The sequence below is a fragment of the Nocardia niwae NBRC 108934 = DSM 45340 genome (assembly GCF_001613465.1).
Classification (GTDB): domain Bacteria; phylum Actinomycetota; class Actinomycetes; order Mycobacteriales; family Mycobacteriaceae; genus Nocardia; species Nocardia niwae.
In genome coordinates this window covers 1-56,276 of the sequence record NZ_BDCK01000023.1, presented here as the reverse complement: position 1 = coordinate 56,276, position 56,276 = coordinate 1, and the positions used below count along the sequence as shown (strand labels likewise).

The window sequence follows — 56,276 nt, the reverse complement described above, 5'->3', positions numbered from 1 at the left end:
TCGACGGATACGGCGACGCCGGCACTGTCGGCGAACGCCGGATGCAGCCCGCCCACCAGCTCCTCGACGTCCTGGGGATAGACGTTGCGGCCGTTGATGATCAACAGGTCCTTGAGGCGACCCGCGACGAACAGCTCGTCGTTCCGCAGCAGACCGAGATCACCGGTGCGCAGGAAAGGCCCCTCGGCGCCGAGGTGAGCGCCGAAGGTTTCGCGGGTCTCGTCGGGACGATTCCAGTAGCCCGCGGCGACGCTGTCGCCACGAATCCAGATCTCGCCGACGGTGTTGTCCGCCAGTTCTCGCCGCGTGTGCGGGCAGACGATGCGGATGTCGAGACCACGGGCCGCGGGTCCACAGCCGACGAGCCGAGCATCGCGTCCCACGTCGAGATAGACGGGCGCCGAGGGTGTCGATGCGGCACTGGCGAGCAGTGTCACCTCGGCCAGGCCGTAGGCGGGCCGAAACGTCGTCGGCCGCCAACCCGCGGGCGCGAACCGCTCCAGCACGGCCGTCATGGTCCGCTCGCGGACCGGCTCGGCGCCGCTGAGTGCGATCTCGAGAGTGCTGAGATCGAGATCGGCCACCTGCTCGTCGGTCACCCGGCGCGCGATGAGGTCGTAGGCGAAATTCGGTGCGCCGGTGAACGTGGCGCGGTACTCGTCGATGGCCCGCAGCCAGCGCACCGGACGCTTGAGGAACGTCGTCGGCGCCATGAGCACCAGGTTCGCACCGGCGTATACCGCCCCGAGGAGCATGCCGATCAGGCCCATGTCGTGGAAGTGCGGAATCCAACCGACCCCGGTGTCGCCGTCGTTCATCCCGCCCGCGGCGATGGCCGCCTCGTTGTGCAGGAGATTGCCGTGCGTCACGACCACCCCTTTCGGGGTGCCGGTCGATCCCGACGTGTACTGCAGGAACGCGACCGTGCCCGAGTCGATGTCGGGCATCTGCCACGCGTCGGGGTCACCGAGGCCATCGTCGGTGGCGACCACGGCTACGGAGGTGGCTTCCGCGACAAGCGGCTGGAACTGCGCTGTGGTGAGTACCAATCGGGCGCCGGAATCCGCGATCACACTCGCCACCCGCCGGGCGCTGCCCGCATCGTGCGGCACAGGCGCGGGGACGGCGACGACCCCGGCGTACAGGCAACCGAGAAACACTCGCAGGAAGGTCAGTCCGTCGTGGTAGAGCAGTACGACCGGCTCGGCCGATTCCGGGCGCGCCGCCAGCCAGGCCGCGGCGGCTCTGGCGTCGCGGTCGAGCTCGCGGTAGGTGACGACTTCCTCGCTGAGCCCTCGTCCGGCTTCACGAAGGTAGGTGTAGGACCTGGTCTCCCCGTAGTGAAAAATTTGCTGCCTTACGTGGTGAACGAAAGTCGGCTGCATCTCGTGGTTCCTCGGTAGGGCTCGGCTTCGGCGTCGGCTACTACTCTCCGACGTCCATGACCGCGGTACCAGAGACCTCAGGGACCGTCCGGCAAACCCCGGGGTGGGCACAGACCCACCCTGGGGTCGGTGGTCGTCCGGCGGGCCGCCATCCGATAGCTGTGAATCTGCTGCACCCTCCCCCGTCACGCGCTCGCACGCCGAAAGCGGACCGGCGAACATTATTTGCTTAGCGCAAGCAATCACTATATAGTTGCATAGCGCAAGCAACTTATCTCGTGTGGAGGGGACATGGCAGTCTCACCCGATACGGCTCAGAGCCTGATCAAAGAGCTCTATCTGATGGGCCGGGCGATCCGTGTCGCGCTCGCACACCCGGAGGAAGGCCACCTGCTCCCGGGTGGCATCGGGGTGCTGGGCACCCTCGAGTCCAAAGGCCCGTGCAGGCAGGTAGACCTCGCCGTAGACCTGTGCATCAGCGCGAGCGCACTGAGCAGGCACGTCACCGAACTCGTCGGCGCGGGCTACATCAGCAGGCACGCCGATCCCACCGACGGGCGAGCCACCCTCATCCGGGTGACGGACGAGGGCCGCGATCTGCTCTACCGCGTTCGCGGTTCACGGGCGCGGGGCCTGCAGGACGTCCTCGCGGACTGGAGCGAAGACGACGCCGAGGCAGCCTGCGCAGCCGTGCAGAAGCTCCGCAACGCACTGACCGCGCACGCGCAGAGCAGCGCCGTGCACGCGCACCAGCCGGTTTCGAAAGAGAGTCAGGAAGTAGATGTCTAGTTCAGTCGAGTCGGTGACGCGACGCGACCCGTACGCGATGACCCACCGCGAAGTACTGGAAGCGATGACCGGGCTGCTCGCGGCCTTGTTCACCGCGTTGCTCAGCACGACGATCGTCGCGACCGCGCTGCCGACCATCATCGGCGACCTGCAGGGATCGCAGACCGCCTACGCGTGGGTCATCACCTCGGCGCTGCTGGCGAACGCGGCCTCCACGCCGATCTGGGGCAAATTCGCCGACCTGTTCAACAAGAAGGCGCTGGTCCAGTCGGCCATCGTCATCTTCGTCGCCGGCTCGGTGATCGCGGGCTTCGCGGGCAACGTCCCGTTGCTACTGGTCGCGCGCGTCATCCAGGGCATCGGCATGGGCGGCTTGACCGCGCTCGTCGTCGCGATCATCGGCTCCATCGTCGCGCCGCGGGAGCGCGGGCGCTACTCCGGATACATGGGCGCCGTCATGGCGGTCTCGATGTCCGGCGGCCCCGTGCTCGGCGGTGTCATCGTCGACAGCCCGCTGGGCTGGCGCTGGTGCTTCTTCGTGTGCGTGCCGCTGGCCGTCATCGCGCTGGTGCTCCTGCAGCGGACGCTGCGGCTGCCCACCGACCGCAAGGAGGGCGTGTCGATCGACTGGCTCGGCGCCGCGCTGCTGACCGGCGGCGTCTCGGTGCTGCTCATCTGGGTGTCGTTCGCCGGGAAGGCCGGCTACTACGAGTGGATGTCGCGGGAATCGGCGATCTATGTCGGTTCCGGTGTGCTGCTGCTGCTCGCGACCGTGTGGGTGGAGTCGCGGGCCAAGTCGCCGATCATCCCGCTGCCGATCGTCACCGAACGCACCACCGGCCTGGCGATCATCGCCTCCATCTCGGTCGGCGTCGGCATGTTCGGCGCGACCACCTTCCTGGGCCAGTACTTCCAGACCGCGCGCGGCTACTCCCCGACCGCGGCGGGCGTACTGACCATCCCGCTGGTCGCGGGCATGCTGATCGCCTCGGTCGGCTCCGGCCAGCTGATCACCCGGCGCGGCAAGTGGAAGGGTTTCGTGGTCGCCGGAGCGGCGCTGCTGGTGGCCGGATTCGCGCTGCTGTCGACCATCGATCACGCGACGAGCCTGTGGCTGGTCGGCGGGTACATCACGGTCGTCGGCTTCGGCGTCGGCATGATGATGCAGAACCTGGTCTTGGCCGTGCAGAACACCGTGAGCGTGCACAACATCGGCGCGGCGTCGAGCAGTGTCGCCTTCTTCCGCACCTTCGGCGGCGCGATCGGGGTCTCGGTGCTGGGTTCGGTGCTGGCCACCCGGGTGGGCGAACTGTCGGCGGAGGGGTTCGCCAGGCTCGGTATCCAGACCAGATCCTCCGGCGGCAGCAACCTGGATCTCGACGCTCTGCCCGCGCCCATCGCGACCATCGTGCGCGCCGCGTACGGCGACGCGACCGGGCGGATCTTCCTCATCGCCGCGGCCGCGACGGTCGTCGCGCTCATCGCGGCGGCGCTGCTGCCGAACCGGCCGTTGCGCCGCACGATCGACATCGATCCGGCCCTCGACCCGATGCAGGCCGACGCCGGTGCGGCGGTCCCGGCCGAGGCCGCGAGCACAAGGCGAACGGACGGCGCCAAACAACCGGCTCTGCTCGACTGAGCCACCCCCCACGCGCAGAGCCCCGAGAAGTCTCGGGGCTCTGCCCGTTCCGAGGGAGCGACGACGAGATCAGTACCGCGGACGCTCCCCCGAGCGCAGAGCCACGGTCGTCGCCGAGGTCAGGGCGACGGCCAGGCAGCGCAACTCGCCGGGGATCAGCACCGATCGAATCGCACCCTGGAAACACTCGAGCACCGCGCCGTCGGGCCACCGCACGTCGTAGCGGTACCAGCACCGGCCCGCGCCGCCGGCGCGCTGGACGTCGCGCTCGACCCGGACGGCCAGTTCGCTGAGCGCGGCGCGGACCTGACTCGGCGCGCCGGTGCTGGCGATCTTCCACCACGGCCGGTTGAAGTAGCCTGGCTCGGAGATCTCGACCAGGTAGAGCAACGGCATCCCCACGGCGTCGGAGGCGGTCATACCGCTCAGAGTGCCGCAAATCGGACTGGACAGATGGGTGAAACGCCGGAGGTGTATCAAGGCGATACCGAGGTCCCGGCCCCGGGCGTTCACGGCTCCAGGCGGTCCAGAAGCCAGGTCGGACCCACCGTCTCCGCTCCCGCAGCCGCCACGCGATCACGCAGTCCCCGGTCGGCCGTCACCACCGTGACCGGACGCCTGCTACGCTCCGCCCCCGCCGCGACCACCAGGGCAACGATCGCGTCGTCCCCCGACCCGTCCGCGCGCACCACGCGCACGCCGCCGGACTCCGGATCCCCCGCGGCGACCGCGGCCTTCGCCGCGCCCTCCAGCACCACGACCACTTCGGCCGGTTCCGCCAGACGCGCGCGCAGCCCGGCCATCCGTTCGAGCAGCCGCCGGGCGGCGCCGGCGCGGTCCCGCCACCACCCGTCGGGCCGCGAACCGACGACATTCGCGGCGTCCACCACGATCAGCCGAACCTCGCCCGCCGCCACCGCCTCAGTCTCCGCCCACCGTGAGCACCGCACCGGCCGCGGGCTCGGCAGCGGCGGCCCTGGCCGCCCGCACGGCGGCGAGCGCGTTCAGCCTGCCGTACCCGTAACGGTCGCTGTGCCCGTCGGCCCCGTAGGCGCCGCCCTGCGGGTCGATCTTGTCGCACGCGCCTCGCAGCAGGTTCTTCACCGCTTCCCAGGTCAGATCCGGGTTCACCGACAGCATGAGGGCCACCACGCCGGCCGCGCCGGGGCAGGAGCTGGAGGTGCCGCCGAAGTCGTTGGTGTAGTCACCCGCCGCGTCACCCGCCGCCACCGTGCCGGGGTTGTAGCCGCCGGCTCCGTGCCGATCCACCGTCCAGATCCCGGGCGTCAGGGCGTCGGGATGACCGAAGGGCCGGTGCCCGAAGTCACTGCTGGGGAACGCGCACCACACTGCCTTGCCGAAATCGCTGTAGACGCTGCGTTTGCCGGTGTCGTTGCACGCCGCGACCGCGATCACCTTCGCGAAACCGGCGTAGCCGTCGTTGTCGACGGATTCGTTGCCGTTGCCCGCCGCGAACAACACCACGCAGCCCTTGCCGCCGCGTCCGGTGGTGACGGCGTGTTCGATCGCCAGCCTGGTGCTCGCGGGCAGCGCCACGACGCGGTTGTGCACCGGATCGTCGGGCTGGAACCACTTGCCGTCGGCCGGGCCCCAGCTGCACGAGATGACGTCGGCTCCGTGCTCGGTGGCCCAGTGGAAGGCATCCGCCTCGGCCTGCGAACCGAGCCCTGAGGCGAGCCGGATCGGCATCAGCGCCGCTTCCGGCGCCACCCCCGACGCCCCGGCCGTGCCGTTGGCGCACGCGACGCCGGCACACGCGGTGCCGTGGTTGTCGCCGTTGTCGGGGCCGGTGCCGAAGGTGTCCTTGGGGCGCGGATCGCCGGTCTTCGCCGTGACATCGCGGGGCGCGACGATCTTGGCGGCGCCGGCGAATTCGGGATGGTCGATGTCGACGCCGTCGTCGATGACGGCGATCGTCACACCGGCCCCTCGAGTGACCGCGTGCGCGGCTTCCACCGCCGCGTGCGCGTCGATCACCACGCCGCCGATGGTGGTCTTCTTCAGATGCCACTGCTGGGGGAAGATCGTCTTCCTGGCCCGGTGCCGGATCAGTTCCGGATGGCAGTACTCGACGTCCTCGCGCGCCAGCAGCGAGGCGGCGATGTCGAAGACCCGCTGGCCGGTGCCCTCGGGCGCCGCCGCGAAATAGGCATTGGCCGCATAGGAAACCGCCCGCCGCACGGTCAGATCCGCCGCGGTCAGGATGGCGAGGCACTGCTCGTGATCGAGACTGTCGACGAACTTCACGAAGATGTTCTCCGTATACAGCACCGGCTCCCCGGTGGCAGGGTCCACCAGCACATGCCCGGCGAACCGCACCTCCGGCGCGGCGTCGAGCGACGACTTGCGTTCGGCCACCGATCGCGAACCCGCGGGGAGCCGGTAGACCTCGACCCCCGCCTCCGGGTAGGCCTGCACCAGTGTCGCGTCGTCGAGTTCACCGCTGAGCGGCGTGCGCACCGATCCCGACTGCCGCCGGATCCCGCGGCCGCTGTGCGTGCGCACCGCGATCAGATCGGGACTCTGCTGCAACTCGAAGCCGGGATCGTCCTTCGTACCGAAATTCGCGGTTGGCACCATGATCTCCTTCGCCGTGGGGACCCGAGCACCAACTATGAACCACCTTCCGGCATCCGCGAAAACATCCCTGCCACTACGGCCGCCGGGCGCGTCTTCGAAAGCGACCAGCGGCCGGGTGTTCTCGCCGGGGATTCGGATTCTCGTCCCGAATCCCCGGCTAGAACGGCCACCAGCGCGGACAGGGCCGCGCTACCGGTCAGCGGAAGGCACGCCGGTACGCCTGAGGCGTCACCCCCACGGTCTTGCGAAAGACTTTCCGGAATGCGGCCACCGAGGCGAACCCCGTTCTATCGGTGATGCATTCCATCGTGAGAATGGTCGTCTCCAGCAACACTTGGGCCTTGCGCACCCGGACGGTCTGCAGCCACTCGTTCGGCGTCATCCGGACCTGCTCGTGGAAGCGCCGGATCAGCGTGCGCTTGCTGACTCCGGCTCGATCCGCGAGATCCAGCACGGTGATCTTCTCACCGAGCATCGTTTCCGCCCACTCCAATGTGGGATTGATGGATTTGCTGTCCGCCTCCGATCGCGGACGTTCCGCGATGAACTGCGCCTGCCCCCCGTCACGGGTCAGTGGCATCACCGAGAGCCGGGCGGTATCCGCCGCCACGGCGGTCCCATAGTCCTTACGCACCATGTGGAGGCACAGATCCAGCCCTGCCGCAGCGCCGGCCGAGGTGAGGATGCCCCCGTTGTCCACATACAGGACCGTGGGATCGACGCGAACCCGCGGATAGCTTCGCGACAGTTCGGTGGCGGCCATCCAATGCGTTGTCGCCCGCCTTCCGTCGAGCAACCCGACCGCGGCGAGAGTGAACGCCCCCAGACAGATCGATGCCACCCGCGCGCCACGTTCGTGGGCCCGCACCAACGCCTCACGCAGTCGATCCGATGGCCGCGACCGGTAACTCATCGCTCCCGGAACGATGATGGTTTCGGCCTTCTCCTCGAGATATTCGAGGTCGCCGAGACATGAGAGCCCGAAGAACTTCGACGGAACGTCGGAGTTCACCCCGCAGACCTGAACCTCGTACGCCGCGGTTCCGTCCTCCTGCTTGGTCCGGCCGAAGATTTCCAGCGGAACCGCGAGATCGAACGGAATCACGTCGTCGACGGCCAGAACAGCCAATGACCTCATGTCCCGGACCTAGCCGACCCGCTGTTCGGCTTCCGGCCCGGCCACCACCAATCCGGCGCGAATCAAGCGCTTCAGCGCTCGCCCCTGCAACACCGTCAACCGTGGCGCCAGCTCCGACCAGCGGGCGGGGCCACGGTTCAGCGTTTCCCACAGCTCCTCGCCCCCATCTCGCTCCAGGCACCGCACCTCGACGCTCGGGTCGGCCACGGAGTAGATGCGATGGCAGGCAATGGCATCGGCGAGCGGCGACGGCGCCGCGTCGCTGTTCGCGATGGGGTCGCGCCAGTACATGGCCAGTCCGTCGCGAGCCGCCTGCGGGATCTCGAACGGCGGCGACATCCCTTTGAAACCCGGAATGTCCGCCGCCACGCCCGTGCGAATGCGCGCGTCCGCCGACAGCGCCACGATATCGCTCCCGGCCAGCTCGACCGCGTCGGCGGCGGTGAAGGCCCGCAGGTAGGGCCCCTCGGTGGCCAGGTCACGCGGATCGCGGGTGCCCTTGGTCATGATGTTCAGCAGGTCGGGCACCAGCGCGGTGTTCAGCAACGCCTGGAACGTCCCTTCGGTGGCGTTGTCGACCTCCACCCGCCTGCCTTCCGCGCTCCAGTAGGGACTGTCCGGATGCGAGCGCGAGATCTCGTGATACCACTGGTCGATGCTCAGTGCCCACGTCTCCGCCATCCCGCGCCACTCGACGTCGTAATCGCGCCAGAGATCTTCCTTCGATTGCTCGTCCAGGTCCTTGTCGAACGTCTTGCGCAGGACCAGCGCGGCCGCCCACGCTTGCGTGACGGCGAAGGACATCCCCGAGGAGAACAGCGGATCGACGAAGTACGACGCGTCCCCGACCGCCATCCAGCGATCCGCGTACGAGCCGAAGCACTCGCTCACCCGGGAATAGTTGGTGGCCGTCAGCATCTCGGCACGAATCGGCTCCGCGTTCGCCACCAGGTCCTGCAACACCGGAATCGACTTGATCGTCTTCAGGAAGATGTCCGGATCACGCAGATCCACGCGGGCGATAGACTCCGGGTTGGTCACGATGCCGATGGACCACACGGTTTCCCGCCTGCCGTCGACCAACCGAGGCGTCGGGATATACCACACCCAGCCGTGTTCGAAGGCCACCGCATAGATCGGTGACAAGTCGTCAGCGCGGAAGACGTTCCAGTCGCCCGCCGCCCGCTGTGCGGGCACGCAGTTGCGGTAGTGCGACCAGACGGCCACGTTGCGGTAATCCGACAGCCACTGCTTGTCACGCTGCGAACCGCGGGCGGCAACCTGATTCGCCCGGCCGGACGCGTCGACGAAATAGCCTGCGGTGACCTCGGTTCCGTCTTCGAGCACCACCGTGGCCTGGTCGTCACCGGGCAGGAACGACACCACCCGCACGCCCTGGAAGACGTCGGCGCCGCAGGCCTCGGCGTGCTCGAGCAGCACGGTGTCGAATTCGGCGCGATTGACGTGCACCGACCACCGGTACACGCCGTCGGTCAGATAGTCCGAGTGCTCGAAGAAGCCGACGAAAGGCCGGTCGGTGTCCCACTGGTAGATTCCGCCGAATTTCTGGATCCAGCACTCGCTCGCGAGCACCTTCTCCAGTGCGCCGCTGGCCTGGAGTACGGGAACGAGGGGGTGCGCCCCGGATTCACCGATGTGCTCGCGCGGGAACACCTCGCGATCGAAGATCGCCACACGCAGATCCGTGTCGCGGCAGAGCATCGCGGCGAGCGTGGACCCGGCGGGACCTCCGCCCATGATCACCACGTCGTACTCGTCCGCAGGTCTGTTGATAGGAGTAGCCATTGACATTCCTCTCTGATGGCCCGATTGCTCAGATGATCTGAATGCGCTGCAGATGCCGGGAGACCGATCCGGTGAACGCATTCCTGCCGTGCAACAGAGCGTGGTTCTCGGCCACCACGATGTCGCCGGTCCGCCACTCGTGGGCGTAGCAGTAACGAGCGTCGTGCAGCCGCTCGCGCAGGTCCTCCAGGACGCGGACGCCGTCCTCGGCCGAGATGCCGTCCACCGTCAGGAACAACGGATTGGCGTAGCGGGCGGGATCCAGTGGTTCGGCGTATCTGATCGTCGTCTCACCGGTCGCCGGGTGGGCACCGAGCAGGGGCCATTCGGCCAGGCCGCCATAGTGCGCCAGCTTGTCGGTCCGGTAGGTGATCGTGGTCCGGGACCACAGCTGTCTCAGGTCTTCCGGCGCCTCCCGATAGGCCTGGACACTGTCACAGAACACCGTCTCGCCGCCCGCGCCCTCTCCGCGCACGCACTGGAAGAGGAAGAACCGCGGCACCTTCTCGGCGAACGCACCATCCCAGTGGAACGGCACGTCGCCTTTGTCGAACAGGTAGTTCTCGGCCGTATCGCGGACCACCAGATCCAGAATCGAACCGAAGTTCCACTGCAGGATCTCTCCTGCCGCACGGCAGTAATTCTCGAGTTCCGGCTTGCCGAGCAACCCGAACCCGCGCAGCACCACCACTTTTTCCTGGAGCGTCAGCCCGAGCAACTCCTCGATCGGCACGTCGGCGAGGGTGCGCCCCGCCGCATCGGACGCCACCAGCCGGCCGAACGGCCGCAGCGGCTCGCTGTCCAGCAGAACCTCGTTCAAGCTTTTCGTCATGGGTTTCCTCACCCTCGCTGTGTTTCGGTCTCCGGCGTGCGGCCGAGGACGAAATGACTGGGACGGCTGTTGCGCCACACCACGCGGGCACCCAGTTCCTCGGCCTGCATCCGCTTGACCAGCGTGTAGTTCGATCCGTCGTCCAGCACCACGCCGTGCCACGGCGTCAGCCAGCTGTCCTGGGTGCGCAGCAGATGGAATCCGATCTTCTCGGAGTGGTTGGTCTGCGGATGGATCGAAAGCCGCACCGCATCCGGGAAGATCTCCGCCATCAGACGGCTCCACGCTTGACTGCGCTGCACCACTTCGTAAGCCGTCTCCTTCGATCGGTTCCGCCGCTGCGTGGCGGACAACTCGGGCAGCAGCGCGGCATTGTCCTCGACCATGAAGCGATGGATCCCGTTGAACATCCGCCGGGCCGCGGGATCGGTCCGGACCGCCTCGCGCAGCACGTCGATGCCGTCGGAGTACTCCTTCAGCAGCCGCGGCCTACGTTCGTCCCAGCTCATCTCCGGCATGGCGTCGCGCAGGCCGTACAGACCGATGGATCCCCCGCCGGTCGACCGGATGATGCGGCGCAGCTCGTCGCCGTAGTCGTCCACGTGACCGTCCGGGATGCCCAACGCGTCGCTGAAGACGTGGCCGTCGGAACAGATCGTGACGATCGCGCCCGGCCGGTAGACGGCCGAGATCTGGTCGGAGAACCCTTGCAAGGACTCGATCGCGAGCGTCTCCGCCATATCGGGCAAGCGCCCCAGCGTCTTCCGGCGATTACGCGACTTCGCCGGGAACGCGGGAATGATGAAGTGGACCGGCACGCCGGCCTCGAGGTATCGGATCACCTTGCTCAGGTGCGGTGCGTAGCAGTCCGCACAGGGGGCCAGGTCGCACAGGGACTTCGATTCGGCACTGCGCCGGCGCGCGAAGACTATGCGAAGTATCTGTGTGGCAACGGATCCGACGTCGTCGCCGGGTCTGTGGTGCAGTCGTGGTCGTCCGAGCTCCTGGACGCGCTCGGAGCCGTTGTCGACAGTCGTACTCATTACTACCTTCCGGACACACAAACGAGCGCACGCAACCGGACCGCACGGCTACAATTCCGCTATCAGCGCGGACCGAGCCGTCGGTAGCTGCCTGCGATCAGAACGTCGTAGTGGGATACGGATTCAGGCGCCGGATTCCATCCGATATCCGGGATCGGCGAGCCCCGATGCTCACAGCCGAATCTGAATCACGTGGCCCATTCGAGGAAACACCCCCCACGTTTTATAACCGAAACTGTGGTTTATAACACCACCAGGATACCGCTGCCCGGACGGCAGAGCAACCACATTGCCAGGCATGGGGATACAAATGAATTCGGAGGTCCGTGGCGACGCCACGGACCTCCGAACAGGAATTTCGATCTCCGTCGATCACTTACTCGGGAGCGTCTGGCCGGCCATCCTTTCTCCGGCGACCGCAGGTCGTTTCGGCCGGGCAAAGCGGCGCATCGCCGGAGATTCGACGAAGGTGAACAACAACCATGCGGCGAGAATATTGAGACAGAACAGGCCGACGATCAACAGCACCGCGACGGGAGCACTGAACGTGGCGGCGTTCATCAACCGACGGACGTAGAACAGCGTTACGCCTTGACAGATATAGAAGGCGAACGAGATCTCGCCGAGCCGCACGCAGAGCCGGCTGGACAAGAATTTCGAGGTGCCGTCGAGGTCCGACTGCGCCGCCGACGCGATCAGCAGCGCGAGCGGAACAGCGGTTGCCAGGATGAAGCCGATGTAGAACGGCGTGTACGTCGCAACCGCGTATCCCGCTCCGACCGCGGCCACGGCCGCCCACAACGGAATCCGTATCCACCGGCCCTCCGCCACTATTCTCGCCATGAAAACACCGAGAAAGAATTCGAAGAGACGCGTCGGCGGAAAGAGATATCCGAACCATAGCTGCAGCACGGGTATGGGCGTGAGTTCAGATTTCTCGGAACCCGGGATGACGAATACGGTCAGCAGTACGATCACGCCCATGCCGGCCACCATCGCCGCGGCTCCGTACCACAGATATTTTCCGTCGATACGCAGCACCAGTGGGATCAGGAACGGAAACAGAACGTAGAAGAGCAACTCACAGGACAGTGTCCACGACGGCGTGTTGACCCCCGCATTGATGTAGTTCTGCGGAAACCAGGCGTGCAGCAGGAAAAGATTCGGCAGCCATGCCTTCCACGGCGTGATCGCCGCCGCGAACAGCACCATCGACGTCACCCACAGCGTCAGGTGGTTGGGGAATATCTTGACCACGCGCCGCCGGATGAACTGCAGCTTGCTCGATCCCGGTTTCCACGACCAGGTCAGCACGAAGCCGCTCAGGATGAAGAAGAACGAGACCCCGAGGAACCCGGCTTTGCCGACGACCCACGCCGCGTTGTACGCGAGATCCGGGTCGGCAAAGAGATTCACCGGCTTGTAGGGCGGTATCGGCGAGTTGGGCAGCATCACATGGAAGATGAAGACCGAGAATGCCGCGAAGAACCGCAGTCCGGTCAACGACGGCAGCCGCTTGCGATTGTCTACTTCCATCGCGATCAACCCAGACCCACGACGAAGGGGAACTCCGGCCTGCCGCCGAGCACGAAGGCGCCGGTGGACTGGATCACCTGGTCGTGTGCGATGATGTGCCGCGCCATGGTGTTCGTGTCGCGCAACCAGATGTCGAGCGGATTCGGCCGGTAGATCGCCTCGGTGCCGACGAGCTCGCACAGCCGGGTGACGATCCGCTGCGCGGCGCGGAAGGCGTTCGTCCTGGCCAGCGCGGTCGCGATCCGCAGGTCGGTGGGCAGATCCGCGAAACGCTTGCCCTCCAACGCGTCCCACAACTCCGCCACCGTGTTGACAACGGCGCCACGCGCGACGATGTACTCCATCTCGCACTCTCCGAGCAGGTACTGGGCACGGTAGTTGTCGGCCCACTTCTGTCCGGTCGCGCTCACGATCTTCCCGTCCGCGATGCCGCGCACGTAGTCCAGCGCCGCACGGGCCGTGCCCAGGGGCACACCCGGCATGATCCGGGCCAGCGCCTCCGGCTCGGACAACCTCCCGCGACAGCTCTTGCGTTCGCTGAACGCGAAGGAATGGTGGTCGGGGACGAACAGATCCTCGACCGCGTAATCGTTGCTGCCGCTGCCGCGCAGGCCGGTGGTGTCCCAGGTGTCGAACACCGCGACCTGATCGCGGCGCATGAAGAAGAGCCGGACGAGCGGCCCGCCTTCCGTGGTCTCCTCCATGCGGCCGCCCGAGGTCACGAAAGCGCCGCCGATGACCAGGTCCGCGTGCGTGATCGCGCTGCCGAACTTCCACCGTCCCGTCAACCGGTAGCCGCCGGCCACCCGTTCGGCGCGACCGGCCGGGAAGATCAGTCCCGCGGTGATCAGATCCTGTGTGGGCATCAACTCCGCGACGGCACGCTCATCGAGATATCCGGCGTAGATGCCGGTGGCGGCGCCGATCATGGCGCACCAACCGGTGGCGGTGTCGCCGTAGGACAGCGCCTCGACGATTTCCAGTTGCTCGAGCGAAGTCAAGCCGGGGCCGCCGATCTCGGCGCTGAAACACATTCGGTAGACGCCGATCTCGCGAAGGCGCTCGACGATGTCCACCGGCAGTTTGCGCTCGGCATCGATCTCGCTGCGGCGCGCCGCCAGGTCGGGGGTCAGCGAACGCACCGCCGTCAGCAGGGAGGTCGCCGAAATTGTTGCTGCAGTCATGTCCGAACTCCTAAGCCAGAGTGGTTGCGTGCGATGGCGGCCGCTCGCGCAGCAGAAGCTCGATCGCCGAGGTGGTCTGTTCGGGCCCGAGGGCCGAGTAACCGCCGTCCACGGTCCACTCGGCGCCGGTCACGAAGCTCGCCTTGGAAGATGCGAGAAAGGCGGCCACCTCGCCGATCTCGCGCGCGTCGCCCGCCCGGCCCAGCATGTGGAACCGGGATGCGACCGCGTCGGTGCGGGCCCGGTCGCCTTCGGTGATCTCGTTCATCACCCGCGACCAGGTCCAGCCCGGCGAGACGCTGTTCACCCGGATCCCGTCGGCCGCGTATTCCAAAGCGAGACTGCGGGTCAGCTGCAGCAACGCGGCCTTGCTGACCGGGTATCGAAGACGCCCGGCCTGAGCGATGCGTCCGCTGGGCGAAGTGAAGGTGACGATGGCCCCGGACGTCTCCCGCAAGGCGCTGCGCGCCTGCGCACACAACATCGCGGTACCGGCGACGTTGGTGTTCAGCACCTCGAGCCACTCGGCCCGCGCGTCCCGGCCGGGCCCGTCGTCACCGTAGACGCACGCGATGTTGACCAGCGCGTCGATCCTTCCGTGCCGATCGATCGCGGCTTCGACGAACGACCGGATCGACTGATCGCTGCGCAGGTCGACGGGGACGAAGACGGCTCGATCGCCGATCGCCGCGGCCGCCTCCCCTCCGCCGTCGGTATCGATGTCTCCCAGTACGACATTCGCGGAATACTCGGCGAAGACACGAGCTACTTCAGCGCCGATGATGGTTGCCGCACCGGTTACGAGTACTGTCTTACCTTCGAACAACGTCGACTCCCCTCGGCTGCGCCCTCCGACCGGCACAAGCCATGGGTGGAAGTATTCTCGCTGGAAAGAGCGACCAGCCAGTACGATCCGCGTCAGAGATGGACTCCTTTGCGCCAGTGGGGGCAAGACCACGGCGCCGATCGTGGCGTGGATCACTGTCCACTCTCGCCGGTCGGCCGGGTGAGATATCGTCGCAGAGCAGACAGTCCATGTTTCGGGGGTTCCGCGCTGCGATCGGTGCGATACGGAGATGCCCCGTGCCAGTGTCGAATCCGATCCCGCGATGGCCTCGATGTCGAACGGAGTCGAGGCGTTGCCGAGCAACCAGATGATCTTTCTGTTACTTGATCTCGTATTGATCGTGGGCGCGGCGCGTCTGCTCGGCTGGCTAACCGAGAAAGTCGGCCAGCCCGCGGTGATCGGCGAGATCGTGGCGGGCGTGCTCGCGGGTCCGACGGTGCTCGGCGCGCACCTGTCGGAGACGATCTTCCCGCACGACATCCGTTCGTATCTCACGGCATTCGCGAACGTCGGCGTGATGATCTTCATGTTCTCGGCCGGACTCGAGATGGATCTCCGGTCGGTCGCCGGTCGGCGGCGGTCGGTCACGGCGATCGCGCTGTCGGCCTATCTCACGCCGTTCGCGCTCGGTTCCGTCATCGCGCTCTGGGCGCTGGCCCGGCACGACGGCGGCAACCGGCTGAACTTCGCGCTGTTCCTCGGTTGTGCGCTGGCCGTCACCGCGTTTCCGGTGCTGGCCAGGATCCTGCACGACCGGGGGCTGCTCAGCACCCGGCTGGGCCAGTCGGCCATGACCTGCGCGGCACTGGACGACGTCCTCGCCTGGTGCGTGCTGGCGGTGGTCATCGGCGTCGCCCGGCCGGGCCTCGATCACCATTGGCGGTTACTGTTGTTCGTTCCGCTGGTCGTGGTGTTGTGGTGGGCGGTGCGCCCGGCCCTCGACCGCTTGGCGCGCTCCGGCTCCGAGAAGCACCTGAGCAACATGGTCTTCCTCGGCGTCGCCGGCGCTCTGCTGCTCGGAGCTGCGACCGAATGGCTGGGACTGCATCTGATCTTCGGCGCGTTCCTGTTCGGAGTCGTCTTCCCGCGGCGCCTGCGCGCCGCCGTCGACAGTGGCGCCCAACTGCTCAGCAGCATCTTCCTGCCCGCGTTCTTCGTGGTGGCCGGTCTGCAAGTCGATCTCGGCGGACTCGATCGCGCCAGTATCGCGGAATTCGCCGCGATCATGGGCGCGGCCCTCGTGGGCAAGCTCGGCGGCACCTACGTGGCGGCTCGCCTGAGCCGCACCGACCGGACGGAGGCCGCGGCCCTCGCCGCGTTGATGAACACGCGCGGCTTGACCGAGCTGGTGATCCTGAACATCGGGCTGACGATCGGCGTCATCGACCAGCGGCTGTACTCGCTGCTGGTCATGATGGCGTTGATCACCACCGCGATGACGGCTCCGCTGCTGAAACTCTGTGGCGTCACGTATTCCCCACACCGCCGTGAGAAACCGCCGGCGCTGGGCGAAGACGGGCGGCGCACCGATTCCGCCGTTCAGGCCGAGGCCACAGCCCCATGACGCACCGGAGCGGCACTCCGGAGATCACCGGCACCGGGGGTGCCGAAAGCGGCTCCGTCCCGGCCGCGTTCGTCGATGTCGACGAAACGTTGGTCCGGAGTGTCACCTTCTTGTCCTTGTTCTCCTTCGATGCGCGACGACGTGGGCGCGGCGCCGAGGCCGACGCCGTGATCGAGGAATTCCGGGCGCTCCGCGCCGCCGGAATGAGCCGCGGGGAATCCCATCGGTGGTTCTACCGGCACTGGAGCGGCCGCGACGTCGCCGACCTCGGGCACGTCGGCCGGGAATGGTTCGCGTCCCGCGCCGCTGACCCGGCGTTCTTCAACATCGCGGTGCGACGGCGGCTGGCGGAGTTGTCCCGCGCCGGGAGCCGGATCGTGCTGGTGTCCGGCTCGTTCGCCCCGGCGCTGTGCCCGATCGCCGAGGCCGTCGGCGCGACTTCGGTGTTGTGTACGAGCTTGGCGACGGCGGCCGGTAAGTACACCGGCGAGGTCCTCGCGACGATGGTCGGCGCCGACAAATCCGCGGCATTGCACCGATACGCCGAGGAGGCGGCCATCGACCTGTCGTCCTGCGCGGCATTCGGCGACCACCACTCCGACGTCGCGATGTTCGAGCTGGTCGGCCACCCGGTCGTCGTCGGCGACGCCGATCCGCGGCTGCACGGCTATCCGGCGCAGCGGCTGCCCGGCTGGACGGCACCCGTCAGTCGCGGATCGTGAACATGCGCCGATACTGCCCCGGGCTGACACCGAGATGGCGCTTGAACACCGCCCGGGTGTTGGCCGGATTGCCGAGGCCGACGCGGTAGCCGATCTGATCGATGGGGAGTTCGGTCGTCTCCAGCAGTTCCCGCGCCTGGTTCAGGCGGGCACTGGTGATCCAGACGTGCGTGGAAGTTCCGGTCTCTTCCCGGAATCGGCGGACGAAACTGCGGCGCGAGAGATTCGACCGCCTGGCGAGGTCTTCGAGCGAATGCCTGCGGTCGAGATTCGCGAGGATCCACGCGCGTGTCCCCGACAGCACGCCCGTGGACGTCTGCTTGGGGAATTGCCGGGTGTACTGGGCCTGCCCGCCCTCGCGGACCGGAGGGGCCACCAGATCGCGGGCGCGCTCGTTGGCGGCCGCCGCGCCGATGTCCTTGCGCACCACGTGCAGGCACAGATCGATCCCGCTGGTCACGCCTGCGGAGGTCAGCACGTCGCCGTCGTCGACGAACAGGCGATCGGCATGGACCTCGACGTCGGGATACCGGCTCTGTAGCAGCGGTGCGGCTCGCCAATGCGTCGTCGCGGGCCGGTGGGACAGCAACCCCGCGGCGGCCAGAGCGAACGCGCCGGTACAGATCGACAGCATGCGCGCGCCTCGCCCATGCGCGTCACGGAGCGCGCGGAGCACCGGTTCCGGCGGCGGCGTCGCGTAAGAGGCGTACCCGGGTACCACTACCGTCTCGGCGTGCTGCAACGCCTCCAGCCCGGCCACCGCCACACAGGACAACCCCGGCACCGACGTCGGCGCCGTCGGCGAGACCGCGCACACTTCCAGCCGGTAGTTCGGGTCGGAACCGAACACGTCGATCGGGATCGCGGCATCCAGAACGACGACTTCGTCGGGGATGACCACGGTGACCCGGCGCGCGCCCCCATCCGATTGCATGGCCCGATCGTAGCGGTGATCGGCACTCGGGCTACTACCCCGGTCTTCCGGCGCACACATAGCCTCGCTTGAGCATCCGAGCCGACAAGCCGAAAGAAGGGGTTTGATGTCCGATTTGACGGACTTCTCCACCAGCAACGGAGGGTTCCGGGGTGTGGTCGTGACCGCCGTCGAGATGTCGACCGCTGTCGGCGCGAACACCGACGCGACATGGAAAGGACTGCTCGCCGGGGAGACCGGGATCGCCAAGGTGCAGGACCCCGACTTCGAGCGCTTCCAAGTCCCCGTGGATATCGGCGGCCAGTTCAAGCTCGATCCGACCGACGAACTCAGCCGCGTGCAGAAGCGCCGCATGTCCTACGTCCAGCAGATCGCCTATGTCATGGGCAACCGGATCTGGGACACCGCGGGCCGTCCCGAGGTCGATCTCGATCGGCTCGGGGTCTGCATCGGCACCGGCCTCGGCGGCGCCGACACCATCATCGAGTCCAACGACCAGATGCAGAACGCGGGCTACCGCAAGGTCTCCCCGTTCGCGGTGCCCATGGCCATGCCCAACGGCGCCGCCGCGGTGGTCGGGTTGGAACTCGGCGCGCGAGCCAGCGTGATCACCCCGGTCTCCGCCTGCGCTTCGGGTTGTGAGGCGCTGGTGCACGCGTGGCGTTCGATCATCCTGGGAGAGGCCGACATCATCGTCGCGGGCGGTGTGGAGGGCCGGATCAATCCGCTGGCCGTGGCCGGGTTCTCGATGATGCGCGCGTTGAGCACGCGGATCGACGAGCCCGAGCGCGCCTCCCGCCCGTTCGACCGGGATCGCGACGGTTTCGTCTTCGGCGAGGCCGCCGCGCTGTTCGTGCTGGAGTCCGAAGACCACGCGCGGGCGCGGGGGGCCAAGCCTCTGGCGCGCCTGATGGGCGCGGGCCTGACCGCCGACGGTTACCACATGGTCTTGCCACATCCGGAGGGCGCCGGCAATATCCGGGCGATGCGCCGCGCGATCGAGACGGCGGGCGTGAGCCCCACCGACATCGACCACGTCAACGCCCATGCCACGGCCACCCCGTTCGGCGATCTGGCGGAAGCCAAAGGGATCCGCGCGGCGGTGGGCGATCACGCCTCGGTCTACGCGCCCAAATCCGCGCTGGGGCACTCGGTCGGCGCGGTCGGCGCGGTCGAAGCCGCCTTGACTGTGCTCAGCATCCGGGACGGGGTGGTGCCGCCCACGCTGAATCTCGACAATCAGGACCCGGAGATCGAGCTCGACATCGTCCACGGCAGCGCGCGCACCCAGGACATCGAGTACGCGCTGAACAACTCGTACGGTTTCGGCGGCCACAACGCGGCGGTCGTGTTCGGCCGCTGCTGATCGGAGCGCCCCCAGCGAGGGGGTCACGCATGACGGGTTCGCCGGCCGGAATCCTCCTCGCCGGTTCGGTCGCTCCCGGCGCTTCGGCGGGCGCGCTTTCCGCGCGCGATTTCCGTCGCGAGCGCATCGAGCGGTTGCGCGAACCGGTGCAACGGGTCCGCCAGCTCGGTCAGCCAGGCGCGGGCGACGTCGACGCCCGTGGGGTCGAGGGCGTACCACCGTCGAGTGCCCTCGGCGCGGACGAGCACCAGCCCGGCGTCGCGGAGCACCTTGAGGTGCTGGGAGACGCCGGGCTGCGAAATCGGCACGTGCTGCCGCACGGCGGCGACCACTGCGCCCGCGGACTGTTCCTCGGTCGCCACCAATTCGAGGATGAACCGGCGAACCGGGTCGCCGAGCGCCTCGAAGATCTGCGCGGGTGCCCGATCCATCAGGACTCGGAGCCGTCCTCGGGAACGACCGTGTAGAAGTCGACAGTCCGCAGCGCCGCCGAATTCGCCGCGGCGGGGTCGTCACCGTCGCCGACGGCAGCCTTCGCCCAGTCCAGCGCCGCTGTTCGGACGAACGCCACCCCCTCGGGCGTCGTCGGGAAGGCAAGGCCCTCGGCCGAGTCCACCGCAGCTCCGCTCGAAAGATGCAGCCCGAGGCCCATCAAGGCGAGATCCCACCCGACGCCGACCGCGCCGGGTCCGTACTGCTCCCAGAACTCCGGAGCGACCGGAGCCTCATGCCGCAACTCCAGCTCGGTGCCGTCCTCGGTCGGCGTGAGAGCGACCGTCACCCAGGAGATCTGCGGGCCCATCTCCCACGTCACGGCGAATCGTTCCGGCGCATCGCACTCTTCGACGACCCCATTGGCGTTGCCCTCGAGCTGATAGCGGCCGCCGACCCGTAGGTCCCCGCTGACGGGCAGGAACCAGCGCGGGATCCGCTCGATATCGGTGAGCGCGTCCCACAGATCCGCCTGATCGGTCGGGTAGCGGCGGCGGGCGACGGCGATCCGGGTCGGCGTGCCGTCGCGCGATCCGGTGCGGACTTCGCGGGTGACCAGCCCGGCGACGGCGGCGGGATCGGACAGCAGCGGCATGACAACCTCCTTGATAAGTTTTCACTTATATTAGCGCCCGGACGCGAGTGCGCAACCACCCGACAGCGCCCCGACCCCTGTCGCGCGGCCCGACGCCGCGACTCGCCGGGCGGATCAGCCGTTCGCGGGGACTCCCGCGATAGCGCGCAGCGCGGAGATCATGCCCGCGACCGGGATGCCGGGGTCGATCGATCGGAACAGGCCCAGCCCGACGCCGAGCGCCAGCACCGCGACGGCCGCTTCCGCTTGCGGCATCGGGGCATCGAGATCGCCGGTCGCCTTCAACGCCGCGCCGACCATGCCCGCGATATTGCCGAGGCGGGTCGCGAGTTCGGCGCGAAGATGCTCATCCCGCCGCGCCTGGACGCTGAACTCCAATTCCAACTGCGTCCAATCGGGATCACCGACCACCCGTTCGGCCCATTCCGTCATCCGCTCCAATCGCTCGGCGGGCGTAGGCGCGGCGATGATCGCGGCGACCTCCGCCGCCCGTTCCCCGTGGATTTCGTCGAGCACGGCCAGACACAACTCGTCTTTGGTGCGGAAGTTCGAATACACCGCCCCTTTGGTGAAACCGGCTGCTTTCGCGACCTGATCCAGGGTCGTCGCCTGATAGCCCTCCGCCAGAAAAAGCCGCTTGGCGGTCGCGATCAATACGGTGCGCGTCCGCGCTCGACTTTGCGCTCGTGTCGGCCGCGAACGCCCTGTCCCCCGAAGCGGCCGACACTCATCGCTATTCCCGGACAATCTCTACCCCTTACAGATACTCTCAGTATCCGATTCTAGATGCCCTGGGTATCCCAATCGCAGGAAGGATCGCATCGTGAGGAGCCGAATACTCAGATTTGCCACAGCCTTGACTGGAACCCTCCTCGTGGTCGGGGGCGGGGCGATCGCCGCCCCGCACGCATGGACGGAACCGGCCGCGGAAGCCGTGGCCGGCGACGATTTCTACATCCCGCCCGCGGCACCGGCGGGCGCGCCGGGCTCCATCATCCGCACCGAAGCGTCTCGTCTGGCGATTTCGGCACCCGGACAGCCGGGGCAGATCCCCGCGACGTCGACGCGGATCATGTACGTCAGCAGTGATACCCACGGCGAGCGAGCGGCGGTGGTGGGGACCTATCTGGAGCCGGCTCAGCCCTGGACCGGTCCGGGTGAACGCCCGCTGATCGCCTACGCGGTCGGCACGAAGGGGCAAGGCGATCAGTGCGCGCCCTCGAAACTGCTCGCGCAGTTCATCCAATACCAGCCTCCGTTCGACGTAATCGTCGAATACGACGTGCTGGCTCTCTACACCCTGCTGGCCCGCGGCATGGCGGTGATGGTGACCGATTACCACGGTCTGGGCACACCGGCGGTGCACGACTATCTCAACCGGAAAGCTCAGGCGTACGCGCTGCTCGATTCCGCGCGTGCGGCGCTGCAATTGCCGGGTACCAGTCTTCATCCCGGCTCGCCCGTCATCCTGTACGGATACTCGCAGGGCGGCATGGCTTCCGCCGGCGCGGCGGAACTGCAGCCGAGCTACGCCCCCGAGTTGAACGTGCGTGGCGCCTACGCCGGCGGACCGGTCGTGGACGACGAATACTTCATCGGATTCAACGACGGCCGGGCCGCACTCGGACCCGCCTTCGCATGGATCCTCAACGGCGTCGCCGCGAACTATCCCGAGACCCGGGCGGTGCTCGACGCCGAACTCAACGACACCGGCAAGGCGATCCTGCGGGAGTCGCTGGACAAGTGCGCCGTACCGGTCGGACTGGCCCAGCAGTTCCCGAACACCTCGCAGTGGACCACCAGCGGGCAACCGCTCACCGCGGTGATCGATCAGTCTCCGATCCTGAAGGCGGCGTTCAACGATCAGCGCGTCGGCACGCTCACTCCGCGCGTGCCCGTCCTCATCGCCTCGAGCCCGATCGATGAGGGTGCGCCGTACGTCCCCGTCCGCGAACTGGCTGCCGGATGGTGCGGCGGTGGCGCGCCGGTTCAACTGAATGCGAACGGCGAGCTGCCCAGCGTCATCGCCGGCTTGCGGGCCACCCACGTGCTGGCGTTCTTCCCGTCGCTGGTGGCCTCCCAGCAGTGGATGACCGAGCGGCTCGCCGATCAGCCCGCCCCGTCCAACTGCGGGGCACTGCCCTGATTTGCGGAAACACCGAGCGGTCGGATACCGTCGGTATCTCGATTGGAGTCTCGGCGCAGCGCTTCGCGCAGGGGTTCTGCCCATAGCGCCGTGATCTCCTCGCACAGTGGTCGGCCGCGGTTCGGTCCCACGACCGAGCCGCGGCCGACTTGCCTGCCCGGAATGCACAGACCCCGAGGCCGGCAGGATGCTTCACCCGCAATCGTTTGCAATACCCGCCGACCAAGTCGGCGGGTGATTCGCGGTGAGTTGGCTGCTTTGCCTGTTCCGCCGTTCGTCAGCTAGGTCGATTTCGGTACAGAAAGGTTCGAATGTCGGAGTTGGCTCATCCCCACCGGCCTGAGCCGCTCAGGTGCGCACAGCGGTGATACTCGGAGATCCGGCCCGGATCCACTCCCCCTCGACGTGGCAGCGCCGCCTGCCGGACGACAGGAGGTCGATCCCTCGCTGCCGAAACATCGGTCATGCGGTCGAGATCTCCATGGCCGAGGCGATCGCGGATGCCGGAGACGGCCGAACGAGGCCCGGCTGGACACGCCACCCGTACCGGAGCTTTCCCGAGAAGACCCCCTCCGACCGATCTTCGACGCCCGGCTCGCAGACGCGCACCGCCCGCTCAGACGGCGGGTTCGACAGTTCGCCACCATTCAGCAAACTTCTAGCTATTCTGAAGTCTTGCTCATGGTGTAAGCGTTGTCCGCAATCGGAACTGTCGGTTGAGTGTCGTCCTCACGGATCGGCGAGATGACTATGACGATCTTCGAGCACACGCGAGCACGCGACCCGAAGCGTTATCTGTGGGTTCTGGGTTTGATCGCCCCGGGGTGCGCCCTTCTCCCCTCTCAGCTGGTGGTGCACACCGGGCTGGAGGTGTTCTGGTGGATCGGCCCCATCATCGTTCTGGTGATCATCCCACTACTGGACTGGGTCATCGGCGACGATGGCAGCAACCCTCGCGATGAAGACTACGAGGCGTTGTCCAACGACCGGTACTACCGGTGGTGCACCTTCCTCTTCCTGCCGCTGCAATTCATCGGTCTGCTCATCGCCGGCTACTTGTGGGCCAGCCATGAGCTGAGTCTGGCCGACAAGCTCGGTTTGGCCGTCACCCTCGGCTTCGTCTCGGGGATCGGCATCAACGCCGCGCACGAACTCGGTCACCGCTCCGAACGTCTCGAACGGTGGCTGGCCAAGATCGCGCTCGCGCAGTCCGGGTACGGGCACTTCTTCGTCGAGCACAACCGCGGCCATCACGTTCGCGTGGCCACACCCGAGGACCCCGCCAGCGCCCGCTACGGCGAGTCGCTGTGGCAGTTCCTGCCGCGCACGATGACCGGCGGATTCCGCTCCGCCCTCGCCCTGGAACGCCAGCGGCTGGCGCGCAACGGCAAACGCTGGCTCAGCCCCGCCAACCATCTGCTGCAAGCCTGGGCGATGAGCGCGGCGCTGTTCACCGGCTTGATCGTGGTTTTCGGCCCCGTCATCACGCCTTACCTCGCCATTCAGGCACTCATCGGCGCGGGTCTGCTGGAAACCGTGAACTACGTGGAGCACTACGGACTGCTGCGCACCCGGCGCCCGGACGGCCGCTACACCCGCTGCTCGCCGCGCGACAGCTGGAACAGCGACCGCTTGGTCACGAACATCTTCCTGTTCCACCTGCAGCGCCACAGCGACCACCACGCCAACCCCGGCCGCCGCTATCAGACCCTGCGCAGCTGCGAAGTGGCGCCCCAACTGCCCGCGGGCTACGCCACTATGGTCGTGCTCGCCGCGATCCCGCCGCTGTGGCGCGCGGTCATGGACCACCGCGTCCTGGCCCACTACAACGGCGACCTCACGCTGGTCAACACCAAGCCGCGCAGACGCAAGCTCGTCCTGCCGATCCGCCGTTCGCGTGCGGAGGCGCCGACGGAGACGAACCCTCGCGCCCAGAGCAACAGCCCGTCCACCGACGCCGACGAGGACTGGTTCCCGACCGGCGCGAATCGGTGACGCGGCTACGCGCGGCCGCCCTCCACGAGCTTCCGGGCCACGGACTCAAACCAGCGCGGATCGGTGCCGCGCATCGGGTTTGAGGCAGGTGAACTGCATGACGTCGGTGTGCCCGCGGCGGAAGTACTCGGCGGACCCGGTCAGATACCGCAGGTAAGCGTCGTAAGTGCCCGGTCCGGCGAGCTGGACCGCCTGATCCCGGTGTTCGCGCAGGGCGTCGGCCCAGCGGTCCAGCGTGGTGGTGTAATGCGGACCCAGCGCCTGGACGTCGGCGACGGTGAATCCGGCGTCCTCGGCGTATTCGATGATTCCTTTGGGATGGTGGCCGGTCGGTAGCGGGAGCTGGCCGCCGGGGAAGATGGTCTCGCGCAAAAATCGCAAGAAGGCGAAGTCGTCGCTGGTGATCCGGCCTCCGTGTGCCCGCAGATGGTCACGGCTGTGGCTGACCACGGTCTGCAGCAGCAGCACCCCGTCCGCGGGCATGATCCGGTAGGCGAAATCGAAGAACTCCCCGTAGCGGTCCACCGGCAGGTGTTCCAGCGCTCCGATGCACACGATCCGGTCGGCGCGGCGGTCGAAATCTTCCCAGCCCTGCACGCGCACGCCACCGTAGGGGCGGCCACGGATCAGCCGGTCGACGAGCATGTCCCGCACGTACCGGTACTGATTACGGCTGCGAGTCAACCCGATCGTGTTCACCCCGTAGGTGTCCATGGCGCGCAGCATGGTCGCCCCCCAGCCGCAACCCACGTCCAGCAAAGTCATCCCCGGCTGCAGATCGCATTTGGCCAAGGCGAGGTCGATCTTCGCCACCTGGGCTTTTTCCAGGGTGTCGTCGGGGCGGGTCCACAGGGCGCAACTGTAGGTCCGGGTGGGGTCGAGGAACAGTCCGAAGAACTCGTCCGGCAGCTCTTCCCGGGAGAGAACCTCGCGGTAGAAGGGAGCTTGAACACTCATGATGGCGGAACTTTCTCGCAAACCAGCACTGCTGTTCAGCGGGAGCCGCCGGGTCACGGCGGCTCCCAGCCGGACGCGACCACGATGTCCGCAGAAGCACCGACCACACACGCTGCCGACGAGGACGCCCACGTCGGCGACAGCGTCACCGCCGTGCCCGGCCCTCGACCGGCACCCCTTCACGCTACCTCGACATACGAGAACCTGTTCTCGTAACCGGACATCTCAGCAAACCGGCGGCGGCGACATGCCGCCTGACCGCCGGAAGAACTCGGCCCCCGTCACGCCTTTCGAGCAGAAGACATAGGCTCCCCACCTGCGCAATCACCTGCCCTCACGCGCACCGACTAGAGCCCTGATCAGGTAGCGCACTACTCGGGTCAATACGCCAGCAGATAGCTACATTTGCTTCATACCTCGATTCGCAGCACCTGCCGCCCGGCCTCGGACGGGTTGGTCACCACTCGGCGCGGAGTGCGGCACGCCGCCGTGACGACGTTGTCACGGCTCGCGGGCAGGACCTCTCGGCAGGTGCTCGGCAACCGGACACCAGAGGCGACCCGGCAGTGCGCTTCCTCCGCAGCCGCAGTCGTGAAGCGTTCGGCGCGACCGGTTACCCGTCACGCCGGTGGTCATCGCGTCTCGCCTGCCGGGTGGCCCCGGCGTCGGCGATCACTGATCGAGCGGCAGCCCTGCGGCATGAGCGAAAGTGCCCAACCAGAGCCGGAATTCGTCGATCGAGGAGCACGCCGCCGGAGCGCACTTCCGCCCGGGCGAACCATCGGGCCAGCGTGCCGGTGTGGTCTTCGACATCGATGGCGTCGTCACGTCCGTCGCCCCGGCTTGCCCCGCGGGCGTCAGCCCGGTGCAAACACGGTGACGAAGGCGGCGTCGAGACCGCGCGGGACCGCCGATTCCTGCGACATCGCGGGAGTAGTTCGACATGTCGCCGACCCCTGGCCCGCCTTCGTGCAAGAGCACCACGGCATCCCGCGTATCGGCCTCGCTGTAGAAGATGTCCCGCGCGCCGACCGGACCATCCGCCCCGTCTCGGCGGCGTTGTCGATTGCCACCACCATTCCCCCGGGTCACCGATCTGATGTAATCATCAGTTATGCTAAAAACCTCCAAACGATAATAATGATGACACCATCAGATTTGATTGCGTTACGTCCCGGGTGCGCCAGAGTGGGGTTCCGCCCTCTTCGAACCCGGCGCGTCCGGAGAAAGGACGGCCCAATGAACCGCATCGACGTACATCAGCACCTGATTCCCCCGGACTACGCCGAGGCGCTGCGGGCGCACGGCGTCACCGCCCCCGGCGGACGTGCGCTGCCCGAGTGGAGCGCCGACGGGGCACGTGCGTTGATGACGCGGGCCGGGATCGCTTCGGCGGTGCTGTCGGTGTCGACTCCCGGCACCACCTTCCTGGCCGATCCGGCAGAGGCGGCCGGACTCGCCCGCTCGCTCAACGACTACACCGCCGAACTGGCGCACGCCGGACCCGGCCGATTCGGGTTCTTCGCCACCCTCGCGATGCCCGACGTCGCCGCGGCCGCCGCCGAGGCCGAGCGAGCCCTCGACCAGCTGGACGCCGACGGCGTCGTGCTGCTGGGCAACGCGGCGGGGACCTATCTGGGCGAGGAAGGGCAGGACGACCTCTTCCGCGTTCTGGACCGGAGAGCGGCCGTCGCGTTCGTCCATCCGGCCGACCTGCCCGCGCCCGCCGTGCCGGGCGTTCCTCCGTTCGCGGCGGATTTCCTGCTCGACACCACCCGGGCCGCCTTCCTGCTCGTGCGCAACGGCATCCGGCGCCGGTATCCCAACATCCGTTTCATCCTGAGTCACGCCGGTGGGTTCGTCCCGTATGCCGCGCACCGCATGGCGCTTGCCATCGTCAACGACACCGGGCGCAGCCCGTTGGACATCCTCGACGACTTCGCCGGGTTCTATTTCGACACCGCGTTGTCGGCCGGCGCCGCGGCGTTGCCGAGCCTGCTCGCGTTCGCCGACCCTGGGCACGTGCTCTACGGCAGCGACTGGCCGTTCGCCCCCGACCCCGCGGTCCACTATTTCAATGCCGGACTCGATACCTTTCCCGGATGCGACGACGCCACACGGCGAAACATTGAGCGCGACAACGCCATTGCCCTCTTCTCGAAGTTCGGTGACCTCGCACCCGCCCCGGAACCACCGCTGCTCAGCAGGGCACGGGCGAAACTGCGGCGCAGGTTGTTCCGCGGCGTGGCCCGGGCAGTCGCCCGCCGCTGAGCCCGGTGCGCCGGATCGTCCGCTTCTCGGCGTGGATCAGGCGTTCCGGCGTCCGGCGCTCAGTCGCTCGAACTCGGTCGCGCAATGCGCGGAGAACACGGTCACCGTGTCGCCGTGGTCGCGGACGAGTTCCCGCAGTCGCCGCTGATTCTCGATCCGGGACTGCCGCCGAGTATCCACGTACCACTGGAAAATCCGCGGGCCCAACGGCATAGACGGCTCGGCGCGCATTTGACCGTGGTAGGTGTAGGCGTCACCGGCGTGCAACAGCCAGCCGTTTCCCGTGTCGACGGCGACACCGGCATGACCGCGGGTATGCCCGGTCAGCGGAACGAGGAGTATCCCCGGTGGCAGGCCACGCAGTTCGCGCACCGCCTGGAAGCCGAACCAGCGCTCGGCACCGCTGTCGGAGTCGTCGTAGACCGTCCACTTGGGCTCGTGCTCGAATTGTATTCGGCGATAGCGGAATTCCTCGCGGCGACCGTAGGGGCCTTCGACGGCTTCCAGCTCCGCTCGGTGGACGTGCACGGTGGCCGAGGGAAAATCCGCGAGGCCGCCCGCGTGATCGAGATCGAGGTGCGTCACGATGATGTCCCGGACGTCCCCGCGGGCGAAGCCCAGCGCCTCGACCTGCTGGGCGATCGGCCGGTCGAGGACCGGGTGCGATTGCCGGATGAGTTGCCGCCCGACCCAGGCATCCGGCCGGGTCAGCGCCTGTTCGCCGTAGCCCGTGTCGATCAGGACCAATCCGGCCGAGTGTTCGATCAGCAAGCAGTGACACGCGCCTGCGGCCCTGCGCAGGAACCCCGGTCGGCCGTCGAACAAACGGCCGCCGAAAGGACGAGTTCCCCCGGCATCCAGATGATGGACACGCACCAGTCCGCTCCTATCCGCGCCGCCTGGTCAGCCACCCTACCCACGCGCCCCCCAGAGGCGACAGACGCCGATCACGCTCGGGTCCTGCCGCCCCCGCCTCGACCGATGTCAGGCGATCTTCACAGTGCCGCCGTCGATGACGTAGTCCGCACCGACGATATTGGCGGCCTTCGGCGACGCGAGGAAGGCGACAAGGGCTGCGACCTCCTCCGGTTCGCTGATCCGGCCGGAGGCGATACCGAACTGCCCTGGCACCGCCGCGAGCAGTTCTTCCTGCGAAATCCCCTGCACTGCAGCAAACTTGGCGCCGACGCCGTGTGGTCCACGCCACAGCGGCGTGCCGACCACACCGGGAGAGACGGTGTTGAACCGCACCCCGTGCGGACCGTATTCCTCGCTGAGCCGCTTGGTGAGCGCGGTCAGCGCGGCCTTGGCCTCGCTGTAACCGACCGGCCCCGCGGCCGGGAGATGCTTGTTGATCGACGAAATGGTGACGATCGAGCCGCGCCGCTCGAGCAGGCTGGGCAGGGCCGCGCGGGTGACCCAGATCGCGCTGAACAAGTTCAGATCGAACAGCTCTCGCCACTGCTCGTCCTCGACATCGAGGAAGCCACCGAGATCGAGGCTGGCCGCGTTCACGGCGCCGACGTTGTTGATCAGGATGTCGATGCCGCCCAATTCGCCGAGCGCCGCGCCGATCAGCCGGGACGCCCCCGCCGATGTGGCGAGATCGACGGGAACGGCTGCGACACTCGCCTTTTCGAGTTCGGGTGTGATGGTGCGCGCGGCGCCCACCACCCGGACGCCCTCGGCGGTCAATGCTTCGGCGACGGCCAGGCCGATGCCGCGACCGGCGCCGGTGACGACGGCGGTCTTGCCGGACAGTTCGAGATCCATGGTTGATCCTCTCTTTCTTGAACTACAGGTCAAAAATTCGGGCAGCAAGCGCGACGGTGGCGGGACATCGGAATTCAGAGGCCGGCCAGAGCGGTGTCGATGATGCGATGCAACGTGGGCGCGTCGTAGGTCTTCGCCATCACGCGCAGGCCGACGATGGTGTTCATCAGGAATTCGGCCGCCTCCCGCGGGTCGGTGCCCGCCCGTACGTCACCGTCGCGCCGCCCCTGGTCGATGCGGGCTTCCAACGCCGCGATCACGTGGTCCTGCATGGTGCGCACCGCCCGGGTGATCTCCGCGTCGTGCCCCGCCAATTCCATGGCGGTGTTCACCGCCAGGCAGCCGCGCCGAACCGGCTGCGCGAGATCGGCCTCGACCATGCCACGCAGGAAGGCGGCCACGCAATCGCGAGTGGAGCCCGGGCGGGTCAGGATGTCGTCGGCCAGCTCGACCCCCAGGCGGTCGTAGCGGTCCAGAGCGCGGTCGAACAACGCGCGCTTGCTGCCGAAAGCGTGATACAGGCTGCCTTTCCCGATCCCGGTGGCCTCGGCCAACTGCGCGGGAGAGGTATTGGCGTACCCATGGGTCCAGAACGCCTCCATGGCCCGCTCCACCACCGTGTCGGCGTCGAAGTTGCGCGGCCTGCCCATGACCGGAACCGTAATCGTTATCAACCTAGAGGTCAAGAAAAGCGGAATCGGAATCGTGTCGAGCACAATGCTGCCCGTTGGTCGTGCGCCTCGCTAACGTTCCCCGGGAGGACGTTGTTACGGAGGAGTGCGCGGTGACCACTGAGTCGACCATCGGCGTCGATACCGCACTGCACCCGCTCGACGACCCGGTCCGGTCGTCGCTGCGTGGCGAGCACCGCCGGTTCGCCGGCTGGGTGGGACGGGTCGGCCGCTACGACCCGCAGGTCGCCAGGTTCGTGGGCCACCCGCCGGTGCTGGACGCGCAGGACTGGGCCGACCTGGCCACATTGCTCGGACCGGGCGGCAGCACCGCGTTGCGCGGCTACGGCCACATGCCACCGGACGAGTGGACTGTGCTGCACGAGATGGACTCGGTGCAAATGGACGGCACCGCGCTGCGCGTCGCCCATGACCCGGAACTGGACGTTCTCACCGCAGCCGATATACCGGAGATCCTGGAACTGATCGCCCGCACCGAACCGGGCCCGTACGCGCCGCGGACCATCGAGATGGGCGCCTATCTGGGCCTGCGGGTCGACGGCAGACTGGTCGCGATGGCCGGGGAGCGCCTGCACCCGCCGGGCTGGACCGAGATCAGCGCCGTCTGCACCGACGCGGAGTTCCGTGGCCGCGGCTTCGCCACCCGCCTGGTCCGCGCGGTCGGCGCTGGCATCCGCGCGCGCGGCGAGACACCGTTCCTGCATGTGCTGGCCCGCAATACGACAGCGATCGGTTTGTACGAGACGCTGGGATTCACGCTGCGCAAACGCTCGAAATTGACGGTCGTACAGGCACCGTCCTCGCCCGGCAGCGCCCTGCGCTGACGCATGCCGGCTGGTTGCCATTGAGAGTTCGATCACTCCTTTGCGACCGCCCGGGACGAACACTCCACACAGCGAGTAGTTGCCGAATCCGATGCGGCCGCGCTGGATCCAGCGCATATTCGACGGACGATCAGTCGACCGACGACCGACCGGCTCTGGAGCACTCTGCGCCGGTCCACCGGCGTTTGCCGTCTCGGACAGTTCGCGCTGCGAACCGGGACAGACCGGGGTACGCTCCCGTGACGTAAGTCGAATTATGCTGCGGTGGAACGCTTTTGGTGGACCGGTCGGTATGACGGACGGGTCCGGCCGCGGCGCCAATTGCCGGCGACGTAAGCAGGGGAGTTCAGACGTGTCGAGGTGGCACCGGGCACACACATGGTCGGGATACACCCCCCGCCCAGCAGGCCTGCGACTATTCTCCCCCGCCGCGTGTCCGCGGCTTCTCACACACGCATTCCTTCGGTAGCCGAACGGCTTTCCACGCAGGGCCGGATTCGCCTACGCCAGAGAAGCCGTGCGGAGTCTGCCGTCGATCTCGCATTTCTCCTCCAGGAGTCCGTTTTGACTATCCCCCCTTGTCTTTCGCTGCCCTTCGATCCCTTCGGTGCGCACGCGTGAAACTGTATTCGGACGAATTCGCCGCCGACCCCCACGCCGCGTACCGGCGGATGCGGAGTGATCACGGCCCGCTCGTCCCGGTCGAAGTAGCACCGGATGTGTCGGCAACCTTGATCATCGATTACCGCACGGCCTTGGACGTTCTCACCGACCCGGCGCGTTTCTCGGCCGATCCGAGCGAATGGGAACAGAATGTGTCGCCGGAGTGCCCGGTGCCGTGGGCGATGCGATGGCGGCCGGACGCCTCGCGCGCAGCGGAAGACGAGCACGCCCGCTACCGGAACGCGGTCACCGGCAGTCTCGACCGGATCGATCTGCACGGGCTGCGCGACACGGTGGAACGCACTGCCGTGTCGCTGATCAACGGTTTCTGTGCGGCCGGTTCGGCGGATCTGCTCAACGAGTACGCGATTCCGCTCACCGTCCGGGTGCTCGAGGAAGTACTCGGATTCCCACCGGGCATCTGTGAAGACGCGTACACGGCGATGATGAACCTGCGCGACGCCGTCGACCCCGCCTCGGTGGACGAAGACCGGCGAACGCTCAACACGGCTATGCTCGCGGTGATCTCGGCCAAACGAGCAGCGCCTGCCGGAGACGTGGCGTCTTGGCTGGTCCAGCATCCGGCGCGGCTCAGCGAAACCGAACTCGTCCATCAGATGGCCCTGCTGTACACCACGGGAGCCGAGCCGACCTGGAATCTCATCGCGCTCACCGTGCTGTTGCTGCTGACCGATGACCGATTCGGCGGCGAGCTGCTCGGCGGAGCATTGTCCACCCGCGACGCCCTCGACGAGGTGCTGTTCACCGATCCCCCGACGGCGAATTCGTGTGTGCGATACCCGAATCAGCCGCAGATCGTCGGGAACGTGTGGCTTCCACAACATCAACCGGTGCTGGTCGGATTGGCGGCCTGCAACAACGATCCCACGACGGTAGCCGGCGACCGCCACGGCAATCGCTCCCACCTGGCTTGGGGCGCGGGTCCGCATACCTGTCCGGCCCAGTCGGTCGCCATGGTCATCGTCCAGGAAGCGCTCGACCAGTTGCTGGATGCCCTACCGGAGATCCGGCTCGCGCTCCCCGCCGCGGAAGTGAAGTGGCTGCCGAACTCCTTCCATCGGGCACCGGCCACCGTCCCGGTGACCTTTCCGGAGTCGCCACCCCTCGCTCTGCCTTGAGACTCGTGGGGGTGCCGGATCAACCGACACGGCAAGCGAGGGACTTGCACCGAATCCAGTGGCCGCCCCACGATAACGGGAGCACCATGGCCGAATCGCGCCGCTGGCGGCAGGACGGGATGGCCGCGTCGGAGGCACGCGGCGCGGACCTGCGGTTCGCCTTCCTCCCGATTGCCGCGATGTCCCCGACCGGCTGATCGCGCTGCCGACCCGCTCCGGCGTCTCCGCGCGAGAGCCGGTGGCCGGAGCGCACGTCGTCATGCGCTGTCGCCACGGCATCGGGCGCGCGTCCGTCCCCGTGGCCGCGCTCCCGATCCTGATCGGCACAGCTTGCCCGCTTTGCCTCGGGTTGCCCGTCCCAACCCTCCGGAGCAACCCTCAGGGACCCGAAACCCCTTGTGCCGAGCACGGTCCGGATGTCTCCCCGCCGCTCCTACGTCACGAATCACCTGATTGTCTAAAACAATTAGCCATTTGTAAAATAGAGTCCTACTCTGGTCGAGTGCCGACTCATCGCACTCCGGATCCCGCCCACCGCGTCCGCGACCCCGAACGGACCAAACGCTGCCTGCTCGAGGCGGCCTTGGACGAGTTCGCCGCAAAGGGCTACGCCGGCGCCCGAGTCGGCGACATCGCCGAGCGAGCCGGCGTCAACAAGCAGCTGATCACCTACTACTTCGGTGGCAAGGAAGGCCTTTACCGAGCGCTCCAGCAGAGCTGGCTGGAGCGCGAGGCCGCCTTCAGCGATCCGGCGCTGCCGCTGGCGGAGGTGGTCACGAACTATCTGCGCGACGGGTTGCGCGACCCGCGCGGCATCCGCCTGCTCATGTGGCGCGGACTGTCGGATGCCGCGCCGCCCGGCGAGCATCCGAACTCGCGGAGCGATCTCGCCGTAACCAAGCGCAGGCAAGAGCGCGGCGAGATCGCCGCCGACCTCGACCCCGCCGCCTTCCAGCTCGCGGTGATGGGGATGGTCATCGCTCCCCTGCTGCTGCCGGTGCAGGTGCGCGAACTGTTCGGCGTGGATGCCCAGTCCGCCGAATTCGAGCAGCGCTACGACGCCCAGTTGCGCCGCATTCTCACCCATCTCACCGATTCCCGTTCCGAAGGAGAAACCCCATGACCTACCTCGTCACCGGCGTGCGCGGTATCGTCGGCCGCGCCGTCGTCGATTCGCTGCGCGAAGCCGGAAAGCCGGTACGGGCGGCCAGCTCCCGACCGTCCGAAACCACCGTGCCGGACGGCGTCGACCTCGTCGGGCTCGACCTGACCGACCCCGGATCGGTCACCACCGTCCTCACGGGTGTCGACAAAATCTTCTGCTACGCCGCCGCCGAGGGCATCGACAACTTCGTCGACGCCGCGAAGGCCGCCGGAGTCGCCCACATCGTGCTGCTGTCCTCCATCGCGGCCGAGAACAACCACAACCCCATCGGCGCAAGACATCTCGCGGTCGAGAACCCGCTGCGCGCATCCGGCCTGCCGGTGACCGTCCTGCGGCCCGGCGCCTTCGCGGCCAACGCCCGCTTCTGGTTCTCCACCATCAAGGCCGACCGTGTCGTCCGCGTCCCCTTCCCAGACCTGCAGCTGACCCCGATCCACGAGGCCGACATCGCCGCCGCGGCTATCGCAGCGCTCGACGACCCCTCCCACGCGGGCAAGATCTACCCGCTGACCGGTCCGGAATCCCTGTCGCACCGCCAGCAGGTCGCCGCCATCGCCGCCGCCCTCGGCGAGCGAATCGACCTGATCGAACTGAGCTACGAGGAAGCCGCCGACGTCTACTTCCGCCCGGTCCTCGACCTGTGGGCGAAGGCCGGAACGGAACCGAGCCCCGTCGGCCCTACGTCCGAGTCGATCACCGGCACCCCCGCCCGCACCTTCGCCCAGTGGGCGGTAGACCACGTGGACGACTATCGCTGAGCGGCCTCCAGCCCCCGCGCCATGGCCCCGCCCGCACCGGCGAGCCCGAGCCACCGCCCGCCCCTCCAGGCTCCACCACCCACTCTGACTAGGCGATTAGCACCGCTACACCCTCGTGCGGTAATCTCTTCGAGCGCCCGCACAGCGGACGCAACGGGCTGTGGCGCAGTTTGGTAGCGCACTTGACTGGGGGTCAAGTGGTCGCAGGTTCAAATCCTGTCAGCCCGACAGTGAAAACCCCTTCCGACCAGCGTCGGAAGGGGTTTTCTCGTTCATGCGGCAGGGCCGGATTCGAGCGGTTCTCACAGAAATCTCACGTTTTCAGGCTTGTGGAGCCTCGTGCCCAGCGCTCGAGCACGTCTCGATTGTCCGGCACGGTTTCCGACACATCGATGTAGTGCGCCTTGGCCACCGCGCGGGTGTTCCCCAGTTGGCGGGCGGCGCGTTCGGGGTCGCCGTAGGCGTGGTCGACCGCGGTGGCCGCACCTTTGCGGAAGGTGCGCGGGGTCACCCACGCGACGTTCTCCCCACGCGCCGCGCGCCAGGCGCGGCCGAAGTTGTTGGGTTGCGCAGCGACCCATTACGGCGGGAAACAGCAGCCTCATCGGGTTGGGACGGTCGCCGACTTCCAGGTCCTTGATCGTCTCCCGGACCGCCTCGACGGTGTGAGCGGGCAGCAGGATGCGCCGCCACCCGTTGTCGGACTTCGGGGCGCGCAGGATGGTCTTGTGCTGCTCGGCCTTGCGCCGCAAACCCAACGCGATGAGCCGTTTGAGGTGCCGGTCCAGTTCACCCGCGGTGGCTTGCCAGACCTGGAGATTCCCGGCCGAGTTCTCGATCTTGATCGTCTTGGGGTCGTTGATCTCGACGACAAGTCGTGGTCTCTTCGAGTCCATGTGCTCGTGTCTGCTGGGTTGGAACCTGCCCGCTCCTATCGATAGGCAGGCATCGCGTCGACTTTGAGCCATGTTTCCTGCCTCGCGACACCGAGCAGCGAGGACGCTGGCGCGGAACTATCGCGATATGCGCGCACCACATGATCTTGTTCCGCTGGCGACGGCGCGGAGTTGTTTCAGACCTACGCGGTGCCCGCCGACCAGCCCTAGCCGCTCGCCCGTCCCCAGTCGCTGTCGCGGCGACGCGTCGACCTCACCGCCTTCCGTCACCGACGTCCATGTCAACGTGCCGGAGGGTGGTTCGGCGGTGCCGGTGACCGGCGGTGTGCGTGGGCTGGTCGACGCGCTGGCGGTGTCGGCGCTCGGCGACGGTTGGGTCGGCGTGAGGTGGACGAGGGGTGTTCCTCGATGTGGAGCCGCAGTTGGTGAGCCGAGCGCTGCTCTCCATGGGCATCGCGATCGCTCGCTGGTATCAGGCCGAGTGTGGCTGGGATCCTGCAGCGCCCGTGACTGGGCACGCCGCGCGATACCAGGCATTGGCTGAGCAATTACACAGGCATCTGGGCACGATGCCGACCCTCGTCGAGATGCACGACCTGACACGAGACGCGATTCCTGCCGCCGTGCGTCAGAGCCACGAATTGGCCGAGCTGGCCAGGCAGCTCGGCAGACCTGCGGGAATTTACACACTGGCCGACCTCATGGTCGAATACCAGATAACCCGGCCCGGCCCGGCCCGGGAACTCATCCTGGCCACCATCGAGCCGCTGACCGGATTCACGCACCTTATCGACGCCCTGCACGCGAGCCTGCGCCGCGGATATGACCGCAAGCAGGCCGCGCGCGACCTGTGTCTACATCCCAACAGCCTGAGCTATCGGCTCCGCCGCATCGCCCAGCTGACGGGCTACGACCCCACAGATCCGGCCGACTCGCGTATTCTAGCCGCCGGCCTCATCGCCTACGAAGCGCAACGCCACCTGTAGCAACGGGTCGACCACCCGCGCTACTGTGCCGGGCGGGATCGAGACGGCGACATTCGGCCGACAACTGTCATCGGCGCAGACAGCCGAGCGCAGGAGTCAGGGCGTGCATTTGTCGGCTGCCCGCAATGAACAACTCGCAGGTGGCGTTGGGGTAGTACCCGCCAGCTCGGCTTCGGCTCCCACTGGTGCGCGAGTTCTCACCGTGGTTCGGCGCGCCGGGCTGGGAGCCGTACTGGCAGAACAACACCGGGCTGAAGGTCCCACCGCGGGTGCGGGGAACCCAGCGCATGTCCTGCTGTGACCAGCAGCTGATACTGGCCAGCCTCGCCGAGACCGGACTGCTGTCCGGTGGGAGCCAGCAGAAGGCGATCGGCGTGATCGACCCGGCCCGTTCGATCGAGCTGCACCGCACTTACCTGCGCATCTGGTTCGACACCGTCTTCGGTCGCGGCGACCTCCCCGCCGCGATCAGCGGCATCGGTACACATGCAAACGAGGCGGTGCCCGTGCGATCTGAATTCGTAGTGGTTTTGGTCGTGAATTCTGGTGTCGGTTGATCGCGGATTCGGGCATCGGTCGGGCTGGCGTGTTCCCGATCCTGGTCGCGAAAATTGACATCACCGAGCTTGGTGTGTCGGATGGGTGTGTCGTGCTGTGAGGAGATCAGCAGTGGGTTGCTTAGGTGCGGGCGAGGCGGTCGGAGTCGGTGCTGGTGATGGCGACTTCGGGGCCGGTCGCAGGCGCAGCTCGGGATGAAGGCAAGAGAGCAGATTGGCGATGTCTGACTTGGATTTCTATGTCCAGTTCGCCACGCGGGGTGAAGTGGCCGGGGTCGGCATCGACTCGCATCCTGCCGAGTGGGAAGCAAAGCTGGGGTCGGACTATCTGGACGACACGGTCCGGGGTCAGATGCGGCGGGACTATGGACTCGTGGAACTTTCGTTCCAGGAGGGCGAGGGCAGATGGCTCTGTTTCGGTATCAGTGTGCAGATCCACCGTCTGGTATGGGGTGATGTGTCCAGCGTGCCAGCGGCCCTCCGCAACGAGTATGGCGAGTTCGCGCCTCGGGTGGCGTTCGACGAACTCGCTGCGCGCATCGCGAGCCTGGGCTATCGCATCGAGCCGGACAACGACTCAACGACCACGGATATCCACCGATACCGAGTCGCCGAGTCTGGTGCGAGGGTCTTCGTTGTCGCTGACATCGATCCTTACGGATATGCCGACGTGGACGAGGACGACGACCCTGCCGGGCATAGGGTGGGCGATGTGTGGTCTATCAGCTTGTCTCCTGCGTGGTGGTCGGCGCGATGAGCGAGGACTTGCCCTGGAGGCAGTAATCGCATCCGGATTTTGGTCGCGAAAGCTCAAACCACACGACCGGACCGTTAGGTCGAGTGGTGATGGCTGAGTGTCGGGTCAGCTTTGTTTGGTGGCGCGGGTGTGGGCGAGGCGGTCCACGCGGGGTGTATTCCTTGCGCTCGGCCGGCCATGCCGAGGCCAGCGCTTGCTTCACCGTCCGGTACCCCACCCCGTATTTGCGCTGGATCTGCCTGTTCGACAGGCATCACGCGCGTCACGGCGTATCGCGGCGATCAACTCTGCCCGCGACACGATCGCCATAGGCGACTCCCTCATCCGAGCGCCGTCCGCTCAGACCGGACAGCCTCAGCGGTGAAGCACGCTCATCCTGCCACCGCAACCCCACCCGTGGTGTCGAAATTCGCGATCACAAACATCCGCCGCCGAGTCGGCGATGTCGGGATTCGCGATCAGACGCTGCCCAGGTTCGCGATCAGAACCATTCGTAGCCGCGCAGAGCCGAACACGCTGTGCCGGGACACACTCGGGTATTCGATTGGCTTGTTCGACCTGGTGTTCGAGGTGGGTCGAATGGCGCGGTCGAGCGGGCGAACAGGTGCTTGGAGACTCCGTTCCGGTTCGGCGGCGAGACATGTCGCCACAGGAATCCGAGTAGGCAGCTACTCGTGTGACTCTCCTCACCCGAGTCGTACGGTCGTTATCGGCGATATGTCCGAAAGTCGATCCGCAGATTTCGCCGGTCAGGTACGAAATCCGGTCCGCTCGAAGTAGGAGGCACGATGGCACACACAACACCGTCTGACTGCGACACCGACTCCGCCGCCCCTTCCGCCCGTCTGGACAGGGTTGGCGCACGCGTTCCACAAGGCTACAAACTCAACGTGCGAATTCGGTTCGGCGCACGGCAGGGTGCGCTGACGCACCTCACCGATGTATCGCGCCACGCACGGGCCGGAACCGCCACCACACCTACCGGATTGCCGAAGGCGCTCGCGTCCAAGATCGAGGAATCCGACCGCAAGATCATCAACTGGCTCGCGAAGAATGCCGCGAACCGCCAGCTTTTCATCACCCAGCCGGTCGATGCGCTCGTGGCCGCCGGCGTGGACCTGACCCGTTTCGAGCGCAAGTTACTCCAACGGATTCACCGCGCGGCGGGAGAGACGAACGTCTTACCCCCGGGCGCGGAACTAGCCGAGGTGGCGGTCACCACCGCAAAGAACCGCGGCAACAAGACAGGTCGTGACTAGCGATGCAACGCACACGTACATCCGATTTCGATGCGCTGCTACAGGTGTCCGAAGACGAGCTGAACAACCAGATCGCCAACGCATTTCTCACCGAGTCCCTTTTCCCGCCGATCGTATCCAGAATCGGCGAGCACAGTCCGATCCGGGGGACCGCATTCCTGAATTTCAGGACACCGACCGTCGATCTAGCGGCAAGCCCATCCACCATACGATTGATCGTCGATTTCTCCGACTCCACCCTAGTCGTCGACGAACCGCAGGAGCTCGCCGGTGAAGTCACCGGGCTCGGTGGCACCATTCAGATCGAGGAACGAATCAGAACGACGGAGGAGGACGGGGAAATCTCCATATTCCTGGACTTCACCGATATTGCGGACGACGACATCGACCTCGATTTCGATACGGACTCCATCGATGCCCTCGACCGGCAGGGAATACCGGCCGAACAGGCGCTGGTGGAAATGCGGAGAGTTCTGGCCGAGACGCTACGGGAAGACGTTCAGCGTATGCCTCTGTCACCCCCGGTTTCGGCGGATACAATCTCCGAAATCCGGGTGACGACCATCAACGACATGAAGTTCACGGATCGTGACTGCCTGGCGCTCGGGATACGGATGTCGGCCGATTCGGGTGGCGATCCGAATGCTGGTCGTATCGATGACGTACGGCAAAACTTCATACCACCCTCCAGTCCGGCACTACTCATGATCAGCAATCGTTTTCTCTTCGCACAGTTCCGCAGGGAGGCTGCAGACGAGCTCGAAATACCCCCGGACAGTTTCGCGGCTCCGTTCGAGCTGAGATCCCCGGTGACCATCGAGGATATTCGGATAAGAAGATTCACTGGACGAGTCGACGGTAACAGGATCCGATTCGACGGGTTCGTAGAGCACACCACTCGCCTCGCCGACATCGAAGCGACCTTTACCTTCTTCGCCGATTTCTCGGCAGAAGACGGTGGCGTCACCATTTCCTTCACGAAACCGGATGTCGACGTCGAAGTCGAACTCCCGCCGAGCGCTTATATCATCGGCGGCCTGTTCGGTGTCATATTCCCCGGCGTAGGAACCGCGATCGCGGCGTCGGTCCTCATCGTCCTGCGAGCGGGCGTCGAGTTCCTCGAGATACTGTTGGAACAATTTGTCAACAGACTTTCGCGCAGCTCGTCTTCGAGCGGTCTGCGCGGCCTTTTCGGCGGATCTCTGCGTATCGACGGAATCGAGCTCGATGATCTGGAGCTGCGCTGCTCTATCATCCCGGAGTTCCGCATACTGGCAAGGCAAGAAAGGAGTCATTCATCCCGATCCGGATTCGCTGTCGATCTCGACTCGGGAAACATCGAACCGGACACATTTCCGGGAGCCGACCTGATTTGGTCGCCAATCCGAGGAGTTTCCACGGTAGACGGAGCACGATTGCAGGTCGTCGCAATATCGTATGAACAGTTGACACCGGAGCGAATGGCTCGGCTCGAGTTGACGGATCGCCGGATACCTCGGACAGATATCCCGATCGGTGGCGAGGAATTCGTTCTCGATTTCGGACGGATATTCCTCGGCGGGGTCGTCTTCGCCGTTCGCACGAGCGCAGGCCGCTTCGCCAGAGTGCGGGCTTGGCAGGACGAGGAAGCCGACCGGTTCCACATGACCTGGGTAACCTACGACAACCCCATTCCGCGAATCGACCTTCGATCTCGATTCTCCGTACGCGCCAAGGGGGAACAACTCAATCCGGGGGCGACGCTCTGTCAGCGGTTCGGTGTCCGCTCCCGAACAGTCCTGGATGCCCAGCCGCATCTGATGGCGCTGCCGATCGACTTCGAATGGTCGCTGAACGGCGAGGTACTGACCACTGCGACCGGTAGCGTCACCGTCCCAGGCGGAACCCTCGATTACAGACTGTCCGCGGAGCGTGACCGGTTGACCGTCGAGACGACCGAGATCGGGCAGCTGGTCGACTGTCCGCTGTGCGTGACCGGTACCGACGCCCGTGGACAGGAGGTCGTGACGTGCACCGATCTGCGGCCGACTCCGATTGTCATCGAGAATTGCAAGCTTCCTGATCCGCCCCGTCCGATTCCCCGATTCCGGATAATTCCGGCCGGACCACTGGTCGCGACTTGGCGACCCCTCCTACCCGAAATTGCGAAGGCACTCGCGAAGAGGCCGACCTGAGCCCAATGCCCACACCTCCGACCAATTACGGAGGGTTCGCCATTGAGAGCGACCCACAGCTACTCCTCCCCCGCTCATCTTCGGCACACCCGGCCGCTCGCAAGCCGACGAACATCCCGGCGGTTCGACCGGTCTGCGATCAGGCCATGACGCGAGGCGGCGTTGGCGCATCGTTCGAGGTCCCCTGGCCGAGTCCCGGCGCCCGGCCGCGTTCACCGGTTAGCGGCCAGCACTGCCGCGAGCCCTTCTTGCAGGTCCTTGACGAAATACTCGGGAACCTCCAGCGAAGGGAAATGTCCCCCGGTTTCGGGCGACCTCCATCGGACGATCTGTCGGTACCGCTGTTGCGCCCAGGGCCGCGGACACTTCTCGATGTCGCGGGGATACACGCTGATGGCGGACGGAACGTCGACCCGAAGTTCGGGGTCCAGCGAGTTCACGCCGCCGTGGCTTTCGTAATAGATGCGGGCTGACGATGCGCCGGTCTGCGTCAGCCAATACAGGGTGATGTTGTCGAGAACGCGGTCTCGGGAAATCGTCTCGAACGGGCTGTCTGTGGTATCGCTCCACTCAGCGAACTTGTCGAGCATCCAGGCGAGAAGCCCCACCGGTGAGTCGACGAGCGAGTAGCCGATGGTCTGCGGTCGGGTCGCCTGCTGCTTCGCGTACGCCGCGCGGGGGCCGCCCCAGAAATCGCGGGTCTCCTCGGTCCATTCGCGCTCGGCCGCCGTCAGCCCGTCGGTAGTCAACCCGGGCGGCGCCTCCGCGAGCGTGGTGTGGATGCCGAGAACCTGCGCCGGAAACCTGCCGCCGAGAACCGTGGTGATCACACCTCCCCAGTCGCCGCCATGGGCGGCGAACTTGCGGTAGCCGAGCCTGCCCATGAGTTCCACCCATGTGGCCGCGATCTTCTCGATCCCCCACCCGGTGGTGGCCGGCTTGTCGCTGTAACCAAAGCCTGGTAGCGAAGGGGCCACCACGTGGAACGCCGGAGCGCCCGCATCTTTCGGATCTGCCAGCTCGTCTACTACATCGATGAATTCGGCAACGCTGCCCGGCCAGCCGTGCGTCAAGATCAGAGGAGTGGCATCCGGCCGCGCGGATCGGCGGTGCAGGAAGTGGATGCCCAGATCATCAATGGTCGTGCGGAACTGGCCGATCCGGTTGAGGCGCACTTCGAACGACCGCCAGTTGTACTCGGTGCGCCAATAATTCGCGACATCGACGAGGTCGGCGAGTGGAACGCCCTGTTCCCATCGGCGAGAGCCGGGCGCGGCGCGATAGACCGTCTCGGCCTCCGGCAGGCGTGCCGCGGCCAGTCGCGCACGCAGATCAGCGAGGTCGGCGTCAGTGGCGTGGGCTTCGAACGCTTTCACGTCGCTGGTGGGACGGGGCATGAGACCTCCTGGTCATCGCGAAACCGACTGATTCCTACCGAGAACCGACTAAGACGGTTCTAGCATGCCTTCACCTCAGCCGGCAACCAGCTAAGGTGGTTCCATGGCTGCTGGGTTCCCTGAATTCCGTCTCGGCAACGTGCTGGCCACCAGCTTCACGGGGACTCTGTCGGAGCGGCGCGGCAACGCCGTGGAGCGCATTCCCACGCCGGAGCGACTCGTCGACTGGCTGGTGGTGAACGGCCTCGCCGTGGCGTCCTGCAGCATCGCCCAGCTCGAACTCGCCTGGGAACTCAGGGAATCTATTCACGCCGCCGCGACAGCGGCCGCGATCCAAGGCGCTCTCCCTGCGCCTGCTGTTCAAGTCATCAATGACTGCAGCATTCGGGGTCGGGCGGCGGCTGTCCTGACACCCGAGGGCAATCGGCGATGGCGACTCGGCTCGGCTACCTCCGTGGAAGACGCCCTAGGCGTGATCGCCGCCGACGCGATCAGCATCATCGCAGGCGAGCGAGACGGCCGATTGGCCTTGTGCGCATCGCCGACCTGCCAGGCCGCCTTCTTCGACACCAGCCGAAGTCGCACTCGCAAATGGTGTGACATGAACACGTGCGGAAATCGGCAGAAGAAGGCGCGCTTCCATGCCAATCAGCGCAAAGACGCCAAACCAGCGCAGTGATCGTCACCTCCGATACATCGAGCTCCAGCCCGACGGTCTGGGCCTTCTATCCCCTGTGCGCTCCGACCGCATCGGTTTCCGCCATCGGCGATTCGAAAGCGCCGGCCTGCGCGGCCAGCGTCGCCGCCGCGGCCGCACGCTCCGGCAGCCGGGCGGCAGCCGGAGTACGCAACAGCACCAACTGGTGATACAGGGGCGCCGTGGCCGCGATCAGCAGTGCGCGAGCGTCGGTTTCGGCCGGGATCTCACCGCGCCCGATCGCACGTGCCACGGCGATCTCGCACTGCGTATAGCGGTCCTCCCACAGTTGCCGCAGTGCGCGCGCCGCGTCTTCCGAGCGGAAAGACACCGCAATCAGCGCCATCGCGATCGACGATTTCTCGGTGAGCGACTTCTTGATCTCGCGATTCAACTCCGCGAGATCACCGCACAGTGAACCGGTGTCGGGCGGATGCCAATCGAGATCGCTTGCGGCGGCGAACACATCGGCGATCAGGCCACCCACATCGCGCCAGCGGCGATACACGGTGGTGCGGTGCACGCCCGCGCGGGCGGCGACCGTATCGACGGTCAACGCGTCGTAGCCGTTTTCGGTCAGTTCCGCCTCAACGGCCGCGAGGACCTGGGCGCGAACGCGGGCCGTTCGGCCGCCCGGGCGCGGCCGCGGCGGCGCGGCGGTCTCTGCGGCAGGGGTCATGGGGCTATCCGGTTGCTCGGCGGGACATGATGTGCCATCATCCTAACGCAACATACGTCGCACTAGTGGGGTTGCCAATGCTCTTTCGAGGTGTTCACCAGGCTCCGCGGTCGCCCCTGATCGTGTCGTCCTCGAATGCTTCTGAGGTAGCTCGTGCCCAGTCAGATCACCGTGCTCGCGTTCAGCGCGTCCTTCGACGGCCGCACGGTGCTCGATGCGGCCACCTGTTCGCTCGGCGCGGGTGAACAGACCGGGATCATCGGGGGGACAGGTCCGGCAAGAGCACGCTGCTGCGTCTGTTCACCGGCACAAAGCTCGCGGTGGGCCGCAGGCCCTCACCCATGAGCGCGCGGGTGTCCGCGGCCGAACGGCTGCTGATCACCGGCGCGGGCAAGTCCACATTGCCGCGGGACCTGGCGGACGAGCTCACGCACGACTGCCGCACGGTGATCCGGCGCGGCCGCGTCAGCTCCCTCGGGAACCGCGTCCCCCGGACCTGATCAGACCTTCGCAGAACGGATTCCGCATGCCCGTACAGCTCCCCGTCACCGCACCCACCGTGCTGCATCCCATGCCCGGGCAGCCGCGGGTGGTACTGCTGAAACCCCTGGTCACCTCGCCGCTGATCGAGGTCGGCGAGTACTCCTACTACGACGACCCGGGCGACCCCACCACCTTCGAAACCCGCAATGTCCTATACCACTACGGTCCGGAGAAGCTGATCATCGGCAAGTTCAGCGCCTTGGCCACGGGCGTGCGGTTCATCATGAACAGCGCCAACCACCGCATGGACGGACCGTCGACCTTTCCGTTCCCCACCATGGGCGGCGCGTGGTCGCAGCATGTCGATCTGCTCATGGACCTGCCTAATCGCGGTGACACCGTAGTCGGCAACGACGTCTGGATCGGATATGGCGTCACGGTGATGCCCGGAGTACGGATCGGACACGGCGCGATCGTGGGCGCCGGCTCCGTGGTGACAGCCGACGTTCCGGACTATGCCATCGTCGGCGGCAATCCGGCCGAACTCATCCGCCACCGCTTCAGCGCGGACGAGATCGATCGCCTGCTGGCCATCGCTTGGTGGGACTGGCCGATCGAACACATCAATGAGAACGTCCGCACGATCATGTCCGGCACCATCGACGACCTGGAGGACGCGGTGCCCGCGCGGGCGGTACAACCACCACGCGGCCCGCGCTCCGCCAGTGCCCCCTGCGCCGGTCGGCACCGTCCCGGAATCGAGTGACCGCCCGCCCGTGTCACCCGGTCTCACCGCACTCTCCGGCCGGCTTCGCGAGCAGGCCGTACCACTGAAGCACCTCGACCCCGCTTCATGCCCATCTGACGGTTGCCTCGGGGCGGCACCGATCCGCTTCATGGTGGAGTGTGCTATTTCTGGCCGTCGGCGGTCTTCCATGGGGGTTCCCAGCAGGGATCGCGGCCGAGAAGGGCTGCGATGGTATCGAGTACGGGCAGCGGCCGGTCAGGCGCTACCGGGGGGCCATAGACGCCATCCGTGCCATTGAGCGAACTACCCGGCGCGGTGATCGACCGTCCGCTGTCGAGAAACGTCGCCGACGGCCCCCTGGTCGGGTGGCCAGCGGAACTGCCGACCCCGATGTGTTGTAACAACTCCCGGGTATTTCTCGACAGGAACATGAGCCTAAGCGGTTGCGCAGCAAGATATCTGACCAATCAACAGAGCCACTACACCGAACAACGGAGGCATCATGACCGCCCTTCTCATCACCCTTCGCAAAGCTTCTGTTGCCATGGCGGCGATCGCGGCAGCGTTCTTCGTCGTCACCGCCGGCGCGGGCGCGGCGAACGCCAGCGGGGTCTACGCCGAGATCAACTTCGCACCTGGCACCGACCACGCCACCGTGGATGGCTACATCAACCGTGGACACAGCGACATCTGGACGCTCGAGGCCAGTGCCGGACAGCAGATGACCATCGAGCTCATCTCGCACTACACCTCCGCGTCCGGCACCGCCCTCGTCGCGCTCACCGCGCCCGACGGCCGGCTGTACCCCACCGATACCACCGTGAGTCAGTTCCAGCTTCCGGCCACCGGCAGGTACCACCTGACCATCACGTCGCCGCAGCACGACGCCTCGTACACGATGAACGTCCGCGTAGTCTGAGTCGCGGTAGCACGACGACGAGAACTGCGTCGAGGGCCGAGACCGCTTGTGCTGCTTCCTTTTCGCTGAGCATGTGAGCTTCTCCCGGGACCGGGTGCGTGCCTCGGTGCCGGTATCGGGCTTGCGGGCGGCGACCGGGCCACTCTCAGCCCGCTGTATCGAAGCTTCATGTGCCCGCGTGGTTTCGAGGACGAACCGCGTGCTGCACTGCGAGTCGACAACACAGCCGACCGACCGCCCGGCCAGCGAGCGCCTGGTGACAGATCCGCGCAGGCGAAAGCGCCCGCTCACCCGGGCGTTCGGGTGGCGACCGCCGCCGGCGTGGCGGTCATGATGGAACTGCGGAACTTCGCAGGTCCGCCCCTGCAAGTGGGGGCACTCAGGGGCGTAACCGGGGGCGCAGCGGGGGCGATGAGCCAGGTGGAGTTCGTCGAAAGCGGAGGCCGGCGTGGGTCGAGGTATGAGAAAAGTCGCGGCCGTCGCCATTTCGGTGGCGGTGTCGATGCTCGGGATTGGTGCACCGGTGCTGGCGAATGCCGAGCCGGACGGGCAGCGGCACTGCGCGGTCAGCAGTGGGCGAGCACCCGAAACGGCGACGCCGGAGGAGGTCGGACTCGATTCGGCGGCGCTGCGCCAGGCGGTGGCGCTCGCGACGGATTCGACGCGCACGACGCTGCAGATCTTTCGGAACAATTGCCTGATCGCGACCGGCCCGAACACCGCGCGGGCCGCCGGTGTGCCGTGGAATCTGTGGAGCAGTACCAAGAGCGTGGTTTCGATGGTGGCCGGGATCGCGGTGGACGATCAGCGGCTGCGGCTCGATGACCCGATCGGCGCCTATCTGCCGCCCGAGCTCGGTGACGCCGGCCATCGCGCGATCACAGTGCGGAATCTGCTCAATGAATCCAGCGGCATGCAGGTGGCGGTGGCCTCCGAGGGCATCACCGGGTTGGCGCAGATCGACCCGAATGTGGTGGCGCAGGCATTGGCGATGCCGATCGATCAACAGCAGGGCACCGAGTGGCGCTACAGTCAGCGCGCTGTCGATCTGCTCGCGTACGTCATCCAGCGTGCGGTCGGCGAAGACTTCCAGGCGTACGCGCAACGAAAGCTGTTCGATCCGTTGGGCATTCCACCGACCGACTACTTCTGGGGCCGGGACCGCAGCGGAAACACCTACGGTTACGCGCATCTGCTGCTGCCGCCGGACGATTTCGCCAAGCTGGGCCTGCTGCTCACCAATCGCGGCCAGTGGGGCGGTCACCAGATCGTTTCGGCGGACTATCTCGCGCAGGCAGGCCGGCCCACTCCGACGAACCCCTGCTACGGCTTCCTGTTCGTGGTGAACGGGCCGGACTGCGCCAACTACTTCCCTGGTCTGCCGCCGGATGCGATGCAGATGTCGGGAATGATGCGCCAGGACAACTTCATCGTGCCGAGCCTCGGATTGATGGTCAGTTGGACCGGTGTCACGGTTCCGGGGAGCGCGTTGAGCTTCCCGCACGATGTCCTGCGTGCGGTCGGCGCCGCCTTCCGGGAACCCCGCATACCCGCCGCGGCGCCCTACGAACAGCAATCGGATGTCCAATTGTCCGATCCGATGATCTCGAATCCGGACGCGACTCTCGCCGCACTCGGTATCGGCCCGATGGCCTACCCGGGCTGCAACCCACTGTCCTGCTTGGGCAAGCCCATGTCCGCACCGTTCGCCAACTGGCCACCGGGCTGTTTCGTCCTCGGCTGCGTCGGCCCGCACCCGGCGACCCCTGGAATTCGGTAGCGGCTCGACGCTCATGGTCGGTGAGGTAGGACACATGACCGTCCTGTTACGGAGATCGGGTCGTCGGCGTCTTGTGTTCGTCCGATACACGACGAGAAGCAAGGAGCCGGCCATGAGCGGGCAGACCACACACCGGAAAGTCGCGCTGATCACCGGGGCGAACAAAGGGATCGGCCGTGGAGCCGCCGAACAACTCGCCGCGCTAGGTACCACGGTCCTGCTCGGAGCCAGGGACCCGCGGCGTGGCGAGGAGGCCGCGGCGGCATTGCGCGCGGCAGGCGGCGACGCGCACGCCATCGTCCTGGACGTCACCGATCCGGCCACCGTCCAGGAGGCGGCGAAGCGGATCGAGGGGCGTTTCGGACGACTCGACGTACTGATCAACAACGCCGGCATCACCGGCTCCGGGCAGGTTTCGCCGCAGGACGCCCATGATCAAATTCCCAGTACCGTCGAGCTGCAGATGGTCCGAGCGGTGTTCGAGACCAACGTTTTCGGGGTGATCGCGGTGACCAACGCAATGCTGCCCCTGCTGCGGCGGTCACCGGCGCCGCGCATCGTGAATGTCAGCAGCCACGCCGCTTCGCTGACCCTGCTCAGCGACCCGAACGGCCCCTTCGCGGGGTTGCTGCCGTCGGCCGCCTACAACCCGTCCAAGTCCGCGTTGTCCGCGCTGACTGTCAACTACGCCAACGAACTGCGCAAGGACGGCTTTCTCGTGAATGCCGCCTGCCCCGGCTACGTCGACACCGACAGCAACAATCACACCGGGTTCCGCACGGTCGCGCAGGGAGCAGCGGTACTGGTGCGCCTGGCCACGCTCGGCGCCGACGGGCCGACCGCGGGCATGTTCAGCGAGGACGGCCCTGTGCCCTGGTGAAGAATCGGCCCGGTGCGAGAGCCCGCACAGCGCGGGCTCTCGACCGGACGTCAATCGCTGGTCGGGGTCGGGATTGCCTCGAGTGCGCCGAACCAGAACGACAGCGCTGCTCGCAGGCCATCCTCGGCGGTGTCGGCGGGCTCGTCGATGGTTGCGGCCCAGGCGATATGGCCGTCCGGGCGGATCAGAATGGCATCGGCTCGGCGGTTTTCGGTCTTGGCGGCGCGGATGTCGATGCGGTGCTGCCAATCTCCGGCGGCATCGCGGAGGTCCGCGCGGTCGGCGAGGTCGAGCAGGATGGGCCGTGCGGGGTGCATGAGTTCGGCAACGCTGGTCGTCCCGTGGTCGGTGTGCAGAGTGAGGTCGGGCGCGAAGGTTCCGGTCAGGGTGTGGTTGCCGGGGTTGGGCGACCGGTAGCGGATGTCGGCGCCGGCGATGAGGGCTGCCATGCGCTGCAAGGGCTGCTGGTCGGTGAGCAGTTCCTGGAAGACCGCCCGCAGTGCTTCGGCGGCCGGGTCGTGCCCGCGTCGCAGCGCGACCTGCGCCTGAGTGTGCAGCATGGTGCGCGCCCCGGCGAGATGACGTTCCTCGTGGTAGGTGTCCAGCAGTCCGTCGGGCGCCCACCCCCGGACTTCGCCGGCCAGCTTCCAGGCCAGGTTGACCGCATCGAGCATGCCGGCGTTGATCGCCACGCCCGTGGCGGGAAACAGATGGGCCGCATCACCGGCGAGCAGGACCCGGCCGGCGCGATAGCGTTCGGCCTGGCGCGCCTTGAAGGTGAAGCGCGACAGCCGGTGTGTCTCCGCCACAGGCAGATCCGCGCCCAGCACGCGACGGATGCTGTCCTGCAGCTCGGCCACGGTCATCGGTACGTCGTCGTCGTATTCGACGGCTTCGTCCTCGATCGTGTAGACCGACAGCACCTCCGACGTAGGCGAGCCACCCATCCCGAACAGACCGCGGTCCGTCCGCGTGAAACCCGCACGGATGGTTCCGAATCCGGGGATCTCCAGGTCGCCGTTGTCGAGCCGGGTCACCGAGTCGGGCACGGTGATCTGGGCCAGCCGATTCACCTCCGGATATACGGTGCCTGGGAATGGAATACCGGCCAGGTCACGAACCCGGCTGCGCGCACCGTCGCAGCCCACCAGATAGCGGGCGGTCACCCGGTACGGCCCGTCCGGCCCGTCGACCTGCGCGGTGACCGCGTCGGCGTCCTGACCGACATCCAGTACCTGGTGTCCGCGACGGACTTCGATGCCGAGCTCGCCGACGTGTTCGCCGAGTAGTCGCTCGAGCTCTTGCTGCGGCAGCGGCAGGGCGTGCATCGGGGACTCGGCCAGCTGGGTGAGGTCCACATGCACACCGCCGAACGGGAACCGTGGAGCCGGAATCGGATCGGTGCAGGCCGCTTCGAACCGATCCAGCAAGCCCCGGTAGCGCAACAGCTCCAGAATCTGCCCGCCGAGGCCACCGGCCTTCGGGGTGTCCCGCGGCCGCGGTTGCCGCTCCAGCACCAGCGGCCGCACTCCGGCCAGGCGCAGCTCGGCGGCCAGCATCAGGCCGGTCGGGCCCGCGCCCACGATGATCACATCGGTATGCATTCCTACTCCCATTCCGGCCGATTCCGGCCGCGGCGAACGATTGATCGGACAGCCCAGCTCGATCGTGCGCTACCGCGCCCCATACCTGCCGTGCCGGGGCCACCCGCTCTTGGCGTGGGTGACCGTGCGCGGCGGAGGCACGGGGCGAGTTACGAAGCGCTGCTGGTTGTTCTGGGTCGGGAAGGTGCTGCGTTGCTTTCGCATATCGGTACCGCCTTTCGAAAAGCTCGTGAGATCAGGGATGCCATTCCGGCGTTGTCGCGCCGGATCAGGCGCGGTCGAACCAGGTGACCTGCGCGCCGCTGGTGAAACTCTCGCGCCGGGTGACCTGGAATTGCGTCGGGTCGAAATTGCCGGTGAAGGCCCCGACGCCGTCGCCCGCGACCACGGGGTAGCTCTTGATGATCAGCTGGTCGACCTCGCCGAGCAGCTGGCCGGCCAGATTTCCGCCGCCGCAGAGCCAGATGTCCAGGCCCGCTTCCTTCTTCAGTCGCCGCACCAGCTCGACCGGATCGGTGGCGACGATTTCCACCTGCGGGTTGTCCACCGGCGCAAGGGTGCTGGAGAAGACATATTGCTTCAGGTGGTTGTATGGGCTGGTGGAGCCGATCGCGAGCCCCGGCTCGTAGGCGCCGCGGCCCATGACCACGGTGTCCAAGGTCTTGTTCGGCGCGTCGAGGGGCATGCCGACGGACTCGCGGAGAGGCGTCGGCACCGTCTCCGGATAGCGCTCGGTGATCCACGCCATCATGTCCTCACACATCGGATAGAAGTCGAACTCACCTTGCGGGCCCGCGATGTAGCCGTCCAGGGAGACCGCCACGTAGTAGACAAGCTTGCGCATCTTACCGCCTCGGATGTAGTACTCTGTTCGAAGTGATTTGAACCGTAGTACTACGAATGGAGTGGTGTCAAGTGGTGCGTACCAATCCGGAGCGCCGACAAGCCCTGCTGGATGCATCGATCGAGGTCCTGGCCCGCGAAGGGGCACGAGGACTGACCTTCCGGGCGGTCGATCAGGAGGCCGGAGTGCCCGCTGGAACCGCCTCCAACTACTTCCCCAACCGGGACGCATTGCTCATCCAGGTCGGGCATCGCTACTACGAGCGGCTGCTCCCCAGCGACGAGGCCATGGCGAAATCGCGCGGACCGCAGACTCGCGAGTCCATGACCGCACTGATGACCGAGGTGGTCGACCGGGTCTCCCATTTCCGCACCGGCTATCTCGCCATCCTCGAACTGCGACTGGAGGCCACCCGGCGCCCCGAACTGCAAGCATTGCTCACCGAGCGGGTGCGCGCGGATCTGGACTTCAATATCGGCAACTACCGCGAATCGGAGCTGCCCGGCGACGAGGACGCCGTGGTGCTGCTCTACCTCGCCTTGAACTGGCTTATCCTCGAACGCCTCACCCTCCCAGGCATTTTCGATGAGCAGCGCGCCGCCGAACTGGTGCGGACGATCGTGGAGCGCGCAATACCCGCCAGTCCCCAGGGGGACCGCACCAACCCTTGAGGTATGTCACCGGTCCGCGCTCGCCGCGGCCTCCGCACACCACCAGCGCGCCCTTCTCCAAGCCGGTGGCCTTGCGCCGACTCGGAGCCGAAGCTCATGCTTCATCCATAGGAAAACCGCGCCGCAGGGGATCACGCAGATCGGGCCAGCTCCGATCGACGGCGTGATGGACCGGCGCCCGCCTGCAGGACGACGTGCGTCGACAGCCTGATGAGGACCTCGCTCGAATCGCTCACCCCCCGGCGTTGAACCAACGCCGGCCCTCCCGCAGCAAAGGAGCAACGATGTCCACCATCCACTTCAAGGAAACGACGACTTCGACACCGGAGCAGTTCGTCGCAGCGCTCACCGATTTCGGGCCGGGCCGCTCGCAGGTATTCGGCAACAGCGCCGACGAGTATCTGGAGGTGCACAACAGGGGCCGCCGGGAGGCCGACGTCACGGAGGGCTCGCACGGCATCTGGGAACGGCTGCACTACGACTGGTCCAACCCCGATCGCGTCGTCATGACGACCACCGACTCGAACGTATGGGGCGGCCACTCCGGTCACACCTACACCTTCAACCGCAGGCCGGACGGGAAGACCGAGGTGGACGTCGTCATCGTGCGCGAGGGCAAGAACCTCAAGGGACACGTTCTCGGAGCCGTGGTCGGGACCATCGGCAAACCCGTCCTGCGGCATGCGCTGGACAACGCGGTCAAGGCTATCGAAACCCGCGACAGCGACGGGGGTACGGCAGAACGCACGTGACGGGACCGCTGCGCGGGGCCCCTGCGCCCACCCGTCGATCGCTGGTGGTCGACCTATGCGCTGTTCGCCGCGTCGGCGTAGCGGCGGGCCAAGTGCGCGAACGCGGCGGTGAGTTCGGGCGGCCCGATGACTTCGATGTCAGCGTCGAATCTGCCGAAAGCGCCGGCGAGCGCGAGCCATGACCACGAGCCGAGGGCGACACGGCAGCGGTCGGGACCGACAGCTTCGAGCACTCCGTCGTGGAGAAACGGTGCGACCTCGGTGGCGGGGAGGTGCAGGATCACCGCCCCGTGACAGGGCTGGCCTCCCGTCGCATCCGAGCCGCTGAACCTGCTGGTCACGAAGGTGGCTACGTCTCCTCCGGGAAGTTCACGCGCAGTGAAGCGAGGGCCGGTCGGGATGCGCGGGGTGATCCGATCGGCACGGAAGATGCGCCAGTCGCCTCGGTCGAGATCCCAGGCCACGAGGTACCAGCGTCCTGCCCGGGCGACGAGATGATGGGGCTCCACTCGACGCGGCGGGCTCGCGGCGGTCTGCGGCGGAAATGGGCCGGTGTAGTCGAAACGCAGCACTTCGCGTGCGTCGACGGCCGCGCCGATCGCCGTGAGGACCTCCGTGCCGACCTCGGCGGCGGACCGGCCCGCGGGCGGTACGACGGCCGTGATCCGGAGGGTATCCATGTGGTGGCGTAACCGCGCGGGCATGACCTGACGCACGGTGTTCAGCGCTCGCGCCGCGGCCTCTTCGATACCGGCGCCGGCGGTGGTGGCGATCTGCAGGGCGACGGCCAGGGCGACGGCCTGCTCGTCGTCGAACAACAGTGGCGGAAGTCGGGTGCCCGCGCCGAGCCGGTATCCGCCGTCGGGGCCTTTGGTGGTGACGATGGGGTAGCCGAGTTCACGCAGGCGGTCGATATCGCGGCGCACGGTGCGCGCGCTGACCTCCAGCCGTTGCGCCAACAGCATCCCGGGCCAGTCCCGGCGCGCCTGCAGCAGGGACAGCAGCGCCAGCAGTCGTGCGGAAGTTTTCGGCATACTTCTCATCCTGTCGGAAGTAGAGGACACAACCTGGCCCCCATCCTTGCGAGGGTTGGTCACGTCAGCCGACCAGCAGAAAACAGGAGCAACTGTGTCCCTCACAACCACCACCCACCTGAACTTCCGCGGTGACGCCCGCGCCGCGCTGGAGTTCTATCAGTCCGTCTTCGGCGGTCAGCTCGCCGTCGTCACCTACGAAGACGCCGGAAATGTTCAGGACGAGTCCGAGGCCGACCAGATCATGTGGGGCCAGGTGCAGGACGGAAACGGCTTCCACGTCATGGCCTACGACGTCCCCGGATCAATGAGCTACGACCCGGGTGCGAACGCGTTCTTCGTCTCCGTGCGCGGCGCGAGCGTCGAAGAGGTATCGAGCTACTGGGAGCGACTCACCGCGGGCGCGACCATCGTGGTTCCGATGGGCCCGGCGAACTGGGCGCCCGCCTACGGGATGCTGCGTGACCGTTTCGGTGTCGTCTGGGTCCTCGACGTAGTCAGCGAATACAACGGATAACTCGGTGCGATACGCCTGTCCGCGACGCTACGGCGACTTCGGCAGGTCGCGGGCATGCGGCCATGCCTTGGCAAGCGCGAGTAGCTGGTGCAGTTCCGCGGCGAGATCGCGTGCCCCCGGCTGAATTCGATGCCGGCGGGTGAACCGGCTCGCGCTCGGGGGATGTCCGGCAGCTTTGGCGGCAACCGCTTCGGCGACGCGGCGGGCATGGATATGAGGATCACCGCAGGCGGCGGCCGGATCGTCGAGGCTGTCGCTGTAACGCTCGAGATGCAGCAAACTGTCCCGAATCTCGACCGTCATGCGATGCAGACGGATGGCCGGGTCTGTTCGGCCGTCGTGGTCGCGCCGCATATCCAGGACGATCTCGGGTACGGCTGCGGTGAGATCGGCCCACATCGGCTGCAGGCGGCGGCAGTATCGGCCGGTGCGGTCCCATCCGAGGTGGGCGAGCAGGGTGCTGATCAGCGGCACCGTGACCACGGCGGGAGCGCCGACGGCCGAGAGGAGGAAGCCGCTCCATGCTTTCCAGCGCATCTCGGGATCGGATGACGGCCGGCCGGTCAGGACACTGGTGACCGCCTCGATCGGATATACGACCGCGACGATCCCCATGCCCACCGCGGTGCACAGGACCACTGCGTACAGTGCGCGTTCCTGCCAGGGGGTATCGCCTGCGACGCGCATCTCGCGCGCACTCACCCGGCCGACGAGCAGGGCCGTAGCACCGAGCGGCAGGGAGAACGCGACCCAGACCACGACAGCAGGCCAGCCCAGTGCTCGGTCGATCAACTGGTCGGCGCGGCGAGCGGGCTCGCCCGCGATCAGGATGACGACGGCGGCGGCGATCGAGACGAGGTGATAGCGCCGCTGCCTGCGCCACGCGTGAGCGGGATCGGCGCCTGCCCACAATCTGGCGATGCCGTAGATATTCGAGACGGCCCACACGGTTGCTCCCAGTGAGAGCTGTCGGGCGATGTTCACCACGTCGCTGTCGTCGCCGGGCAGCAGCCAGGCCAGTGCCTGTTCGAACCATGCCTCCCGGAGCAGGTGTTCGGCGAGAGCACCGGCGAGCCCGAGGTTGACGAGCCGGTCCACGATGCTGTCCCGCAGCAGCCAGGACCGACCGGCGAGCACCAACGCGATACCCGTCAGGACGGGCCAGGTGATCAGACCCGGGATCGGGGAGGTCATCTCAACGATGCCGGTTTCGGAAGAACGTCGAGCGGAACCGGCTCGCCGACCGCTTCGGCAGCATCGCTTCGACCAGCAGCAGGTCGGCGAAGGTTTCGGCGGCCCGCTCGCGCTCACTGCCGTAGTCCTGGCGGCGCAGTACGCTGCGGATGGTTTCCAGCGACAGCGAGGGCATCAATTCGCGCAACGGCAGATCATCAGCCGCGGCACCGCCCGCAGACTCTCCGTGGCCGAGCAACATGTGGCCGATCTCGTGGGCGATGATGTGATCGGCGTGCCATTCGGTGTCGGCCCCGTACATGATCACTTCATCGCCTTCCCTCGCGATCCACAGGCCACTTCCGGTGCCGCATCCGTTCCCCGACAGTGCGCCTACTTCGATCGGGCACAACGTGATCGGCCGTCGCCGGTACTCTGCCACCCGCGCCAGGTATTCCGTCATGTCCCATGGGTGCGGAATCGGTACCAGGCGACCCAGCTCCTCGAATCGCGCGGCGAGGTCTTCCATTACGCCTTCCCCTCGTTGACCACGTCACCTATGCCGATATTGCGGTGAGCGTAGTCGTCTGCGGTGCGTGGGCGCGTACTGACC

55 protein-coding genes and 1 tRNA gene (1 of these 56 running past the window's edge) are annotated in these 56,276 nt (G+C 66.8%); 29 read left to right on the top strand and 27 right to left on the bottom strand.

What is annotated here, in order from left to right:
* Nucleotides 1–1,385 carry the 5' portion of a fatty acyl-AMP ligase gene (locus NNI01S_RS15205; protein ID WP_063020758.1) on the bottom strand. Its footprint begins 283 nt before the window's first position, so the window shows 1,385 of its 1,668 coding nt (coding positions 1–1,385); the start codon lies at nt 1,383–1,385; its stop codon lies off the left edge, out of view.
* A gap of 291 nt (nt 1,386–1,676) precedes the next feature.
* On the opposite strand from NNI01S_RS15205, the gene NNI01S_RS15200 reads away from it, so the two are divergent.
* On the top strand, nt 1,677–2,174 hold the full coding sequence (locus NNI01S_RS15200; RefSeq protein ID WP_063020757.1) for a MarR family winged helix-turn-helix transcriptional regulator: 498 nt from the start codon (nt 1,677–1,679) through the stop codon (nt 2,172–2,174).
* The gene (locus tag NNI01S_RS15195; protein ID WP_063020756.1) at nt 2,167–3,813 is read left to right on the top strand and encodes an MDR family MFS transporter; all 1,647 of its coding nucleotides are present in this window, start codon (nt 2,167–2,169) and stop codon (nt 3,811–3,813) included. The genes NNI01S_RS15200 and NNI01S_RS15195 overlap by 8 nt, the downstream gene beginning before the upstream one ends.
* Nucleotides 3,814–3,882: 69 nt before the next feature.
* Here the strand turns inward: NNI01S_RS15195 and NNI01S_RS15190 are convergent, their stop codons facing one another.
* The 10 genes from NNI01S_RS15190 to NNI01S_RS15145 form a co-directional block, all read right to left on the bottom strand.
* Nucleotides 3,883–4,233 (bottom strand): hypothetical protein, encoded by a 351-nt coding sequence (locus NNI01S_RS15190; protein ID WP_063020755.1) that lies wholly within the window; start codon nt 4,231–4,233, stop codon nt 3,883–3,885.
* Nucleotides 4,234–4,322: 89 nt separating this feature from the next.
* A complete protein-coding gene (locus tag NNI01S_RS15185; protein ID WP_063020754.1) occupies nt 4,323–4,730 on the bottom strand; it encodes a PIN domain-containing protein in 408 nt (135 codons plus the stop codon).
* A gap of 4 nt (nt 4,731–4,734) precedes the next feature.
* Nucleotides 4,735–6,414, bottom strand: a complete 1,680-nt coding sequence (locus tag NNI01S_RS15180; RefSeq protein WP_063020753.1) for a S8 family peptidase — start codon at nt 6,412–6,414, stop codon at nt 4,735–4,737.
* A 196-nt stretch (nt 6,415–6,610) separates the two neighbouring features.
* Nucleotides 6,611–7,552, bottom strand: coding sequence for a GlxA family transcriptional regulator (locus NNI01S_RS15175; protein WP_063020752.1), 942 nt, complete (start codon nt 7,550–7,552; stop codon nt 6,611–6,613).
* Nucleotides 7,553–7,561: 9 nt separating this feature from the next.
* Nucleotides 7,562–9,358, bottom strand: a complete 1,797-nt coding sequence (locus NNI01S_RS15170; protein ID WP_063020751.1) for an NAD(P)/FAD-dependent oxidoreductase — start codon at nt 9,356–9,358, stop codon at nt 7,562–7,564.
* A 28-nt stretch (nt 9,359–9,386) separates the two neighbouring features.
* Nucleotides 9,387–10,190, bottom strand: coding sequence for a TauD/TfdA dioxygenase family protein (locus NNI01S_RS15165; RefSeq protein ID WP_063020750.1), 804 nt, complete (start codon nt 10,188–10,190; stop codon nt 9,387–9,389).
* A gap of 8 nt (nt 10,191–10,198) precedes the next feature.
* A complete protein-coding gene (locus NNI01S_RS15160) occupies nt 10,199–11,233 on the bottom strand; it encodes an L-tyrosine/L-tryptophan isonitrile synthase family protein (protein WP_063020749.1) in 1,035 nt (344 codons plus the stop codon).
* 372 nt (nt 11,234–11,605) lie between these two features.
* On the bottom strand, nt 11,606–12,769 hold the full coding sequence (locus NNI01S_RS15155) for an acyltransferase family protein (RefSeq protein ID WP_063020748.1): 1,164 nt from the start codon (nt 12,767–12,769) through the stop codon (nt 11,606–11,608).
* A 5-nt stretch (nt 12,770–12,774) separates the two neighbouring features.
* Nucleotides 12,775–13,953 (bottom strand): acyl-CoA dehydrogenase family protein, encoded by a 1,179-nt coding sequence (locus NNI01S_RS15150; RefSeq protein WP_063020747.1) that lies wholly within the window; start codon nt 13,951–13,953, stop codon nt 12,775–12,777.
* Between the two features lie 10 nt (nt 13,954–13,963).
* On the bottom strand, nt 13,964–14,779 hold the full coding sequence (locus tag NNI01S_RS15145) for an SDR family oxidoreductase (RefSeq protein WP_063020746.1): 816 nt from the start codon (nt 14,777–14,779) through the stop codon (nt 13,964–13,966).
* Nucleotides 14,780–15,029: 250 nt separating this feature from the next.
* On the opposite strand from NNI01S_RS15145, the gene NNI01S_RS15140 reads away from it, so the two are divergent.
* Together NNI01S_RS15140 and NNI01S_RS15135 are read left to right on the top strand one after the other, a co-directional pair.
* Nucleotides 15,030–16,364, top strand: a complete 1,335-nt coding sequence (locus NNI01S_RS15140; protein WP_063020745.1) for a cation:proton antiporter — start codon at nt 15,030–15,032, stop codon at nt 16,362–16,364.
* Nucleotides 16,361–17,086 carry an HAD family hydrolase gene (locus tag NNI01S_RS15135; RefSeq protein WP_063020744.1) on the top strand — a complete coding sequence of 242 codons (726 nt, stop codon included), beginning with the start codon at nt 16,361–16,363 and terminating at the stop codon, nt 17,084–17,086. The genes NNI01S_RS15140 and NNI01S_RS15135 overlap by 4 nt, the downstream gene beginning before the upstream one ends.
* Here NNI01S_RS15135 and NNI01S_RS15130 read toward each other — a convergent pair.
* Nucleotides 17,070–18,020, bottom strand: coding sequence for a GlxA family transcriptional regulator (locus NNI01S_RS15130; protein ID WP_063020743.1), 951 nt, complete (start codon nt 18,018–18,020; stop codon nt 17,070–17,072). The genes NNI01S_RS15135 and NNI01S_RS15130 overlap by 17 nt on opposite strands.
* A 106-nt stretch (nt 18,021–18,126) precedes the next feature.
* Here NNI01S_RS15130 and NNI01S_RS15125 point away from each other — a divergent pair, with 106 nt between their 5' ends.
* On the top strand, nt 18,127–19,386 hold the full coding sequence (locus NNI01S_RS15125; protein WP_063020742.1) for a KasA/KasB family beta-ketoacyl-ACP synthase: 1,260 nt from the start codon (nt 18,127–18,129) through the stop codon (nt 19,384–19,386).
* Between the two features lie 23 nt (nt 19,387–19,409).
* On the opposite strand, the gene NNI01S_RS15120 is transcribed toward NNI01S_RS15125, so the two are convergent.
* From NNI01S_RS15120 to NNI01S_RS15110, 3 genes are all read right to left on the bottom strand, one after another.
* Nucleotides 19,410–19,817: an ArsR/SmtB family transcription factor gene (locus NNI01S_RS15120; protein WP_063020741.1), complete on the bottom strand. Its 408-nt coding sequence runs from the start codon at nt 19,815–19,817 to the stop codon at nt 19,410–19,412.
* The gene (locus NNI01S_RS15115) at nt 19,817–20,473 is read right to left on the bottom strand and encodes an SRPBCC family protein (protein WP_063020740.1); all 657 of its coding nucleotides are present in this window, start codon (nt 20,471–20,473) and stop codon (nt 19,817–19,819) included. The genes NNI01S_RS15120 and NNI01S_RS15115 overlap by 1 nt, the downstream gene beginning before the upstream one ends.
* Before the next feature lie 114 nt (nt 20,474–20,587).
* Nucleotides 20,588–21,127, bottom strand: coding sequence for a TetR/AcrR family transcriptional regulator (locus NNI01S_RS15110; RefSeq protein WP_245676151.1), 540 nt, complete (start codon nt 21,125–21,127; stop codon nt 20,588–20,590).
* A 202-nt stretch (nt 21,128–21,329) separates the two neighbouring features.
* Here NNI01S_RS15110 and NNI01S_RS15105 point away from each other — a divergent pair, with 202 nt between their 5' ends.
* Together NNI01S_RS15105 and NNI01S_RS15100 are read left to right on the top strand one after the other, a co-directional pair.
* The gene (locus NNI01S_RS15105; RefSeq protein WP_157114806.1) at nt 21,330–22,619 is read left to right on the top strand and encodes a lipase family protein; all 1,290 of its coding nucleotides are present in this window, start codon (nt 21,330–21,332) and stop codon (nt 22,617–22,619) included.
* A gap of 744 nt (nt 22,620–23,363) precedes the next feature.
* Nucleotides 23,364–24,614 carry an alkane 1-monooxygenase gene (locus NNI01S_RS15100; protein WP_157114805.1) on the top strand — a complete coding sequence of 417 codons (1,251 nt, stop codon included), beginning with the start codon at nt 23,364–23,366 and terminating at the stop codon, nt 24,612–24,614.
* Between the two features lie 45 nt (nt 24,615–24,659).
* Here the strand turns inward: NNI01S_RS15100 and NNI01S_RS15095 are convergent, their stop codons facing one another.
* Complete coding sequence (locus NNI01S_RS15095) at nt 24,660–25,571, bottom strand: class I SAM-dependent methyltransferase (protein WP_063020737.1); 912 nt, start codon at nt 25,569–25,571, stop codon at nt 24,660–24,662.
* 709 nt (nt 25,572–26,280) lie between these two features.
* Between NNI01S_RS15095 and NNI01S_RS34520 the strand changes: the two genes are divergently transcribed.
* Together NNI01S_RS34520 and NNI01S_RS15090 are read left to right on the top strand one after the other, a co-directional pair.
* Nucleotides 26,281–26,451 carry a hypothetical protein gene (locus tag NNI01S_RS34520; RefSeq protein WP_157114804.1) on the top strand — a complete coding sequence of 57 codons (171 nt, stop codon included), beginning with the start codon at nt 26,281–26,283 and terminating at the stop codon, nt 26,449–26,451.
* Between the two features lie 359 nt (nt 26,452–26,810).
* On the top strand, nt 26,811–27,842 hold the full coding sequence (locus NNI01S_RS15090) for an amidohydrolase family protein (RefSeq protein ID WP_063020736.1): 1,032 nt from the start codon (nt 26,811–26,813) through the stop codon (nt 27,840–27,842).
* Between the two features lie 36 nt (nt 27,843–27,878).
* Here NNI01S_RS15090 and NNI01S_RS15085 read toward each other — a convergent pair whose 3' ends face one another.
* The 3 genes from NNI01S_RS15085 to NNI01S_RS15075 all read right to left on the bottom strand — a co-directional run bounded on the left by NNI01S_RS15085 (nt 27,879) and on the right by NNI01S_RS15075 (nt 30,265).
* Entirely contained in the window at nt 27,879–28,718 is an 840-nt protein-coding gene (locus NNI01S_RS15085; protein WP_063020735.1) for an MBL fold metallo-hydrolase, read from the bottom strand.
* Between the two features lie 108 nt (nt 28,719–28,826).
* Nucleotides 28,827–29,615: an SDR family oxidoreductase gene (locus tag NNI01S_RS15080; protein ID WP_063020734.1), complete on the bottom strand. Its 789-nt coding sequence runs from the start codon at nt 29,613–29,615 to the stop codon at nt 28,827–28,829.
* Nucleotides 29,616–29,689: 74 nt separating this feature from the next.
* A complete protein-coding gene (locus NNI01S_RS15075; RefSeq protein WP_063020733.1) occupies nt 29,690–30,265 on the bottom strand; it encodes a TetR/AcrR family transcriptional regulator in 576 nt (191 codons plus the stop codon).
* Nucleotides 30,266–30,399: 134 nt separating this feature from the next.
* On the opposite strand from NNI01S_RS15075, the gene NNI01S_RS15070 reads away from it, so the two are divergent.
* The 5 genes from NNI01S_RS15070 (at nt 30,400) to NNI01S_RS15050 (ending at nt 35,084) form a co-directional block, all read left to right on the top strand.
* Entirely contained in the window at nt 30,400–31,131 is a 732-nt protein-coding gene (locus NNI01S_RS15070) for a GNAT family N-acetyltransferase (RefSeq protein ID WP_063020732.1), read from the top strand.
* 617 nt (nt 31,132–31,748) lie between these two features.
* Entirely contained in the window at nt 31,749–32,933 is a 1,185-nt protein-coding gene (locus NNI01S_RS15065; RefSeq protein WP_245676149.1) for a cytochrome P450 family protein, read from the top strand.
* A 502-nt stretch (nt 32,934–33,435) separates the two neighbouring features.
* Nucleotides 33,436–34,056 carry a TetR/AcrR family transcriptional regulator gene (locus NNI01S_RS15060; protein ID WP_063020730.1) on the top strand — a complete coding sequence of 207 codons (621 nt, stop codon included), beginning with the start codon at nt 33,436–33,438 and terminating at the stop codon, nt 34,054–34,056.
* On the top strand, nt 34,053–34,856 hold the full coding sequence (locus tag NNI01S_RS15055) for an SDR family oxidoreductase (RefSeq protein ID WP_063020729.1): 804 nt from the start codon (nt 34,053–34,055) through the stop codon (nt 34,854–34,856). The genes NNI01S_RS15060 and NNI01S_RS15055 overlap by 4 nt, the downstream gene beginning before the upstream one ends.
* A gap of 154 nt (nt 34,857–35,010) precedes the next feature.
* Nucleotides 35,011–35,084: transfer RNA gene (locus tag NNI01S_RS15050), tRNA-Pro, on the top strand.
* 85 nt (nt 35,085–35,169) lie between these two features.
* Here NNI01S_RS15050 and NNI01S_RS15045 read toward each other — a convergent pair.
* Nucleotides 35,170–35,367 (bottom strand): hypothetical protein, encoded by a 198-nt coding sequence (locus tag NNI01S_RS15045; protein ID WP_063020728.1) that lies wholly within the window; start codon nt 35,365–35,367, stop codon nt 35,170–35,172.
* On the opposite strand from NNI01S_RS15045, the gene NNI01S_RS15040 reads away from it, so the two are divergent.
* The 6 genes from NNI01S_RS15040 (at nt 35,354) to NNI01S_RS15015 (ending at nt 41,485) form a co-directional block, all read left to right on the top strand.
* The gene (locus tag NNI01S_RS15040) at nt 35,354–35,797 is read left to right on the top strand and encodes a hypothetical protein (protein ID WP_063020727.1); all 444 of its coding nucleotides are present in this window, start codon (nt 35,354–35,356) and stop codon (nt 35,795–35,797) included. The genes NNI01S_RS15045 and NNI01S_RS15040 overlap by 14 nt on opposite strands.
* A 353-nt stretch (nt 35,798–36,150) precedes the next feature.
* Nucleotides 36,151–36,738, top strand: coding sequence for a PucR family transcriptional regulator (locus NNI01S_RS15035; protein ID WP_063020726.1), 588 nt, complete (start codon nt 36,151–36,153; stop codon nt 36,736–36,738).
* 185 nt (nt 36,739–36,923) lie between these two features.
* Complete coding sequence (locus NNI01S_RS15030; protein WP_063020725.1) at nt 36,924–37,295, top strand: hypothetical protein; 372 nt, start codon at nt 36,924–36,926, stop codon at nt 37,293–37,295.
* Nucleotides 37,296–37,524: 229 nt separating this feature from the next.
* Nucleotides 37,525–38,052: a hypothetical protein gene (locus NNI01S_RS15025; protein WP_218019206.1), complete on the top strand. Its 528-nt coding sequence runs from the start codon at nt 37,525–37,527 to the stop codon at nt 38,050–38,052.
* A 788-nt stretch (nt 38,053–38,840) separates the two neighbouring features.
* Complete coding sequence (locus tag NNI01S_RS15020; RefSeq protein ID WP_157114803.1) at nt 38,841–39,311, top strand: hypothetical protein; 471 nt, start codon at nt 38,841–38,843, stop codon at nt 39,309–39,311.
* A gap of 44 nt (nt 39,312–39,355) precedes the next feature.
* Nucleotides 39,356–41,485, top strand: a complete 2,130-nt coding sequence (locus NNI01S_RS15015) for a hypothetical protein (RefSeq protein WP_063020722.1) — start codon at nt 39,356–39,358, stop codon at nt 41,483–41,485.
* Between the two features lie 212 nt (nt 41,486–41,697).
* Here NNI01S_RS15015 and NNI01S_RS15010 read toward each other — a convergent pair whose 3' ends face one another.
* Nucleotides 41,698–42,882 (bottom strand): epoxide hydrolase family protein, encoded by a 1,185-nt coding sequence (locus tag NNI01S_RS15010; protein ID WP_063020721.1) that lies wholly within the window; start codon nt 42,880–42,882, stop codon nt 41,698–41,700.
* A gap of 103 nt (nt 42,883–42,985) precedes the next feature.
* Here NNI01S_RS15010 and NNI01S_RS15005 point away from each other — a divergent pair, with 103 nt between their 5' ends.
* Nucleotides 42,986–43,561, top strand: a complete 576-nt coding sequence (locus tag NNI01S_RS15005; RefSeq protein ID WP_063020720.1) for a CGNR zinc finger domain-containing protein — start codon at nt 42,986–42,988, stop codon at nt 43,559–43,561.
* A gap of 46 nt (nt 43,562–43,607) precedes the next feature.
* On the opposite strand, the gene NNI01S_RS15000 is transcribed toward NNI01S_RS15005, so the two are convergent.
* Entirely contained in the window at nt 43,608–44,258 is a 651-nt protein-coding gene (locus NNI01S_RS15000; RefSeq protein WP_063020719.1) for a TetR/AcrR family transcriptional regulator, read from the bottom strand.
* Nucleotides 44,259–44,599: 341 nt separating this feature from the next.
* On the opposite strand from NNI01S_RS15000, the gene NNI01S_RS34515 reads away from it, so the two are divergent.
* The 5 genes from NNI01S_RS34515 (at nt 44,600) to NNI01S_RS14980 (ending at nt 49,068) form a co-directional block, all read left to right on the top strand.
* Complete coding sequence (locus tag NNI01S_RS34515; protein WP_157114802.1) at nt 44,600–44,758, top strand: hypothetical protein; 159 nt, start codon at nt 44,600–44,602, stop codon at nt 44,756–44,758.
* Between the two features lie 26 nt (nt 44,759–44,784).
* Nucleotides 44,785–45,507, top strand: coding sequence for a CatB-related O-acetyltransferase (locus NNI01S_RS14995; RefSeq protein WP_063020718.1), 723 nt, complete (start codon nt 44,785–44,787; stop codon nt 45,505–45,507).
* A gap of 484 nt (nt 45,508–45,991) precedes the next feature.
* Complete coding sequence (locus NNI01S_RS14990) at nt 45,992–46,408, top strand: hypothetical protein (protein ID WP_157114801.1); 417 nt, start codon at nt 45,992–45,994, stop codon at nt 46,406–46,408.
* 460 nt (nt 46,409–46,868) lie between these two features.
* Complete coding sequence (locus NNI01S_RS14985; RefSeq protein ID WP_063020716.1) at nt 46,869–48,188, top strand: serine hydrolase domain-containing protein; 1,320 nt, start codon at nt 46,869–46,871, stop codon at nt 48,186–48,188.
* A gap of 112 nt (nt 48,189–48,300) precedes the next feature.
* Complete coding sequence (locus NNI01S_RS14980) at nt 48,301–49,068, top strand: SDR family NAD(P)-dependent oxidoreductase (RefSeq protein WP_063020715.1); 768 nt, start codon at nt 48,301–48,303, stop codon at nt 49,066–49,068.
* 50 nt (nt 49,069–49,118) lie between these two features.
* Here the strand turns inward: NNI01S_RS14980 and NNI01S_RS14975 are convergent, their stop codons facing one another.
* Complete coding sequence (locus NNI01S_RS14975) at nt 49,119–50,672, bottom strand: FAD-dependent monooxygenase (RefSeq protein ID WP_063020714.1); 1,554 nt, start codon at nt 50,670–50,672, stop codon at nt 49,119–49,121.
* Nucleotides 50,673–50,940: 268 nt separating this feature from the next.
* Nucleotides 50,941–51,516 carry a dihydrofolate reductase family protein gene (locus NNI01S_RS14970; protein ID WP_063020713.1) on the bottom strand — a complete coding sequence of 192 codons (576 nt, stop codon included), beginning with the start codon at nt 51,514–51,516 and terminating at the stop codon, nt 50,941–50,943.
* A gap of 71 nt (nt 51,517–51,587) precedes the next feature.
* Between NNI01S_RS14970 and NNI01S_RS14965 the strand changes: the two genes are divergently transcribed.
* Both NNI01S_RS14965 and NNI01S_RS14960 read left to right on the top strand, forming a co-directional pair.
* Nucleotides 51,588–52,187 carry a TetR/AcrR family transcriptional regulator gene (locus NNI01S_RS14965; protein WP_063020932.1) on the top strand — a complete coding sequence of 200 codons (600 nt, stop codon included), beginning with the start codon at nt 51,588–51,590 and terminating at the stop codon, nt 52,185–52,187.
* 284 nt (nt 52,188–52,471) lie between these two features.
* The gene (locus tag NNI01S_RS14960; protein ID WP_063020712.1) at nt 52,472–52,939 is read left to right on the top strand and encodes a hypothetical protein; all 468 of its coding nucleotides are present in this window, start codon (nt 52,472–52,474) and stop codon (nt 52,937–52,939) included.
* A 53-nt stretch (nt 52,940–52,992) separates the two neighbouring features.
* Here the strand turns inward: NNI01S_RS14960 and NNI01S_RS14955 are convergent, their stop codons facing one another.
* Nucleotides 52,993–53,973, bottom strand: a complete 981-nt coding sequence (locus NNI01S_RS14955) for a helix-turn-helix transcriptional regulator (RefSeq protein WP_063020711.1) — start codon at nt 53,971–53,973, stop codon at nt 52,993–52,995.
* A gap of 94 nt (nt 53,974–54,067) precedes the next feature.
* Between NNI01S_RS14955 and NNI01S_RS14950 the strand changes: the two genes are divergently transcribed.
* Nucleotides 54,068–54,490 (top strand): VOC family protein, encoded by a 423-nt coding sequence (locus tag NNI01S_RS14950; protein ID WP_063020710.1) that lies wholly within the window; start codon nt 54,068–54,070, stop codon nt 54,488–54,490.
* 27 nt (nt 54,491–54,517) lie between these two features.
* Here the strand turns inward: NNI01S_RS14950 and NNI01S_RS14945 are convergent, their stop codons facing one another.
* Nucleotides 54,518–55,684: an MAB_1171c family putative transporter gene (locus NNI01S_RS14945; RefSeq protein ID WP_063020709.1), complete on the bottom strand. Its 1,167-nt coding sequence runs from the start codon at nt 55,682–55,684 to the stop codon at nt 54,518–54,520.
* 1 nt (nt 55,685) lies between these two features.
* The gene (locus NNI01S_RS14940) at nt 55,686–56,192 is read right to left on the bottom strand and encodes a hypothetical protein (protein WP_063020708.1); all 507 of its coding nucleotides are present in this window, start codon (nt 56,190–56,192) and stop codon (nt 55,686–55,688) included.
* Between the last annotated feature and the right edge of the window lie 84 nt (nt 56,193–56,276).

What these genes read in the sequence shown, in the direction of transcription:
- NNI01S_RS15140 (WP_063020745.1), top strand. Translation starts at nt 15,030, where the DNA reads ATGCCCCGTGCCAGTGTCGAATCCGATCCCGCGATGGCCTCGATGTCG.
- NNI01S_RS14970 (WP_063020713.1), bottom strand. Translation starts at nt 51,516, where the DNA reads ATGCGCAAGCTTGTCTACTACGTGGCGGTCTCCCTGGACGGCTACATC.
- NNI01S_RS14975 (WP_063020714.1), bottom strand. Translation starts at nt 50,672, where the DNA reads ATGCATACCGATGTGATCATCGTGGGCGCGGGCCCGACCGGCCTGATG.
- NNI01S_RS15155 (WP_063020748.1), bottom strand. Translation starts at nt 12,769, where the DNA reads ATGGAAGTAGACAATCGCAAGCGGCTGCCGTCGTTGACCGGACTGCGG.
- NNI01S_RS15080 (WP_063020734.1), bottom strand. Translation starts at nt 29,615, where the DNA reads ATGGATCTCGAACTGTCCGGCAAGACCGCCGTCGTCACCGGCGCCGGT.
- NNI01S_RS15020 (WP_157114803.1), top strand. Translation starts at nt 38,841, where the DNA reads ATGGCACACACAACACCGTCTGACTGCGACACCGACTCCGCCGCCCCT.
- NNI01S_RS14995 (WP_063020718.1), top strand. Translation starts at nt 44,785, where the DNA reads ATGCCCGTACAGCTCCCCGTCACCGCACCCACCGTGCTGCATCCCATG.
- NNI01S_RS14960 (WP_063020712.1), top strand. Translation starts at nt 52,472, where the DNA reads ATGTCCACCATCCACTTCAAGGAAACGACGACTTCGACACCGGAGCAG.
- NNI01S_RS14980 (WP_063020715.1), top strand. Translation starts at nt 48,301, where the DNA reads ATGAGCGGGCAGACCACACACCGGAAAGTCGCGCTGATCACCGGGGCG.
- NNI01S_RS14990 (WP_157114801.1), top strand. Translation starts at nt 45,992, where the DNA reads ATGACCGCCCTTCTCATCACCCTTCGCAAAGCTTCTGTTGCCATGGCG.
- NNI01S_RS15135 (WP_063020744.1), top strand. Translation starts at nt 16,361, where the DNA reads ATGACGCACCGGAGCGGCACTCCGGAGATCACCGGCACCGGGGGTGCC.
- NNI01S_RS15180 (WP_063020753.1), bottom strand. Translation starts at nt 6,414, where the DNA reads ATGGTGCCAACCGCGAATTTCGGTACGAAGGACGATCCCGGCTTCGAG.
- NNI01S_RS15100 (WP_157114805.1), top strand. Translation starts at nt 23,364, where the DNA reads ATGACTATGACGATCTTCGAGCACACGCGAGCACGCGACCCGAAGCGT.
- NNI01S_RS14955 (WP_063020711.1), bottom strand. Translation starts at nt 53,973, where the DNA reads ATGCCGAAAACTTCCGCACGACTGCTGGCGCTGCTGTCCCTGCTGCAG.
- NNI01S_RS15010 (WP_063020721.1), bottom strand. Translation starts at nt 42,882, where the DNA reads ATGCCCCGTCCCACCAGCGACGTGAAAGCGTTCGAAGCCCACGCCACT.
- NNI01S_RS15190 (WP_063020755.1), bottom strand. Translation starts at nt 4,233, where the DNA reads ATGACCGCCTCCGACGCCGTGGGGATGCCGTTGCTCTACCTGGTCGAG.
- NNI01S_RS14940 (WP_063020708.1), bottom strand. Translation starts at nt 56,192, where the DNA reads ATGGAAGACCTCGCCGCGCGATTCGAGGAGCTGGGTCGCCTGGTACCG.
- NNI01S_RS15175 (WP_063020752.1), bottom strand. Translation starts at nt 7,552, where the DNA reads ATGAGGTCATTGGCTGTTCTGGCCGTCGACGACGTGATTCCGTTCGAT.
- NNI01S_RS15120 (WP_063020741.1), bottom strand. Translation starts at nt 19,817, where the DNA reads ATGGATCGGGCACCCGCGCAGATCTTCGAGGCGCTCGGCGACCCGGTT.
- NNI01S_RS15075 (WP_063020733.1), bottom strand. Translation starts at nt 30,265, where the DNA reads ATGGGCAGGCCGCGCAACTTCGACGCCGACACGGTGGTGGAGCGGGCC.
- NNI01S_RS34515 (WP_157114802.1), top strand. Translation starts at nt 44,600, where the DNA reads ATGAGCGCGCGGGTGTCCGCGGCCGAACGGCTGCTGATCACCGGCGCG.
- NNI01S_RS15000 (WP_063020719.1), bottom strand. Translation starts at nt 44,258, where the DNA reads ATGACCCCTGCCGCAGAGACCGCCGCGCCGCCGCGGCCGCGCCCGGGC.
- NNI01S_RS15160 (WP_063020749.1), bottom strand. Translation starts at nt 11,233, where the DNA reads ATGAGTACGACTGTCGACAACGGCTCCGAGCGCGTCCAGGAGCTCGGA.
- NNI01S_RS15005 (WP_063020720.1), top strand. Translation starts at nt 42,986, where the DNA reads ATGGCTGCTGGGTTCCCTGAATTCCGTCTCGGCAACGTGCTGGCCACC.
- NNI01S_RS14985 (WP_063020716.1), top strand. Translation starts at nt 46,869, where the DNA reads ATGAGAAAAGTCGCGGCCGTCGCCATTTCGGTGGCGGTGTCGATGCTC.
- NNI01S_RS15130 (WP_063020743.1), bottom strand. Translation starts at nt 18,020, where the DNA reads ATGCAATCGGATGGGGGCGCGCGCCGGGTCACCGTGGTCATCCCCGAC.
- NNI01S_RS15165 (WP_063020750.1), bottom strand. Translation starts at nt 10,190, where the DNA reads ATGACGAAAAGCTTGAACGAGGTTCTGCTGGACAGCGAGCCGCTGCGG.
- NNI01S_RS14945 (WP_063020709.1), bottom strand. Translation starts at nt 55,684, where the DNA reads ATGACCTCCCCGATCCCGGGTCTGATCACCTGGCCCGTCCTGACGGGT.
- NNI01S_RS15195 (WP_063020756.1), top strand. Translation starts at nt 2,167, where the DNA reads ATGTCTAGTTCAGTCGAGTCGGTGACGCGACGCGACCCGTACGCGATG.
- NNI01S_RS15095 (WP_063020737.1), bottom strand. Translation starts at nt 25,571, where the DNA reads ATGAGTGTTCAAGCTCCCTTCTACCGCGAGGTTCTCTCCCGGGAAGAG.
- NNI01S_RS15200 (WP_063020757.1), top strand. Translation starts at nt 1,677, where the DNA reads ATGGCAGTCTCACCCGATACGGCTCAGAGCCTGATCAAAGAGCTCTAT.
- NNI01S_RS15055 (WP_063020729.1), top strand. Translation starts at nt 34,053, where the DNA reads ATGACCTACCTCGTCACCGGCGTGCGCGGTATCGTCGGCCGCGCCGTC.
- NNI01S_RS15125 (WP_063020742.1), top strand. Translation starts at nt 18,127, where the DNA reads ATGTCCGATTTGACGGACTTCTCCACCAGCAACGGAGGGTTCCGGGGT.
- NNI01S_RS15150 (WP_063020747.1), bottom strand. Translation starts at nt 13,953, where the DNA reads ATGACTGCAGCAACAATTTCGGCGACCTCCCTGCTGACGGCGGTGCGT.
- NNI01S_RS15090 (WP_063020736.1), top strand. Translation starts at nt 26,811, where the DNA reads ATGAACCGCATCGACGTACATCAGCACCTGATTCCCCCGGACTACGCC.
- NNI01S_RS15170 (WP_063020751.1), bottom strand. Translation starts at nt 9,358, where the DNA reads ATGGCTACTCCTATCAACAGACCTGCGGACGAGTACGACGTGGTGATC.
- NNI01S_RS15115 (WP_063020740.1), bottom strand. Translation starts at nt 20,473, where the DNA reads ATGCCGCTGCTGTCCGATCCCGCCGCCGTCGCCGGGCTGGTCACCCGC.